The sequence below is a fragment of the Erysipelatoclostridium sp. MSK.23.31 genome (assembly GCF_019125875.1).
In the GTDB taxonomy this organism is placed as follows: Bacteria; Bacillota_I; Bacilli_A; order Erysipelotrichales; family Coprobacillaceae; genus Thomasclavelia; species Thomasclavelia ramosa.
The window spans coordinates 1-46,682 of sequence record NZ_JAHOCB010000031.1 but is presented as its reverse complement, the minus strand read 5'-3'; the positions used below and the strand labels follow the sequence as shown (position 1 = coordinate 46,682).

Here is a 46,682-nt window from a genome sequence, read left to right as displayed (position 1 = left end):
AGAAAAGAGATAGCTTTCGCTATCTCTTAAGCCCCTCCACTATTGACACGGAGCCGTTTAACTAAGAAAATGCTTTTTAATAATTTTAATAATGAATAAAAACTGGATCATTCATTCTAATCAGCTCATATAATTTTTTGGCATCCTCTTCTTGAAGATTCAAACATCCATGTGATCCTTTTACTTTATACAGATCTGGAGTCCAATTTGCCCAGTCGCTTCGATCCAAAGCATGATATCCAGTTCCTGTCCACATAATTCTAATCCAATATTTAACCGGAGTCTCATAATCTTCGCCAACTAAAACTTTCTCTGGTTTTTTCTCTTTGATATACCATACCCCTGTACGTGTGATACGATCATTTTTCTCAGTTGGTAATCCACTTACACAAATACAAGAATAAGCTAATTGACCATCGCGATACACGTATACTCTTTGTTCAGTTAAATCAATTTCACTATAATTTTGAGTATCCCAATCATTTTCAAAGTTTTCATAATCTTTTTGATACGCCTTATTAGAATAAGTTGGTTCTAATTCCGTTGTTAAAGCTTTTTGATTCTTTTTACTTTGCTCACTGAGGTAGGCCTCAATTAATTTACTGTCCGTTTTTTCAGTAATCGCTGCTTCTACTTGTTTAACGATCTTTTCATAATCAAGGCGCCAGCCATAGTCACCACCTGAAATCTGAATCACGTTTCCATTATGAGTCGTAAAATTACGTTTCTTTCCAACTGTCTTATAGCGCAAACAAAATTCTTCAATCCACTCACTCATTGCTTCTTTATCAAGGACAACTTCACCTTTATCATTACAGCTTAACCAGTTTTTAATATCATCTGGTGTCATCGTCTCAACTTTGCCTTCTCCCATATCCCAGTTGATCCAATTTAATAGATAATTATTATACGTATTCAACATCTCTTCTAAATGCTTATCACTAATATCACTAACTGGCTGTTGATAAACTTCTGCATATTTATCTTGATCAGTTAAATCAATCTTTGTAGTTAATTTACTTATTGACGTTGTAATTAAGTTACTAAATTTTTCGAGATTTAGTTCATTTCCAATTGTTGCTTTAACCATTTTTCCACTCTTCGTTGTTTCATCGTATTCAATATGAGCATTTGTTGACTGCACAATTTGATATTCTTCATTCCCATTGATAAGCACTGAACCATTAACTATTTCACTTAATTTATTTTGATCATAAGATATTTTTAAATCAATATCATGGTTGTAACCACTAAAAATCCCAAAAATACTACGTTGACTGCGATGATTTTTATAGTCACTTTCTAGATTTTTTTCAAAATCTGCACTTAAATTAATATCTTTCCCTGCAATCGTAAGCTTTTGATTTCCCTCTGCCCCTATTTCCAAAGCATAACTTTCAATCTGGTTCTTTAATACATTTTTACTTTCTTCATAAGTCATGCTTGATACATCGATTCCATTAATAGATGTATTAGGATACCACTTATCACGATAATAAAATGAAAAAATAGCAAAGACAACAATAACTCCTATAATTACTCCACCAGTAATTTTAACACTCTTTTTTAATTTTTTTATCTTCTTAATAAACGCCAATCTACTTCTCTCCTTACAACAACAAACCTTAAATTTTATCTCATTATAGCACAAATAATATCGGTTTCAATCAATTCGCTTAATTAACAAAAAAATCAACAATCTTAAATAAATTTAACAAATTTAACATAAAAAGCCGACTATAATCGTCGGCTAACTTAATCCTTTTACATCAGCTTCAGTAAGTTTTTTACCAGCTTCAATTTTATCAATTACTTTACGAATATTTTGAATTGATTTTTTATAAGGGATTGTAATATATGTTTTCTTCCCTTTTTGCGAATATGTATCATATGAAATAGCCCCATCACCAGTTACTTGAACATTGAACATTTCCCAATTGGCCATATCATCTAACTGCATATTAACTAATGACTTGATATCATCACTTGACATATCAGTTTCAAAACTTCCCTCAACAGCTGCTAAAATATTGCTATAGTTAGTAATAATTTTCGGTGACATTGCTTTTTTCAACATTGCTTTTAATAACCGCTGCTGATTTTTACCACGATCAAAGTCTCCCGATGGTAGAGCATAACGTTCCCGAACAAAACATAATGCTTGATCACCATTTAATTCATTGACACCTTTTTTTATCTTATAATTACCATGTAATGTTGTAAATTCATACGGTGAATCTACTTCCACTCCCCCCAAGGCATCAATAATGTTTGTAATTCCACTAAAATTAGTTTTTGCATAATAATTGACTTTTAGATCTAAAAAGTCTTCTAGTGTCTGAATCGTCTCATTAATTCCATACATTGCTGAATGGGTAATTTTATCCATCTTACCATTTTTATGCAGATTGACTTGAGTATCTCTAGGAACACTAACCATCAATACTTGTTTTTCCAATGGATTGACACAAACAACAAGATTTACATCCGCACGAGAGATAGTGTTAACTGAACCATATGTATCAATACCAGTTATATAGACAATAAAAGGATTTTCAGTAACATCTGTCTTTGTTGTTACTGCTTCTAATTTTTCTTGAACTTCCATTTTATAAACCACTTTAGTTTCATCTTCAAAACTTTCGTGATTAGTTTCCAACACACCTAAATATGACTGATCAGCAACAATACAATCTACTTCACCTTTATACAGAGCATCTGCTAAATCAGCATAATCACTATAATTTTTCTTTTCAGGTTCTTTACCGATTTTTTCTTGTACTTGTGCTAAAGCATCGGTAATACTAGATACACTAGTTTTATTTTCTACTCCGATTGTTTTTCCTTTCAAATCTTCAACTTTATTAATTTTTCCTTGCTTCATTGCATATACTGCAATAACTCTAGTTTGTGTAAATGCACTTGTAATATTACTTAAAAAACTATTACCCTGTGAAGCATACACGCTTCCTACGATCAATAGAGCAGATAAAGCAACACTTACGAACTTACTAATAAAAATTCTAAAGCCTTTTCCTGTTCTTCTTTTTCTTCGTGCTCCGGATGTAATCCAAATCATTTCAAGCAATAATAATGCTATTAAAACAATTATTAAAATTGCATAATACCTAGTTGGTAACATTTTCAATACATAAATATATCCTAAGAATACGGCTGAAGCAATTAACTGTATCGTTAAAATAATTCCTTTAGATGTAAGTTTAGAAAACATTCCTTTTTTCTTTTTCTTCTTTGCCATTCTCTCACCTCACCGAACACCTTTTATAATATCATATTGATTTGTCGTAGCATAGGTTATTTTGTTGTTAAATAGAAAGAGCTTCATAATGAAGCTCTTTAGTTTCCTAGCCCTTTTAAATCCTCTTCAGAAATAGTTCCACCTTGTTCTACCGTATCAATGATCTTCTTAATTTTTTTAACTTGTTTTTGATAAGGTTTCATTACATAGACCTCTGTCCCATACATTGATGCAGTTTTCGAAGTTTTATAACCTTCACCTTCTACTTGAACATTATAAACAGTCCAATCCGACATATCGTTTAACTGCATATTCAATAACGACTTAATTTCTTTACTTGACATATCAGTTTCAAAACTTCCTTCAATCGCAGTCAAAATATTATTAAAATTAGTGATTATCTTTGGTGACATTGCTTTTTCTAACATTGCTTTTAATAATTTTTGTTGATTTTTACCACGGTCAAAATCTCCATTTGGTAAAGAATATCTTTCCCGAACAAAGCATAATGCTTTATCCCCATCCATTTGGTTTTCGCCTTTAACAATGTTGTAATTACCATGTAATGTTGTGAATTTATAATCAGAATCGATTGTTACCCCACCAAGAGCATCTACAATATTTGTCATTCCACTAAAATTAGTTCTCGCAAAATAATTAATTTCAACATCTAAGAAATCTTCAATCGTACTAATTGTTTCACTTGTTCCATAGATTCCGGTATGAGTTAATTTATCCATTTTACCATTCTTATGCAATTGAATTTCACAATCACGCGGAATACTGGTCATCAAAATTTGTTTTGTTTTAGGATTAACAGTAACAATCAAGTTTACATCACTTCGAGCTACGGTACTAACACTACCATATGTATCAATTCCAGTAACATAAATTGTAAATGGGTTTTCTGTTACATTTGTTTGTTTAGTTGTAACACTTAACTTAGATTCATATTCATATGATTTAATAATTTTTGTTTCGTCATCAAAACTATCATGATTTGCTTCCAACATCGACTTATATTCTTGTCCAACAATAATAGCATCTACTTCACCTTTATACAGAGCATCGGCCAATCCGCTATAGTCATCATATTTAACCATATCTTCTTGTTCCCCAAGATCATTTTCCATATCAGCAATTGCTTTAGTAATCGTCGTTGTATCATGTTGATAAGATACACCAAATTTCTTTCCATCAAGATCACTTAATTTAGTTGCACTATTATTTTTCATTGTAATCACTGAAACTAAATATTTTTGTGTTGTTGCTTTAGTAACGGTATTAAAAAAATCATTTCCCCTAACAACATAACTTGATGCGAACATTAATAAAATACTCATTAATAAGCTAATAATTTTTGTAACGATTGAACGCTTGCTTTTTAAACCTTGATTAATTTTCTTTTGCCCGCTCCTCATGATAAAGAAGAAAATTATAATTAATAAACCTAATGCCCCTGTCGCTGGAATCAAGTATTTTAATGGTACTAGATCCAATTGAAAGATTAAATATGTAAACAATGCGGTTGCGAATAACTGCACTGCCAAAATCAAATACTTAGAAGTAATAAATTTAATAAACTTATTGTCTTTCATATAAGCCTCCTATATTCGCACTTTTTTACCGTTAAATAATATCATAATCTGTTTTATAATACAAATTTATGTCGAAATAAATAGAAATTTTAAGAATTTTGTAAGAAATATTAATCATTCATCTATGTTTATTAATAAACATGTTATATTATGGTCTTTATGTGATAATTTTAGCCACTTTTATCATAATCCTTCTTTCTCATGAATAATCCATGTTATACTAAAAATAGGAGGAATCCAAAAATGAAAAAGATATTACTGACGATATTATCACTATTTTTATTAACCGGGTGTTTTAGTTTTCGTGAAAAGTCTAATTCTCGACCAGCAATAACTATTGATACTGACTACTTAAGCGGCGATGCGAGTTATTTATACTATTATCAGTCTTTATCATCTAAAGAAAAAGAAATTTATGAAAATATTTATAATTGCATTCTTGATAATGCAAAAAAGGTCACAATCAGCAGTAATGATTATGAATTAGTTCAAAAAATAAATGATTATGTTTTATATGATCATCCCGAAATCTATTATCTAGATTATTTTGAGCTACAAAATCAAGTTGATATATGTAATTATATTCCCAGTTATTCATATTCTAAAAGTGAACGTGACACTTTAACAGCTCAATTAGAATCTGTCCGTGATGAATTAGTAAATTCGATTTCAAGTGAAAGTAGTGATTATGATAAATTAAAAAAAATTTATCAATTTGTAATTGAGAAGTGTCGATATGTTGATAATGCTAAAGATAATCAATATATTACTAGCTCGTTAATTTATGGTGAAACAGTTTGCAGCGGCTATGTAAAGGCTATTCAGTATCTTGCTGAAGCAGTTGGGATAAAAAGCGCCTATATCGTGGGTAAAGAAATTGGTGCTAGTGACGATGAAGCTTATCATGCCTGGAATTTAATTTATCTAGATGATGACTATTACTATCTTGATGCTACTTGGGGTGATTATGATAGCGAAGGCAATATTTTTGCAATGATGAACTATTTTATGTTTGATTCTGATGATATGTTGAAATTATATGAACCTCTTGATCAATATGAAATAACGAAACAAGGAAATTATACGTATTTCAAATATGAGAATCTTTATAACGAAAATTACAATAAAGCAGCATTAAATAAAATGGTAAAACAGTATAAACATGATAATATTGCCTGGATGGAATTTAAATTTAGTGACAGTTGTTATCAGGAAGCAAAAAAAAGATTGATTGATCAAGAGGAAATGTTTGACCTTTTCAATCCCTATACAAGTAAGCAATATACTGTTCAATATTTTTATTATGATAATTTAAATGTTTTAATTTTTAATCAAAAAATCGAATAATCAGCCGTTCGACACGACTCGTTATTATCCTTGAAAATTCGAGAATTCTTCACGAATTTTCACGAAAACTTTCTTGTTATAGGGAACTTAATTCCTTACTTTACTAAATCCCTAATTATCTATAAATAAACCCTTTTCTCTTTTATACTGTATAAATATAATAAATTTTGTCACTAAAACGAAAGGGGAATATAGAGATGACAGACGTTAAAAAGTATACAGTATACATTTTAGAAGAAAACAAGGATTTATTGAATAATATTAAGGACAGTTTAATTGCGACAAATAACTTTACCGTTATTGGTACTAGCGATAATGCAACAAGCTGTTTAAACTATTTATCTAATAATAATTGTGATTTATTAATTATTGATTTAATGCTTACCAACATTGATGGAATCGGTGTTCTAAATAAACTTAAGGAAGTAAATAGTCGTGCCTATAATAAAGTAGTTTGTATTACTAGCTTTACTAATCCATTAATTTGTGAAACATTAGAAAAATTAAATGTAAGTTATTGTTTTAAACAACCATTCGATATCAATTATTTTGCGACAACCTTAAATTCTGTAATGAAAGTTACATTAGAAGATATTAAAGGTATGTCACAAAACGAATCTGAAAAATATCAAAAAATTAAGTTAGAAAATGAAATTACAGATATCCTTCATGAAGTTGGGATTCCAGCCCACATCAAAGGATATATGTACCTAAGAACTGCAATTCTATCTACTTACTATAATATCGAATTATTAGGTCAAGTAACTAAAGTCCTTTATCCAGATATTGCCCGCCAATACAGTACTACCGCTTCAAGAGTAGAACGTGCCATTCGTCATGCTATTGAAGTTGCTTGGAACCGTGGTAATACTGATGCAATTGATGATATCTTTGGTTATACAGTCAGTGCAACTAAATCAAAACCTACCAATTCTGAATTTATTGCAATGATTGCTGATAAACTTCGTCTAGAACATCAAACAAAAGCGGCAAGCCGTCATAGTTACTTATAAGAGCGTAAGCTCTTTTTTTCTACCTAATTTTAGAAAAACTAATCTTTTTCTTATATCAATCATGGAGATCTCCATAACTGACATAAAAAGAGGAATTAAATCCTCGGATCGTTAACTTCCTTTATACTTTGATAATAACTCATCTACAATTGTTGAAATAAATTCAGAATTACATGTTTTACGTTTTGCCCGAAATCCAAATAGCTGCTCTAGCTCATCTTGACAACCACTTTCCCAAGTACATTTTAAAACATGACGAATCGACTGTTCAACTCGTGATGCCGTTGTTCAATAAGTTCTAGCAATACGCGGATATAATTCTTTAGTAATTTCTCCTAAAAGATTAATATTTCCACAAACTAAAACAATTGCTGTAACTAGATAATTATAGCCTTTTAAATGTCGTGGCATTCCCACTTTCATAAACGTATCATGAATTTCCTTTTTTAGAACTGTTTGATGATAATCGTCAATACCTAAATTATGTTTTAATCTAATTTTTAAGATACGATCAATGATTTCCATAAAATAGTTTAAATCAACCGGTTTCTTTAAACAGTAATCTACTGCTAAGCCTTCTAACATTTCAAATACTAGTGAGTTAGTAAAATCACTAATACAAATAACATGTTTTAAGGCTTTTGGATTGTTAGATCTTATATTCCCAATCACTCCAGCACCATCTATATTAGTCAAAATTAAATCAATTACAAGTAAATCACATGTATGCGTAGCTAAATAGTCTTCACATATACCACCATCATTAAAAGTTGCAATAATTTCATAATGATCATTACTTCTAATCTTATTGACCAGTTCCTCTTTCAACAAATGATTTTCTGTTAAAATCACAATACCTGCCTTATTATTCATTTTTAAATAACTCTGTGCCTAATACACTTCTCCTCACTTTTTTCCTTTATCCCATGTCTAAAAACCTATTTTTAAGCGCACTAAAACATCATATCCGAGCCTGTTTCATAATTTGCCAAGAACTTGTGATTTAATATTAATTTCATGTTCAAAGAACTCATTTATACACTCCCCCCTAACTTATCCCGAGTGCTAGTATAACAAATTTTTCCAATTTCGAACATAAAACTTATGTGTATATAGCAAATTAGCTAAACCAAATGGTTCAGTAGGCGTGACGAGGATGAATTTGAGAAACATTTCATCTGTAAAAATTGTACTTGATATTTTTCAAAGAAATATCTCTGAATCTCTCTTTCTTTACTTTTTAGGGTAAATCCAGATTTTTTTAGATAATTTACCCACTTCCGTTCATAATTTTTAATAACATAAATAGCATTTGGACGATCAATAGTTGGATAACTACTTAAAAATTCTTCTAACCGGTGATTATAGTAAGATCTTAGCATCTCAATTTGTGTAGTCAGCAAAAGCATTGATGAAGGTACCATGCACTCAACAAAAACTGCATGTGTTTTTCCACAGTGTTTACACATCACACGCTGGATTCGAATACAAATTTTATTAGTTGCAGTTTTATAAAATCTTGGATAACATCCAATCTTAACAAAACTCCCTTTGGCCCCACAACTACACTCCAGGCTTTTAAAATCAACATGATCTAACACTTGATCATATATTTCTTGAGTAAATTCGTTAATAAAATACTCGGCACTATTAGCAACTGTTATCATTTTCTTTATCCCCTTAAATTATCCCTTTCTTTAAAATATCCTATTTTCATCAGAATTGCAATTATTTAGATAGTCAAAGTTTTTTAATTAAGTTAATTTTAAGGAGCTAAATACACAAATATAAAAGACAGTCAGTTTCTTTTTCTTTTCTTGACAATCTTAATAAACTTAAAAAGGGATAATTTTATCCCTTATAATTTTAAGCAAACAACTGTAGTATCCATTTGAAAAACGCTGGAAATACAGAATAATCAAAATCATTTGACCATCTAGCAAAGTCCGCTACTGTTGTTGATAAAACGCCTACCGTTAACGCTTGTCCAAATGACAATAACAGTCCAGCAACGACTCCAGCTAAAATAGCCCCACGCCAGCCTCCTGTAGAGTTTCCAAAAACACCTGCTGGTCCACCTCCAAAAAAGGTAGTAATAACCGGTGGTGTCAGAGCATACCAGCCAATTGCACCAAAGATAATCGTACACAATATAACTGTACCTAAACAACTTAAAAAACCTAGCATAACTGCAGTTGGAGCAAAGTTAAAAACGACAGGACAGTCTAATGCTGGTACTGCATTGGGTACAATTTTTTCAGAAATACCTTTAAACGCTTCTGTGATCTCTGAAACCATCATTGAAACACCATTCAATACAATTGTAATCCCCACTCCAAATTGAACGCCAGAAACAATCGCATATAAAATTGCGGGCTGTCCATTACTTAAATTCGCTTCGACATAATCAAAACCAGCCAAGCATACTGCCACGATATATAGGATTGTCATAACTAAAGCGGTAGAAACTGTAATGTCTTTTAAAAAGTTTAATTTAGGATTAATATTAATGTTTTCAGACGATTCATTTTTATGTTTTTTAAATAAATTTCCAACTAATGAACCCGTAATAACTCCGAATGTTGTGGTGTGACCATAGGCAAAATCATCACTGCCGGTAACCTTTCTCAAGAAAGGCTGGGCCAATGCTGGAGCTAAAGTACAGTAGATTCCTGTTAATAGACCACCAATAATAATGACTAACGTATTATTTGGATTAGCAAACACTTCTACAGCTACAGCTAAATAAACAAAGATCAAATAATATGTTTGATGTGCTGTTAAAAACACGTACTTAAATGGTGTAAATCTAGCTAAAATTAGATTTATAAAAAAACCAATAACCATAATAATTGCAATCGTCGATGCCCACTGTTCAGTAAATGCATTTGTTCCCATTCCAGTTGCAACTGTTTCAATCCCCATAATTTTTTCCAGCAGCGTAGCTATCGGCGTAACTACGCCTGCGATTGTGCTTGTTCCTACACTTAGAATTAAATAACCGATTCCCGTTTTGACTGATCCAGAAATAATTTTATCTATTGATTTTTTTTGTAAAATAAGACCAATCATCGCAACAATACTTAAGAAAATAAACGGCTGATTAAACACATAATTTTGAAAAATATCTACAATAACTTTAAATACTGACATAATCTCCCTCCTCTACAATAAATTCTTTTTTTCTAATAATTTTTTTATTTTTTCCTCTAATTCATTCATATCCATTAGATTATTGATTACAATAACATCCTCATAACAAGAACGTAATTCATCAGCAAACGATTCAAAAGTAAATACTGCATCGCACATTAGTCCTTTAGACATTGATAATCCTTTATTCTCAACTGTTACCTCTAATGGTAAAGCAAATTTTTTAAAAGTTTTATCAATATTCATTCTTAACAAAGTGCTTGTTCCGACTCCGGCACCACATACCGTGATAACTTTAAAACTTTTCATTTTTCATCCCTCTTTTGCATCATGTAATATTGTTTTTACTATTTTAGCTGGCTCACTTATGGATGTTCCGATAACAACTGCAAAAGCTCCTGCCTCTATACATTTCTTCATCTTACTACCGTCATTAATTCTTCCTTCGGCAATGACTCTTGATACTCCGGCTGTTTTTAGCTCTTTAATAATTTCATAATCTGGATCTGGTGATGGCACTGTTCCAAATATAATTGGATTTTTAGAATATGGCGTGTATCCTGATAAAGTAGTACCTACTGCATCAACTCCCGCTTTAGATGCTCTGATTCCCTCTTCCACTGTAGAAATATCTGCAATAACAAATAACTCTGGATATTTATTTTTTATTTTATTAACAAATTCTTCTAATGATAAATCATCATAACGTTCTCTTTGAGTGCCATCTATGGCTATACCATCAACGCCAGCTGCAACTAGCTGATCGACTTCATCCATTGTTGGTGTAATTCTAAAACTAGAATGAAGCGGATCATCTCCTTTATAGATTTTTTTAATACCAATAAGCGGAACATCTACAACTTCTGCAATTGCCTTTACATGTTCTAAATTTGTTCTTATCGCCTTAGCTCCTCCAGCAACACAACTTTGAGCCAGGCATTGAATTGCAATAGAATTGTCCATATAGGGATTTATTGCTGAATCAGCATAACAAGAAACTATCAGTCCCCCTTTAATAGCATCAATATTTTTATTATCCTTTAAAATATCTTGATAAGAACGGGCATTAAATATTTTATGTAAATATTTTCTATCCATTAGACATAGTGCCACTTCTTGAAACAGCTTTAAATGCTCCTCATCACTTTTAGCTGCAAGCGCTAACAATACTCGAACTGGATCATTAACAGAGTGTCCAAACTTCACTCCATTTTTAAAAGTTACTAAGCTAATACTATTTTGATACACATGACCATTTGGTCTTGCGTGAGCCAAGGCAACCCCTGGCATGACTACAATATAGGGGCCATTTTTTTCAATAATATTCACCATATCATTTATATACTGGTGATCAATATAGCCATTTTTCTCTAATAGATAACCAGCATAGACAATTGCTTCTTTCCAATCATGGCACTCTTTATAAAAATCCACACAATTCTCTTTTATATATTTAATCATATTTACTTACCTCATTAATCTGGTCTAAAACATAGTCTAGTTCAAAATAACATTCTATTCCATTATTTCTTATATTCTCTAAAAATTTGATAAAATTATTTAATGCTTTCATGTGCGTATAATTATCTTTAGCCGCTAAACATAAAATAATATGCACTGGATCATATTTATCATGATTAAATTTGACACCATTTTTAATAATTAACAGACTCATTGATGTTTGATTAACCCCATAATCAATTTCTCCATGAATAAGGGCTATTCCTTCATCAATAACCATATATGACCCTGATTTTTTCACCGTATCTATCATTGATTTAATATAACATTCTGCAATATCTTGACTTTTAACTAGCATTTGTCCGGCACAGCAGACTGCAGTCTCCCAATGATCGACCGTATCACATAGTAGAACTTTATCAGCAGTTAAATATTCATTTAATAATGGCTGCAGTTTGATTCCTGCATCAATTCCTAAATCTTTAAAATATTCACTGAAATCATCGAAAAGCTGCTGATAGTTTACAATCTCGCAGTTTCTCTTAACAATACTTAAAATTCCATCCATAAAAGTATCACTTTCTTGAATATTTTGATGAACAATTTTTTCCATAGCATTTTCAATCAATCGATAATCACTCTCTTTTAAAATTACATTGACTTTAACAACCAAACACTGCATTATTTGTAGATCAATACTTGAAATAATAAAATCGATATTACTGAGATCTATATTTAAAATCCGTTCTTCAGTTACTGTTTTCTTCACAATAATATTTTTAAATCTCGAGCAGATCATCTCCTTCATTAAAGAAGCCGTCCCAAAACCATGAACACAAACAATTACAACATTATACACATCTTTAAAACGATTTTTTCTCTCTAAAGCGGCACAAAAATGAAGCGTTAAAAAAGCTATATCATCCTCTTTAATTCCTTTTAATTCCTTATAGCATAATTCATCAATTGTTTCTAATAATGCTATAAAAACTTCATGATAATTTTTCTTAATAACTGTCAAACTCGGATTAACAACCGGTACTTGATTTTGCAGTTTAAATACTGTAGGACCTAAATGGAGGGTTAAAGAATTGATCAATTCCTCATCTCGACTAAAATTTACATTAAGTTTTTCTCCTACTTTAAAGGCTAAAGTAGTTGCTATCATTTGTATATTAGCCCAATCATAGATAACATATCGCTTTAAAGTCGTATATCTAGCACTATTTAATAAGATCGTAATAATAGCAACTTCTGATTGTGACATCTTAATATTTAATGCCTGCATTATTTGTGAACAAATAAATTGAGCATCATGATATCCTTCTGTTTTTGAAATCTCAATCAAATAATCTTGATGTAGGATGATATCATACCCTAATTCTATTCTTGTCAAAGAAACAGCTAAATGGATACAAATATCTTTATATGATAAATAGGTTAATTTCTTTTCACTATGACTTTCAAAATCATTCATAACTTTAATAATGATTTTCCAGTATTTATCGAAGACCATTCGATAAATATTCTTTTCAATAAAAGTTATTGGTGTATATTGAAAGTGCATAAATTTATTAAAATCAATATTCTTTTCAATAACTCTAAAGAAACATGAGCGTATGTCTCTTTCGTCACCCTCTATATAACTGCCTTTTCCTGTTTTTACATTAATAGAAAAATCATATCCCTCATATTCTTGTCTTATCGAAAGAATATCTTTATCAATACTACTTTTACTAACATTCATTTCATCAGCAAAATACTGACTTGTGAGTGGTTCACTGCAACACCACATTGAAACTAAAATATAGCACTTTCTTTCAAACGGACTTATCGCATATACATAATTATCCAAATTCGAAATTTCTTTCATCAGTATCTCTTTTTCTTGATGAGTAATATTAAACTGAATCTTTCCATTTCTTATCATTATATTTTTTTTAATATTTATTGTTTCTAAAAAATCATTAATATCATCAATAACATATCTAATCATTCGAATAGAGATCTCAAAATCATGTGCTAAATCTTCTACTTGATATTTTTTTCCGCCGCACAGCTTCTTCAATATTTCCACACTTCTAGTATTCATAAGATATCCTCATATGATTCAATAAGAGAATCATACGCCTCCTCTCTACTCACTTCATATAATGAATGCGATTTTTATATTGGTTTAAGATATTTTGATTATATTCGTCACCTCCATCAATATTAGCACTATGAAAAATCGGTGGTTCGAAGCCGTCATTAACTAGATTTTCTACTACTTGAATAATCACACTATTTAAAATAAAAGCTCCGGCTATTGTAGAGGTTGGGGCAACCTTTTGGTCTAGACCATCAATAGTAATACTGGAATCCTCAAAATCTCCACAATTATCAATAACAATATCTGCAATATCTAACAATTTCTTTCCTGTTTCATGTCGCGAAACTACAGCTTGACTATATTCTATATTTGTAACAGCAATCACGATCACACCCATTGCCTTAGCCCGTAATGCCATATCAATTGCAATTGTATTTCGACCAGAAACTGAATGAATAATTAGAACATCTTCTTTTTGTATTGGCGTATGCTCTAAAATCAATGTCCCATAACCAGGTAGTCTCTCCATTTGCGAGGTTAGAGTTATTGGTCTTACATCTAATTGAACTTCCTTTGCCATAATTGGATTAATTAAAGCCAATCCACCAGCCCGATAAAACAGTTCTTGGGTAAGAATTCCCGCATGAGAAGCTCCAAAAGCATAAATCGTATGTCCCTTTTCAATACATTGGGTCATTTCTAAGGCAGCTTTTTGAATAGCTGCTTCTTGTGAATCTACAATATTATTTAAAATATCATGAATATGCTGATAGTATCTTGATCTTGCTTTCATCATAAATTCCTTATCCGATAAAAATATTTATCCACTAATTTATCATTATGATCAGCACAATCTTCATTCATAAAAGCCATATGACCATTGTAATAAACATCCGGGTGAATTCCCTTTTTAACTAAAATATCAACCATTTCACATAATATTGCATTTTGTAAAAAGACATTTGGTATTGTACTAGTTGCCCCCACTTTCATAGGAAAATTTTCTATCTCAATTGCCGCATCACCTATTAATGAACAATTATCTAACACTACATCAGCAACATCTTTAAGCTTTACTCCTGCCTTATGTTTTGTCTTTAAGAATTGGCTATATTCCACTGCAGTAATCGCAATAATAGGAATTCCCTTTTCTTTTGCCCTTATAGCAGCATCTACTGGTGCAATATTATTGCCAGAATTAGAAATAATAATCATGCAGTCATTAGGGGTGATTCGATGATAATCAACTATCATTTTTCCAATTTCATACATATTTTCAATGTAATAACTTTTTGTAATTTCAAAACTGCCTGTTGCACTTTGTTCCAGCAAAGCACAATAATTAGCCGGGGTAGCAGCTCGCCAAAATGCATCATCGACTACTAAATGAGAATGACCCGTCCCAAACCCATAAATAAGACCTCCTTTTTCAGTTGTATCAGCAAGTATTTTTGCAGCTTTTTTGATATTATCTTTTTGCGTATTTTTTACTTGTGCAACAACTTTTTCCATAACTTCAAAATAATTTTCCCAAGCTTCCATTTAAAAGCCTCCTTCCTTTACAATTTCATTATACCTAAATTCAAAAGAGCAAATATTTGCAAATTCTTTCAATTTCTTGAGAAGCATTTTACAAGTTCAATAAAAAAAGAAATTTGAAATAATATCCAAATCTCTTAAAATACATTATATTTTATAATGAAAAAAGGAGTTTTAAATTAATAAACTCCGCGACTCTATAAACTTTACTTTATTCAAACAAGGCACTTCCTACCCTTATCATCGTTGCTCCATACTTTAACGCTTCGTGATAATCATTAGACATCCCCATTGATAATTCTGTCATTTCAAACTCTGAATATTTACAATTTAATTGATCAAATAACTCCTTTGTTTGTTTAAAATATACTGCTGTATCATTAGAATCAATATGTGGTGCCATCATCATTAGCCCTTTTACAATTAAATGGGGACATTCTTTTAAATAATCAAATACATCTTCAATTTCTTCTACTGCAAAACCATGCTTACTTTCCTCTTTTGCTACATTGACTTGGATTAATATTGGCATTTTTAAATCATGCTTCTTAGCTTGTTTTTCTACTTCTTTAATTAATGAATAACTATCAATTGAATGAATCAAGCTAACTTTATCAATTATATACTTAACTTTATTTGGTTGTAGCGTTCCTATCATATGAAATTCTTGTGCCCCATGATACTTTTCATATTTTTCTAAAAAAGCTTGGACTCGATTTTCGCCAAAATACTTTACTCCTAGTTTTTCTAATTCATTAATCTCTTCAATTCCAACATATTTTGTTGCTGCGACCAATTTAGCATTACCAACCGATTTTAAAATATTTTTTACTGCCTGTTCATTTACTCTCATTTACTGACCTCCATAGACTAATTGCCCACCTACATAAGTAGCCAATACTTTAATGTCTTTAATATGCTGAACATCTACGTCTAATATATTATCACTAAGCACAACAAAATCGCAATACTTTCCTACCTCCAAAGTTCCTTTGACCTCTTCTTCAAATGAAGCATATGCACCACCGATCGTAAACGACTCGATCGCTTCTTCTCTAGTTAATGCCTGCTCTTTTAGATATGGTCCAGTCCCATCGATAGATGTTCTTGTAACCGCTAATTGAATCCCTTTTAAAACATCTGGGGCTTCAACTGGACAGTCTGACCCATTAGAAATAGTCGTTATATTACGAAGTGTTTTAAAATTATATGATGTTTGTGCTAATTGGGGAGAAACCCTTTGATTAATAATATGATTATCATAATCTAAAAAGACACTTTGAATATAAGCATGTAAATGTAACTGCTGATATTTAAGCAACTGATCTTCTCGAGTGATCTGACAATGCACAATACCATGTCGTGGATCTTCACGAGAATAGTTTTTTAACGCATTTTCGTATCCTTCAAAAATCCAATCTAAGATTCCATCACCAATTGCGTGAATAGCAATCTGCATCTCATGACGATTAGCGTAGTCAAACATCATTTTGATTTCTTCACGACTAAAAACAGGAATTCCTCGTGTCTTAGGTGCATCATAATAAGGCTTACTTAAAAAAGCAGTTCGTGCTCCTAATGATCCATCCCCAAGCATTTTTAATGGGCCTATTTTAAAAAACTCATCACCACTACCGGTACAATAACCTAAATTAATAAACTCTTTTAAGGCTTTTAACGTCGGCAACTGTGCTTGTTCGTAAACTCTTATCGTTAGTTTATTTTCTGCTCTTAATTGTTCAAAAGCCTGTAGAGCATCATGATAATCACTAGTGGCACTCAAGAGATCGTCACTTTGAACAGATGTTATTCCATAACTATGTAACTCTTTTTGAGCGATTAAAATATTATCTTTTATTTCTTCAATAGTTGGCTGAGGGATTGTATCATAGATCAAATAAAGTGCATTTTCTTGAAATAATCCTGCATCTAAATCAAAATAGCCGCCCTCGACTGCTTCACTGGTAATATTTGCTAATTCAATTGCTTTGCTATTAGCAACTAAGATATGTCCACAAGTCCGCGTAATTACAATCGGTTCCTCTTCACTAATCATATCAAGATCTTTTCGGGTAGGAAAACGCTGTTCATCTGTAAAATAATCATGATTCCAGCCCCGCCCAATCAGCCACTGCCCCTTTACTAAATGTTTCTTTAATTCTTCTAAAAGTGCTTTAAGCGAATTAGTATGCTTTTCTAATAGAACATTTTTTAAACTTTGACCATAATTAACTAAATGCATATGCGAATCATTAAAACCTGGATATACATATTTATTATTTAAATCAATTTGTTCACCAGAATATTTTAATGCTTCCTTATCACTTCCGATAAAGATAATTTTTCCCTTATCTTCTACAAAAGCAGTTGCCTGATTACAACCGTATAAATTTCCCCGGAAATAAATTCTCATAAAAAAAATCCCCCTTTATTTAGAAAGTAGGATACTTTGATCCTACTTTTCATTATAATATTTTGTTATATCGATACTAGTAACTGCAGCAACATCTTGACCATTGATCCACCGAACACGTTTTACCGTTGTCTCCAACTGAGCACTAATGTTACAATTATAAATCAATTTAGTATACGATAAATCGCTATCCTTCATATCTTTAATTGGGCAGTCAGCGCATGGTTCATCATAGCCTCTAAAAGACTTATAGCAATAATCACCAACTTTTACCTGATTAAAAATATGTTTGATTTTATGATTATAATACACAAGTTTATAAGTGTTGGGATCAATAACGTAAATCCCATTTTCTTGGAAATCTAAAATCATTTGAATTGCATTTAAATACTGATTCTTTTCTTTTTCCTGATATTTTTTAACAAGAAAAGTACTAATGATAGCAATCGAAGTTAATAACATTTCTTTTTCTTCCGCTTTATAAGCGTAGGGTTTTTCATGTTCCATGCTTATGATACCAATAATATCATCGCCATTTTTAATAAGACCACTAATTACCATACGGGTCTTACTATTAGCATAAAGTGTTTTAATTGCTGGAGAAACATCTGAAGCCTTGATATCATTGACCCAAAGAATCCCCTCATCATCAAATTGCCGTACATACTCAGGCCAATAATCATGATAAGTAACATCAATAACTTTTGTTAAATCTTCATTCTTTGAACTCCAATAATTATTTACTTTGTATTTCCCAATATCCAAATCTCGTACAATAATTAAATTTTGGCTCATATAATAATGCATTCCCAATAATTCTAGGACTGCTGTAATTGTTTCATTTAAATCTTGACATTTATATAAAATTCTAAAAATATACTCACCAACATTATCAGAAAACTTTTTGGTAGCCCGATCAACAATATTATTCACTTTATCCAATTGACCATCACTAATCTCTAAACTCTCATCATACAAACAAACACCATTTTTATTATTCTTTTTAATTTTGTATAAAGCCTGATCACCATGGTGATATAACTCATCAAATGTTTTTCCATGATTAGGGTATAAAACTACCCCTACAGATACCGTTACTTTAACTTTTGTTCCTCCAGTTCCATAAGCACCTTCAATCAGTTTACATAGATCATTAGCCTTATCAATAGCTAGTTCACTGTTTGAAATATTCTTCATTAAAACTAAATACTCATCACCACCAAGACGAGCAACTAAGTCATCATTTCGAAATTTAGATTTTATTTTTCGAGATATTTCACACAAAAATGCATCACCGTATAAATGACCGAAATTATCATTAACCTGCTTAAAATTATCAATGTCTAAGATCATAATCGCATGATTATTTTCAGGAAAATTTTGAATAATTTCATTTGTTTTAATTTCAATAGCTTCTCGATTATATAGCCCTGTTAGTGGATCTAATTCAATTTTCTTCTTTAGTACAAGATCATGTACTTTATTTTCATTAATATCCTTGATATAACCACAAGCATAAATATCTTTATTAAATTCAATCAAATATAGTGTAATTTGAATAAAATTATAATTATCTTTAAACTTATTATAGAATTGATATTCTAAATCTAATTTACGTTTTCCATCACGATAATTATTTAATAAATTTTGCCGATTTAATTCACGAAGCACTTTGCCATACTCACTAGGAATTGAATTTTCACTTAGTTTTAAAATTGATTTTTCATAGTTTTTACCATCATAAAAATCAATAAAATTATTTTTTGCTATTTTCCGATCAATAACTTCATTCATCGTTAAATTAACTTCAATATAACTCAGTGCATCTTTACCTAAAGCCTCACGATATTCTCGTTCAATTTCATACTTGCTCTTTAGTTCAACAAAATCCGTAATATCTTTACCGATTCCAATTGATTTAACTGCACGTCCCTGCTCATCAAAGATTGTTGAACATTTTAGACTGATCCAGCGTTCTTCTCCATCTCCACGCTTCATCTTTAATTCAATTGAAGTTTCAGGCCTGCCTTTTTCAATCTCTTGGCATAATTTTCTTACTCGTAAACCATCCTCTTGACTGATGATCTTTGCTTCAACCAAACTTTCTGGGATATTATAATAAGTTTTATTAATATCTAAAATTCCTAATGCAACTTCATCAGGACAAAATAGCTGCTCAATTGTATGATTTAACACATCATATTGCCACAATGTTGTATTTGCTTGTTTTAAAGCAAGCTTATAAATTTCTTCACCTATTAGAAGCTCCTTTTTCATATTTGATAATTCGGTTATATCGGTAGCTACGATAATAAAACCTTGCGGATTGTTTTGGTTATCATAAAATCTTGAAACTGTTACTTTTTCTACACTTCCATCTTTATGAAGATTATCTAATGGTTGTAAACCGTGAAGGTAACGCATAATACAGCACTTTTCCGTACTACAATTATCCATTTTAAGAGCTTTACAAGGCTGCATTAATACATTTTCACCTATCAGCTTACGACCTTTTCGGTTCACAAAAAGTATCTTCATTTCATTATCAATTACGAGAATAACATTATCAATAACATCTAGAAGGACTTTATATTCATTATTTAGTTTATCCATTAACTCTTCGATATTTTTGAATTTCAATCCTGACACCTCCTAGACTACTATAATTATATTGTAACTTAACCATTAATAATTGTACAATCCTAAAACTTGCAAATTTTCTTACTGTCCTTATAAATTTATTAAAAACTGTATCTTTTTTAATATCCAGTGTAATGTTAAGATACTTATAGATTTAATAAATAGGGGGATTTTTATGAATAATAAAACACTTAAAATAGCGACAATTGGTTTGATGGCTGCATTAGCCTATGTCTCTTTTACTTTTCTACAAATCAAAATACCAACGCCAGGGGGAACTACATCATTTCATTTAGGAAATACCTTTTGTGTCTTAGCTGCATTATTGCTAGGGGGACTTCCTGGAGGAATTGCAGGAGCGATTGGAATGGGAATTGGTGATCTACTTGATCCTGTTTATGTTACCTATGCACCTAAAACAATTATCCTTAAATTAATGATTGGAATCGTTACTGGATTAGTTGCACATAAAATTTTCAAAATTGAAAAACATGATAATGATTCTCATTTAATAATTTATGTTGTCATTTCTTGTATGGCTGGAATGTTTTTTAATGTGGTTGGAGAGCCAATCTTTGGCTATTTTTATAATTCGATGATTTTAGGTGCTCCAGAAAAGGCTGCTGCCACCTTAGCAAGCTGGAACGCTATTACAACTTCAGTTAATGCTGTTATTACTGTCGCCTTAGCTTCTACTATCTATTTAGTCATCCGACCTCGATTAGCTGGCAGTGGTATCCTGGTAAAATTAGCACCTCATAAATAAGCTTTTATTAAAAGGTAATATTATAAAAAGAACCTCCATTATTTGGTTGTCCAAATAACAGTGTCCATTTCATAATACTACCTTTTTTTATTTAAATTGACTTTGTTTCAGGAATAGCCCAAAGATTCCACCAGTATGCATAAATAAAATATTTTCACTATCAACAAACGTTCCTTTTTCTAATTCATTGATCAAACCATAGTATGCCTTACCAGTATATACAGGATCTAATACTACTGCTTCTAATTTAGCTAAAGATGCAATAGCATCAAGTTCTTCACTTCGACTTAAAGCATATCCCTGACCAACATAACCATCAATTATCTTGATCCGCTCTGTTTTTATTTCCTGATCAAAATATACTTGCGCCTCTTTAATAATTTTTGTTATCTCCTTAATAAAGTATTCCTTATCATCGCAAACATTAAATCCAATAATTTGTTTTTTAGTACGATTAAGCTCATTTCCAATATATAAACCTGCATAAGTCCCCCCACTGCCAACAGCATTAATAATTGTATCAAATTCTACTTTCATAGCTTCTTCTTGTTTTAAGATTTCTGTAAAAGCTTCAACATAACCTAAAGTACCAATTCCATTACTTGCTCCCATTGGAATAATATATGGTTTATATCCTTTAGCTTCATAGGCAGTTTTTAATTTCAGCATGATCTTATCCTTATCATGATTAAAAATTTCAGGTTCTTTGATAACAATATCTGCACCAACTAAGCGATCTAAAAAATAGTTTCCTTCGACTGGCTCACTACTTCCATTGCCACGAAGTAATAAGCAGCTTTTCATTGATAACTTAGCTGCGGCATAGGCTGTTGCACGAGCATGATTTGACTGCATACCCCCACAAGTAATGACTAAATCACAACCTTGTTCAAATGCTTCTCTCAATGAATATTCTAACTTTCTAATTTTATTACCCGATGTTTCTATTCCAGTTAAATCATCTCTTTTTATATAAATATTTTTTTGGAATTGTTTAGATAACTTCTCTAGTTTATATATTGGTGTTGGTAAAAAAGCCAGTTCTACTTTTTCTGGTAACTGCATAATTTATCCCCCTTATCCTTATTTTTTATTATATCATAATTGAATAGTTTCACGTGAAGCTTTTAAAAAAAGTACCATGATTATGGTACTTAATTAGGAATATGATATTTTTCTAAATAAGCTTCAAAGACTTCTTTATCTTTACTGCTGCCAGTACAAATAAAAGCAATACCTTTAGGACTTCCAAGATAATCAACAATATAATCAATATATTCTAATTCTTCTTTGCCACTTATATTAACTTGTAGTAGTAAGCCCGCATCATGTACTTTTTGATAAATTTCATTCCAGCAAGGATCATTTAATGGTTTTGCTCCAGCACCATTGATCCATTGAATTCCTTTAAAACCACATTCAATGATCTTATCAAGATGACGTACTGCACCAGGACCATCTAAATGATAGAATGAACGCTCAATCAAGGATGCCTCTTTCTTTAAGGTTTCAAAAACAAACTCATCAAATTGCTCTGGACCAATCATACAACAAAAATCGCATTGAGAAATAAAATATGGTTTTTGTGATAATAGACTGATCCATCCGGTATAACCCAAAGTATTATTTAAATCAATACTAGCAATCATCTCTTCATAGGCTTGTTCAAATGCTTTGTAAATGTCATCATTTAAACGTTGAACTTCATCAGGATCATCATATAAATCAATTAGTGAGTTATTTGCCCCTCTCATTGATTCAACGATATCCATCATTCCTCCAAGATTAGCAATTCCCATTGCAATATCATCTCCATAAAACTGATTAAATGCTTTGATTAGTTCTAATGATCTTTGATATAAGGGATATGTTTCCTCTAGGCGAGGATGAATATCTTCTAACTCACATCCTTTCATTTCTTGAAACCAAATTGTCCCTTGTTTTACATCAATATGATAAGTTTGACCTAAATAGGCTCCTAAAACTCCGGTTGAGCGCATATAAAAGATAGGAAAAGCATCACCCAAATAAATATTCGAAAAAAATGTTTCTTGATATGCTTGAACTACCTCATTAACCGGCTTATCTAAATCATATAGCATTTCTAATAATTCCCCTCGATTATATCGGTGTTTTTGAGGTTGATAATCTTCATCAAATAAAGTTACTTGAATAATTGGCCGTTCTAATTTATGCTCCCACCATTTTTCAAAATCTTCAACTAACTGTTCTTTTTTTGCTTTAGTTAACATAACGTACCTCCCACGATTGCATAAGCAACTTCACTTGCACTAGTGGCATCATCTGTATAATAATCAGCGCCTATTTCATTACAATAATCTTGATTAACAGGTGCTCCACCAATCATAACTTTAACATTTAAATGTTCTTGAGCAACTAAATCAACTACTTTTTTCATTTCTGGCATTGTCGTTGTTAGAAGAGCACTACAGCAGATAATTTGTGCTTGATGTATTTTTGCTTCTTCAACAAATTTTTGTGCATCTACATCGACACCTAAATCAACTACTTCTAAACCTTTTCCTTCCAACATGATCTTAACTAAATTTTTTCCAATATCGTGAAGATCACCTTTTACAGTACCGAGAATAACGGTTCCCTTACTTTGATGTTCCGTATCTTGTAAATATGGCTTTAAAATCTCGATTCCCTTATTCATCGCCCGAGCTGCAACTAATACTTCGGGAACAAAAACTTCTTCATTTTTAAATTTTACACCAATGGCATCCATACCTTTCAACAACCCCTGATTAAGAATATCCGTTGCTGGAAAGCCAGCTTCTAAAGCTTCATTTACCAATTTGACAACCTTTTTAGCTTGTCCTTTTTGAATTAATTCACTAATTTCTTCAATCATTTCTACTCCTCCATTATCTCAAATACTTGATCGATATCACTACTAATTACAACTTTTTGATTTTTTTCTAAAATTACTAATTCATTACTAGTTTGTAATAATATTTGTTTTAAAAATTTTAAATCTATTTTAATTTGTTCCTGATTTTTAAGAAAAGGAACATCGTCACAATAATTATAAATTAGGTATACATTATCCTGCGTTTGTAATTGGGATTTCAAATAGTCTGCTGTTTCTTGATCGTATCGCTGACACCACTTTAAATATTGTTCATCTTCATAAACATTACAGCCATTAACTTTTAAACTATAACAGCTCCATGAAGAAGACAAGCGATTTGAAAATAATTGTTTAAATCGCTGTTTGCTCCCCAATAAAACAGTTAAACAATCATGCACTCTAACTAGATATACAGGAATATTGCGTGCTTGTATTTCAACTAAAGCATTACCGCAAAGTCCATATAAAACAATTATTTTTTCATCCCCCCTGCTCTTATCAATTTCTTTTTGGATATTTTTTGCTAAAGTATGTGGTTGATTATGTTGTTGTATATCTAGATATACAAATTCATAATTATCAAGTGATAAGTCTAGTTGTGAAATATAATATTCGTATATTTTGCAAGCAATAACTTTTATCATGAAAACACCATCGCATCTATCCAATAATCATTAAAATCAGGATCTTTTTCTAAATAGATAACTTTTGTTTGATTACTAATATGTTGAACTCGCTGAAAATCTCGTGTCAATATTAGTTTATAAAGACCACTGATAGCACTATTTTTAATATATTGAACTTTGTTAACTTCTTCTGAACTAATAATATTCAAGGTAACAAGATCCGCTTTCTCCAAATAATTTCCGAAGCCACCCGCAATATAAATAGTTGTTACTTCTTCATTCAATTCCTTCAATAATACTTCTTTTCCCGCTTGAATTGCTGCTTTTGCTAACATAAAAGCTTTTATATCTTTAATTGATAAATATACTTCATCATTTAAATAGTATTTTTTTTGCTTATTTAAAAAATTACCTGTATCATCAATAATTCCTAAACGTAGCAAATTAGCGATTAAAGAAATTAAACCACTACCACAGATACTATTAGCATCTTGATTATCAATTGTTTTATAGACAAGCTTATTATTTTCGACTTTAGTCGCACAAACAGCGCCAGCAATACTTGGACCACCACATTCAATATTTACCCCTTCAAAGGCAGGCCCAGCAGGACAAGATGTCGCTAATAGACGATGCTTATTTCCTATCACCATCTCACCATTAGTTCCCAAATCCACCAGTAATATATTTTCCTTGTTTTTATCCATATTAGTAGCATAAATTCCCATGACAATATCACTCCCCACATAAGCAGAAATATGATTCATAGTCATAACTTCAATCTTTACTGAACTCTTTATAAAATAATTTAAAGGATATTCAGTCATTGTTAAGATTGGTACATCAAATGGTGATACTCCAATTGTTTTTACCTTTTCTTTTAAAAACAAATTAATCATTGTTGCATTACCACAAACTAATATTTCTTTGATTTTTGTAGACACATTGATTCGACTAAATATTTCTTTAATTATTAGTTCACCTAATTTATGATCATTATCACGATTATCAAAATCAATTCGAGCAATCACATCACTTCCAAATTTGCCTTGAGGATTAAAGAAAGACTGACTTTCAATAATCATTCCGCTTTTTAAATTGAGCCATTTCATTGCTACTGTTGTTGTTCCAATATCAATGATAATTCCAACTTTCTCAACAGGTTCGGTAATTACTACGGTATCATTTAAATATATACTATCCTCAATAACTCCGTCTGCTTGTGGCAAAATAAATCGGTCACCCTGATGATATAAATGACTGCAGGCTAAACGATATCCTTGATCCAGCTCTTTTTTAGTAAGCAGTTTTAGATCATCATGATTAACCTCGATGATTCGATTGGTAGCTTTTACTTTACATTTTCCACATTTTTTTTGACCATTACAAGGGGCGATAAAATTACAATCTTGTTCCTGTAAATATTCAAGAATCGTTTTCATAATAATTTTCACAAACTTCCATAAAAGCTTTAATATTTTTCCATGGGGCTAATGGAGGAATATCACAACCACTCGAAATAATAAAATTACGATAATCTTTACACTCTTTTAATAAATTTAGTGTAATTTCTTTGATTGTTTCTGGGGTTCCGTTACTAATTATTTCCACTGGGTCTATATTTCCCATAACAAGACAATCCTTTGGCATTAGTTCTAGCATTTTTTTTATGTTAATAGCATTACCAAAATGATATGCTCGTGCTTTAATTTCTTTAAAATCATCAATCATTTTTAAAGTATTATTACCACAATTATGGTATACGACCATAAAATTTTCATCTTGAACTGCTGTAACTATCTTTTTTACATAGGTACTAGAAAATTCAGTCGCCAAAACTGGCGATAGCACCCCAGCTAGTGGTTCTGCCATTAAAATTCCATCAGCTCCAGCTTCTTTATACGCTGAAATATAGTCGATCAAAAATTTTGTAGCCTTTTCTAATACAATATGCACCATTTCTGGCTCCTCATAACAATTGATCATTGCTTCACTTACATCCATTAAACGACCAGCCAAACTAAACGGACCAATACAACCTCCCAAAATAGGGATATCTTTAATTTCTGCTTTAGTTTTTTTGATTGCATCAATATATAATTGACTTCGACCGCTTCCCACTGCAGGAACCTTTAATGCCTGAGCATCATCTTCATCTTCAATTAATTGACCAACTACTGTCGGTACTTCGTTATCAGTAACCTTTATTTCTGCACCAAAACATTCTGCTTCAACCGATAAATCCATAAAACCTAAAATTGCTAATGGATTACACTCCTCTTTAATTATCTTAAGAGCTGCAACTTGTTGATCGGTATCATTAATTAATTTTTTGACACTAATATTTAACTTTGTTGCTGCTGGAAAGGTAATTATTGGCATTGCTCGTTTATTTTTCTTCTCTAATACATCATTTAGCCATTTTTCTATTTCCATCATATTCACCTCTATATATATCATATCATAAATATATTATTGTCTATACAATTTTCTAAAATAAAAAAGTTATATTTCTATAAATATAACTTTATTCCGGTGAAATAATATTTTTAGCCTCTCCTAAACCATATTCAATTAAATAATCACGAACAACATTAAGTGAATGATTATAACTCGATGATATTTCGTCAGCAAAACATTCTGCTTCACCTAAGCAAAGATATTCTAATGCCTTTTTACTTTTAATGTTAATTATATTAATACTTTGCTTTTCACTTGGGTAAAAAGCAAAATAATAACCCCAATAAATAATTTTATTAGTTTCTTGTATAATTGTTTTAAACGGTAACAGTGGTAAATTGTCAACTATACAATTAAGCAAACATTCCAACATAAGATTCTTTGAATCTTCTATTTCACCCTGAAGATTTTTGATCTTTTCTTGCGTAATATTTGGAAAAGCTAAGGTTGCAGCTTTTTTGATTAAAATTACCATTGCCTGAACACCGTTTAAATATAATAAAGTATCTTGCCGGTATTGTTTATTTTGCATACATTTAATTGCAGTCTGCTCATCTTGTATCACTACCCTAGTACCTTTAACATTCATTGTTTCACCAAAACCTAATTCATTCAACATATGTAGACTTTTTCTAATTGTAGAAACGCTAACTTTATACATTTTAGCTAATTTTGCTTCTGGCGGTAAAAAGCTTCCCACTGGATAAATACCTAATGAGATCTTATTAATTAAATCACGAGCTATTTGTGTATAACAATGATCTCTGCCTAATTCTGCAGACCAGGTATAGTTGGGTGTCATTTCTTTTATTTCAGGATATTTAAGAGCTAGGTCCGTTAATGTTTTTTCAATAACATTGATAACTGTATCGTACATTAAACCAAAACGATATTCAATTTCACTTTTATCCCTAGTTAATAACGAACTTGTAACCCATGTAATACTTTTAAAAGTATATTCTAAATTAAAATAATTAATATATTTTTCATAATTAACAAAGAATACTGGTCTTGCATATATTTCTAAGCTGGAGAAAATATCTCGTAATAAAGGATTATGTGATTTATCTAACAGTTCAAAAAATATTCGAGTACATATCCGTTCACGTTCCTCTGCACTCTTATCTTCTGATTCTTTTAATCTTTGAGAGCATAATTGTAAGTCTTCTTCATCCCATATCTGTGCTGCAAAAGAAAAAATTACCGGCATAATTAAACCAATCGTTTTATACACATCGATTATTTCCTGACGATGCTCTAATACATATTCAAGGCCATCTTCTTTGAATTTACTATGAATGTTATACACAACGGTTGTCGCTTTACGTTCATGGGTCGAAATATAGCCCTCTTCTTTTAATACGTGCAATACATCTTTAACCGTTCGAATTCCAATATTGTAAAATTCGCACAACTCAGAAATTGATGGTAGCTTCGAGCCATAAGGAAGACGTCCACTTACAATCAAATCATGAAGATTGTTGTATAAATAATTAAATAACGTTTGTTTTTGCTTCACTACGATCAACTCCTTTATCGTTAAATAGGCACATAATATTAAATTACTTAGATTTATTTATATAAATATAATTTTATCACAAAAAAAATCTTTCTACTATATGCTTATGTACCCAATTATTTAATTGTTTATTTTTACGGTAATGATAAAATTAAATTGATATAATTTTATAGTTGGGAGTTTTTTATAATGAAAAAAATTGGTAAAAATATAGTTAATAAAAAACCTTCTATCTACCCTGTTGGTAAATTAATATATATTTATATAATTTTAATCGTCATAATTGTCTTGATGATTTTTAATACAATTAATTTAAATAATACTTTGGGCTCAAGTACCAATACTTATGTAAACGATGTTACTTCACAATTAGCAGATGATATTTCTATGCGAATCGAAGCTATAAAATCTTCGTTAAGACTATTATCTGATTCAATAAATATTTTGCCTGATAATCAGGAGATTTCTTCTTTTCTTCAAAAAAAATGTAAAAGTTTAGAATTTACTGATTTGTTTGTTATTGATGATAAAGGCAATACAATTCCCGAGCAATCTGAAACATTTGATTTATCACTAGTAAGTTCATCATTTAAAGGTGAAAATAACCTAATCTATCTTGATGGTCAGAGTCTTCTTTTTTCTACACCGATCTATGATGAGAAAGGAATATCAAAAGTACTTATTGGTATTCGTGATAAAGAAAATATCCAAAATTTAATTAAACCTAAAAGTTTTAATGGCCAAGGTCTATCTTGCATTATTGATCAGAACGGTAATGTTGTCATTTCTCCCACTGATCTTAAACCATTTATGCAGTTAGATAATATCTTTAAAGATGGAACAGATACTGATGCTGTAAATCATATTAAAAAAATGCGTAAAAATATCATTAATGGTAAATCTGGTGTTTTTGAGTTTACTGCTAGTGATGATACTTCTTTAATAATATCTTATCATTATCTTGACCATAATGATTGGACATTATTAACCTTAGTTCCTGGCGAACTGATTTCAAGTGGTACAAATCAATATATTTTCTATAACTTTATTTTAGTTGCTTGTGTCATTTGTGTTTTCTCAGTTCTTTTATATTTAATTTTTCTATCTTACAAAAAACACAAGAACTGGTTAGAGAAAATTGCCTTTACTGATCCATTGACTGCAGGATTGAATAATGCTGGTTTTCAATTAGATGCGCAAAAATTAGTAAATACCGCGCCCCCATCTAATTATACGGTTATTTTTTTAGATATTAAACAATTTAAGTTGATCAATCAGAATTATGGCTTTAATAAAGGGAATGATGTTTTAAAACATATTTATAATGTTATTTACAATAACATTAGCTCTAATGAACTTGTTGCTCGAAGTGAAAATGATCATTTCTTTATTTGTCTAAATGAATCTAATAAACAAATTATTCAAACACGACTTGATATGATAATTGCTGAAATTAATTCATTTGCAAAGAACAAAGCATCACAATTAACTATCTTGCAAGGCGCTTGTTTAATTGAAAATCCTAATTCAGAAATTAATATTATTCAAGATTATGCTCGTTTGGCCTGCCGCCTTAATAGTAAGAAATCAAAATGTACTTACTATGATAAAGAAATTTTGGATACCATGAAAAAAGAACAGGAATTAAATGATTTATTTGAGAATTCAATAAAAAACAAAGATTTTCATATGTTTTTACAACCAAAAATTATTATTTCTAATAATAAAATCGGTGGAGCTGAAGCTTTAGTTCGCTGGTTCCATCCTGAGCGAGGAACTATATATCCATCTGATTTTATTCCACTTTTCGAAAGAAATGATAATATTATTAAACTCGACCTATATATATTCGAAAAAGTATGTATCTTTTTACAGGATATGATTGCTCGTGGTGAAAAACCATTTGTTATTTCAGTCAATGTCTCTCGAGTTCATTTTAAAGATAATGATTTCTTAAAAGCATTTGCAAGAATTAAAGAACAATATAGAATTCCAAATAATTTGATTGAATTAGAACTTACTGAATCCATTTTCTTTGATAATCAGCAAATTGAAAGTATTAAAGATACAATTCATCAAATTCATCAATATGGTTTCCTATGTTCTCTAGATGATTTTGGTGCTGGATTCTCATCTTTAGGATTATTAAAAGACTTTAAAGTAGATGGCATAAAAATGGATAAAAAGTTCTTTGATGATATAAGTAGTCAAAAAAGTAAGGATATTATTGCCAACTTCATTGAACTAGCAGATAAACTGAATATATCGCTTGTAGCTGAAGGAATTGAAACTTTAGAACAGTTAGAATTTCTAAAATCTGTCCATTGTAATATGGTTCAAGGCTATATTTATTCAAAACCACTACCTGTTGATGAATTTATTTTATGGTTAAAAACAATCAAATAATAGTTATTTAAAAACAACTATAATGAAGTCCCCTCTTCAGTTGGACACAACCAGCTGGAAGGGGTTTTATTATGGCAAGGCTAACAAAAGAACATATATAGAAATATATAATAAGTGAAAGCAGAGCTTGTTATAAGTTTATTATCAAAAATATAAAATAAATAAGAACGGTATCCTGTATTTGATAAAAATCATTAATAAACACATATATGATATTTTGCAAAAAGATAAGAATAATCATTATTCTTCAAAAACTAAAACTAGAAATTATCAATAAAGTTTTAATAGATAAACAAGGCCCAGAATCAAATCCAATCGATTCTGGGCTTACTTCATTTTAACTACTCAGATGTATATTTAAATTCGGTAGCATCAAAACTATTGACACCACAATATAAAGGATTATTTTCAGCATTCTTTTCAATAATTGTTGTTTGCAAGATTGGAGCATTCTTAGCAACTTCTAAATATGTTGCAAGTTTTTTAGATGCTAACCGTGCCTCAACCTCAATTGAACGATTGGTTGCCTCTTTAACTTTTATTGTTTCATGAACAATTTGGCTCATTGATCTTGTGCAATCAATCTTATCTAGTGAATTAAAATAGCGTTTGGGTAAGAAAATATTTTCATAGACAATTGGAGTTTTACCACCATATTGAACTCTCTTTAACTGATATACTTCCTCATCAGTTTTAACATCAAGATATCTAAGTGCTAAAGGATGATTTACAACTGTTTTTATAGAGACTACCTTAATTATAACTTTACCATAAGTTTTAACAATTTCTTCATCAGTTTGGATTGATACTTTAGAAATACTACGTGACTTTTTATTTTTAGCAATAAAAACACCACTGCCAGACTTTCTAATTAAAACTCCATCTTGAATCAATTCATCTAAAGCTCGACGAATTGTCATTCTTGATACTCGATATTTTTCAGTGAATTCTCGTTCAGGTGGAAGCATTTTATCTTCTTGATAAACTCCACTTTGGATATCTTTAAGAATATCCTCTTTAATAAATGGATATAAAGAAGCCATTAATGTATTTTTGTCCCGTTTGGTAAATTTTCAACGCTAATTACTTCTAATAATCCCTTTTTATCTCCAGCTAAAATCATTCCTTGTGACTCAATCCCTCGTAGTTTAGCTGGTTTTAAGTTTGCTACAACAATTACTTTTTTACCAACGAATTCTTCCGGAGTATAATGATCAGCGATACCACTAACAATTTGTCTTGTTTCTTTTCCTAAATTAATTTGTGATACTAATAATTTATCAGCATCCGGATGTTTTTTGCATTCTTCTACTGTTCCAACAATTAATTCAATTTTCTTAAAGTCATCAATAGTAATTGTATTATCTTCTTTTGGTTCTTCTTTTACTTCTGGTTTTGCCGGTTGCAATGCTTCTACTTTCTTTTGAATTTCTTTTGGATCCAAACGAGCAAATAACATTTCTGGTTTTTCAGCTACTTTGGTACCTTCTTTATATGTTCCAAAAGTATCTAAAGCTAATAAATCTCTTTGATCAGTATTAATTTGATCTAAAATCTTATTAGCAGTAGATGGCATATATGGAATTAACGCAATCGCTGCAAAACGAATACTTTCAATTAAGTTATAAAGAACTGTCGCTAAACGATCCCTTTTTGTTTCATCTTTAGCAAGCGCCCATGGCATTGTTTCATCAATATATTTATTAGTTCTTCTTAATAATGTAAAGATGGCATCAAGGGCATCAGATGACTTAAATTCATCCATCTTACCAATTACTTTTTTAGGCATTGCTAATGCTATTTCAATTAACTCATCATCAACTGCTTCTGTAACTTTTGGGTTATTAACAATTCCGCCAAAGTATTTATTTGACATAGCAATAGTACGATTTACTAAATTTCCTAAGACATTAGCTAAATCAGAATTAATTCTTTCTACTAAAAGATCCCAGGTGATGCTTCCATCATTATCATATGGAATTTCATGTAAAACATAATATCTAACTGCATCTACACCAAAAATGTCTACTAAATCATCTGCATAGATTACATTTCCTTTTGATTTTGACATTTTACTTTCACCTTGTAATAACCATGGATGTCCAAATACTTGTTTAGGTAAAGGAATATCTAAAGCCATTAGCATAATTGGCCAATAAATAGTATGGAAACGCACAATATCTTTACCAATTAAATGTAGATCTGCAGGCCAATACTTTTGATATAATTCGCCATGATTACCATCGACATCATACCCTAATCCTGTAATATAGTTACTTAATGCATCAATCCATACATAAACAACATGTTTAGGATCAAAATCTACGGGAATCGACCAAGTAAATGAGGTTCTTGATACGCATAAATCTTGTAATCCTGGTTTTAAAAAATTATTCATCATTTCATTCTTTCGTGATACTGGTTGAATAAATTCAGGGTGTGTTTCAATATGTTCAATTAAACGATCAGCATATTTTGATAATTTAAAGAAATATGCTTCTTCCTTAGCATCATGGACTTCACCCCCACAGTCTGGACATTTTCCATCTACTAGTTGTGATTCTGTAAAAAATGATTCACAAGCCGTACAATATTTACCTTCATAATGACCTAAGTAAATATCCCCTTGATCATATAATTTTTTGAAGATTTTTTGTACTTGTGACTTATGATAATCATCAGTCGTTCTCATAAATCGATCATATGTAGTATCCATTAAATCCCAAATTCTTTTTACTTCACCAGCTTTTTCATCAACAAACTGCTTTGGCGGGATTCCTGCTTCTTTAGCTTTTAACTCAATTTTTTGACCATGTTCATCTGTCCCAGTTTGGAAATAAACATTATATCCTTCTTGTCTTTTAAATCGAGCAATTGCATCTGCTAAAATAATTTCATAAGTATTTCCAATATGAGGTTTTCCTGAAGTATATGTAATTGCAGTTGTTAAATAATAATCTTTTTCATTCTTCATATATATTTCTCCTTTATTTTTAAATAAAAAAACGCCCTAATAAAAGGACGAATAATCGCGGTACCACCTTTTTTACACATTGCTGTGTCACTCAATACTTTTAACGCAAGTCAAACGATTATCTTTAACTATTCAAGATAACAGCTCCGGGGCCATCACTTAAAGTTTAACTCTTAGTTTCCACCTGCCACTAAGTCTCTATATGCGCCACTTTAACATCTTCCCATCTTCGCTTTTTCCACTCTTAACTTTAGCAAACTCTAAGCCTAAAGTCAAATTAAATTTAGACTAATAATGTTCTTCCATATGAATTATCTATTATAAATATCTATTTTTCATTTATTAAATGATAAACATATGTTGCCCGTTGTTCCATACTATATTCACTAGCTTTAACATTATTAGCTGTTAAAAAATTTTGTAATAAAACTAGTATTGTATCATCAGCTTTTAAAAATCCCATCTTCTCTTGGGTGGGAACAATAGTATGTAGCAATTTTAATAAGTACTTCTTTAATTTTTAATTATTTCTTTGCTCACATACTTAATCCTTTCTTTGATTCAAAATGTTTCACGTGAAACATTTTGAATCAAGCATTAACTCTCTTTAATATTTTTTTATTTCTGTTGAAACTTATTTATTGCTTCATATAATTGGAAAAAATTACAATCTTATCGTGGATATAATTCTACCTCGATAGCAGTAATAATTAGACATTTATTTTAATATTTAAACAATTTCACAATAACTTACCTTTATTTTTTTATTAATAGCGTATATCTTATAGAAAATAATATATCCATTACTATCTAAGCACTCACAAATATCTTATTGCTAACATATACTACTTTGCCCAGTAATATTTATAGATAACAAGTTGTGCCATACTATCATTGACTTCTTTAAAAGAATCAAAACTAATTAATGTATAAATATAATTTTTATTTTAGCTTAACCACAGTTATTATTTTCTTTATGAATATACAATGATTTAATATCTAAGTTAAAAATCTATTAGAAATAAATTATTCATTATTATTTTATTAATACCAATTATTAAAATAACTACTCTTACAACATTATCATATGGATTTAAAAATAGTTTACTTTCTTCCACTACACAAAATACATTACTTTTTCTTCATATTAGCTATGTTTCAAATAAACTAATGTGATTTCTCAATAATAATTACTTAACCTATCTTCACAAAAAATATCTTACAATATTTTTGCTACTCTGTTTTATAGACAAAATAAGCATATATACTTTGTTTACCTTTACAATATGCTCAATATTATAATTCAAATAACTACTTATCATTTTATATATGCTTACAGGTTATTTTTTTACTTACTACTATATAGTACCTATATATATCATAGTAATCGCCTCTTAAAAAGTATATATTATACTATGTATTTATATTTTTATACTAACAACTCTACTTAGAAAAGTATATTAAACAAAAAATGTTTCACGTGAAACATTTTTTGTTACTCCAAGGCTGGTTCAACTCTAAATAAACTTTTTGCATTTCTTCATCAGTCTTAGCCATCATATCGGCGCACCATTTTAAACGCTGTTTAATATCATTATTAGCAACAAAATTAGTTTTATAAGCTAATTCATGTTCCAACGATGCCCAACAGTCCATTGCAATAGTTCTAATTTGGATTTCTACCGGTACTTGCATCATCCCTTCTCTTTGATAAACAGGTACACTCACAATCAAATGCAAACTACGATAACCATTCTCTTTAGGATATTGAATATAATTATTGTGTTTTATTTGTATTACATCATCTTGTAAAACTAGTAATTGTGCAATGTATTGAATATCATTGATATACTGGCAAATCACTCGCAGGCCAGCTATATCATTTAACTCTTTAATATTATTAAAGTTCTTACTAAACCCCTTTCTTTCTAATTTATCTAAAATACTTTGTGGAGATTTAATTCGACTCTGAATATTATGAATTGGACTATGTTCACATTTAAATTTCAATTCTTGATCTATGATTTCTAGTTTAGTCTTTACAATCATAATAGCTGCCCGATAAGGTTGCATCAATTCTTCAAAATGCCTCTGTTCTTGAAAAGCATTAATCATTTCTTGATTCATTTAATCACCCCAATCATGATTATATTAAACAATTGCATAATAGATACATTAAAAATATGGTTTTTTGTGTAAAAAAATTCGCTAGCATATACTAGCGAAAAACTGTTTTCAAATCTTTATATTGTTTAAGCGTATCAAGAGTAACAAATTGATAACCACGGTTATAAAGTTCTCCCAAAGCCATTTCTAATCCCTCAACAGAGAAATTATGAATATCATGTAATAAAACTACTGCACCATCATATGAATTATTAATAATAGTCTCTTTTATTTTATTAGCATCTTTTAACTTCCAGTCCAATGTATCAACACTCCATAGAGCAATTTCCATTCCATTATTTTTGACTACTGATTTTACATTATCATTGAAAGCACCATATGGTGGTCTAATTAATGTAGGTTCAGCACCAGTAATCTTATAAATTGCATTTTGTGTATCAACAATTTGTTTATTAAGTCCTTCAGCATCCAACTTTCTTAAATCTGGATGATCCCAAGAGTGACTAGCAATCTCAAAACCATGTTCATAGACTGTTTTTACCACATCAGGATATAAAGTAATATTTTTCCCTAATTCAAAGAAAGTTGCACGACCATTATATTTTTCAAACATTTCAACTACTTTTAAAGTATTTGTTTTGTGTGGTCCATCATCAAGAGTGAAAGCAATCATTTTCTTGTTTGGATCAACTTCAGGCTGAGCAGCAGGTCCTGCAACATCTAAAGGTGCATCTGAAGGTATATTCTTATTCGCTAATTTGATTAATTCTTTATTATCTTTATAATTAACTTCAATCTTGTTTTTCAAATCTTCAGTAGTGTAAATAATTAATTTATCTTTTTCTACTGTTAAATTGTTACTTTTAGCATCTACTTTATCAATTCCTTGACTACTAGCTAACACTGTTTTAAAAGTATTTCTTAAACTGTCTCCAACAGTTAGAATCTTTTCTTTTTTTGTATCATAAGTAAATAATTTTTCTTTTGTTTCTACTACTTTGTCATCTTCATCATAACGAATAGTTTTAAATTTTAAGTTAATAAACTGATTATATACTTCATTGATTGAGTAGTCCATGTATAATATATCTTTACTATTTTTATTAATCTTTTGTTCTTTTACATAATTTTCTTGATAATCTTTAACAATTTTATCTAAATTACTGTTTTTTGTCTTTGGATAATATAATGAAATAAAGAAACTATCATCGTCTTTTTCATAGTGTTCTACTGTTCCAAATTTCTTGTTATCTTTATTATATACTTTATACTTATCATACGGTCCCTCGCGGTTAATAAACCAAAATATTCCTCCTAATAAAATTGCTATAACAACAATTACTACTAGGGCAATTGTTGGTTTTTTCTTTAATTTTCTTCTATTATTTATTGCGTGCCTATACTCCATAACTTTCCCATCCTTTCGCCATACATATAATACGATATTTGTCGAATTAAATCAAATTTATTGTATTGCTAATAAAACATCTTTTTTAATGTTTCACGTGAAACTTTTAAGAATTTTATTTAATTGAAAAAGACGAATTACTCGTCCTTTTGATGATATGTAGCATATACTTCATTTTTCTTAATATTTCTTAATTTAGCAACCTCTTTAATTGCATCCTTAACAGTCATTCCTTTGCTAACATATTCATCAACATGTTCAACAATAGTTTGCTCAAAAACTGTCTCTTCTATAACATTATTATTGCCAGAAACAACAATAACCATTTCTCCCTTTAAATCACCAGCAACTTTAGTAATTTCACTTATAGATCCACGTAAAATTTCCTCATGTTTTTTAGTTATTTCCCGACAAAGTGCAATTGGTCGATCTCCAAGAATATCTTCCATTAATTTAAGTGTCTTAGTAATACGATGCGGAGATTCGTAAAAAACAATCGTTTCTTGATAATTCTTTAATACCTGCAACTCTTTTTTCTTCTTCTTATCTTGATGATCTAAGAAGCCATAAAATAAAAATGGTTGCGGAGCAATTCCAGAAACTACTAATGCATCTAAACAAGCATTAGCCCCACTAATTGGAATTACATTTATCTCATTATCGATTGCAGCTTTTACTAATTCATAACCTGGATCAGAAATAGCTGGATAACCAGCATCACTAACTAATGCAATATTATTACCATCAAGCAACAAATTAATCAATTTAGGAATCGATTGCCCTAAATTATGCTCATGATGGGAAATTAATTTAGTTCTAATATTATAATGATTTAATATTTTAACAGTATTTCTGGTATCCTCAGCACCAATATAATCAACTTCCTGTAAAGTTCTAATTGCTCGATAAGTCATTTCTTCTAAATTACCAATTGGTGTGGCAACTAAATATAAACATGGCCGGTCATTTTGAAAACTTTTTTGTCTATTCATCAATATTTTCTCCAAACATTTTTCTTACCTCATTACTATAACTACCATCTGCATTATGTGCATATAAAGGTGGTTCAATTTTTAATCCTTTTTTTCCTTTATACATTCCTTCAACTAATAAAACATGACTGTCGCGATCAATCTTAGGATAAACAAAACGAATTCTTTTTGGTTCAATATCATACTTTTGCATTAAATTCAAAATATCAATCATCCGATCGGGACGATGAACCATGGCAAACTTTCCCTTATTATCAAGTATTCGAGCAGCACTCTTTATAATTCCTTCTAGATTAATCTTAATTTCATGGCGCGCAATTGTTAAATATTCATTTTCATTTAAATTACTATCCTCATCTACTTTGAAAAAAGGTGGATTACAAATAACTAGGCCAACTTTTTTAGCATCTTTGACATATTCTGCAATATCAGCGTGAACAATATTAATCTGTGTTTCTAAATTATTTAATTCAATATTCTTAATTGCTAAATCAACTGCTTCTTTTTGGATTTCTATCCCAGTAATCGGACGATTGGTTCGCTGTGATAATAGTAACGGAATTGCCGCATTATTAGTACCAAAATCAATAATTTGTTTAACATCTTTAGTTATGGTGCAAAAATTAGCTAATAAAACAGTATCCAAAGAAAAATTAAACATATCTTTTCTTTGGATAATTTTCATATTATTATAAGCTAATAAATAATTTAATACTTCTTGATCAGACATTATTTATTATCTTTTTGTTTAAACTTAATTTCATCAAGATTAACAAAGATAATTGCACCACCATTATCGATCTTAACAAGATCATTAATAACATTAAGTCCTAATACTTTAACATCTTTTCCTTCATATTTTACTCGACTGCCAATTTTAGGAAAACGTTGTTTCTCAATTGTATAAACTTCATCTTCATACTTAAGACAGCACATCAAACGACCACAAGCTCCAGATATTTTTTCAATATTAATAGCTAGCATTTGATTTTTTGCCATATTAATTGATACTCCATTAAATTCACCAAGTAATGATGTGCAGCAAAGTGGTAATCCACAAGTTCCCATCCCACCTATTACTTTTGCTTTATCTCTTGGTCCTATTTGTCGTAATTCAATACGACATCTAAATACCGTAGCTAATTCTTTTAATAATTCTCTAAAATCTACCCGTACATCTGATGTATACATAAAAATCACTTTTGCCTTATCTAGTGTAAATTCGCAATTAGTCAATTGTATGTCTACATCATAACGTGAAATAATATCACGGCAAGTAACTAGAGCTTCTTGGGCATCAATTATATTTTTCTTATAGGCTTCAATATCACGTTGTGTCGCTTTTCTTGTAATTTTTTTTAATTCTGTATCTAAATTAAATTCACTTATTGATTTTAATGACTGTGAAATCTCACCAAGTTCTACTCCACGTGCTGTTTCAACTACTACTTTATCACCTTTATCTAATTCGATATCTGTTGAAAAATAATAAACTTTACCAACACTTTTAAATTTAACACTTGCCAATTTAATTTTTTCCATAATATCTCCCTTCTATAGTCTATACATCATACTATCCATCAGCATCGGTACATTAGCATTGCTTTCGATAGTATAAATAGTTTCTAAAATAATTTCTATTTGTTTAATCAATTGACTCTCATCAATTTTTATATTTCTCAAAAATTCTTGATGTTCACAATATACAATATCATCAGTATGTTTCACGTGAAACATATCTTTCATCGCTAATACTAACATATTTAAAAACAATTTTATATCATCACGCTCTTTATATTTTTTTAATAAATTAGTCTGAGTATTAATAATCAAATTAGCTCTCTTTAAAAATAAATCCTCAATAAAATTTATTACTTGCAATTGCATATATTCAAAGCGTTCATCGTATAAAGTCTTAGCTTCTTCTATACTAGGGGCCAAATAAGCTAAAATATGAGCAGATTCCTTAGTAATGCCATCTTGGCACAAAGCACCAATTATAACCTCTTTGCTATCAGGCTTAATATCAATTACCTGACATCTAGATAAAATAGTTGGTAATACCCGACTAGCATTATTAGCAGTAAAAATTGCATAAATCCCCTCGGTTGGCTCTTCAAGCATCTTAAGTAACGTATTCATCGCTTCTTTTGTAGCATATTCAATATTCTCAATTATATATATCTTAGCTTTTCCTTCTAAAGAAGACTTTTTAAAGGTATCTTGAATCAGTTCAATATTACCCTTTTTTATAGAATTATCTTTACCATTAAATCGAATAATATCACTATATTTATTTTCTTTAACTTTACGACAATCATTACAATTTTCGCAAGCTAATGTTTCATCACAAATCAATGACATTGCAAGATAAGTCAAAGGAATGTTAGTATTATTTCCAATTAATAAAAAAGCATGCGGAATCCGTTGTTGTGAAAATTCATTTTTTATTAAATTATAAAAAATCGGTTGATTCTTTTCTATGTACTCTTTCATAATTTACTCTTAATTACATTTATCACTTGCGCAACAACTTCATCGATTGTCTTACTTGCATCAATTTTAGTAATTCGCTCAGCATACTTTTCACAAATCGTCATATAACCATTATAAACATCTTTATGAAAATCATCAGATTCTAAATCTAAGCGATCTGCCACTCGCTCACCGTTATTGATCCGAGCTAGTCCTACTTCATATGGCAAGTCAAAGAAAATAGTAGCATCAGGTTTAATATTACCAATTGCAAACTGATTTATCTGATAAACTTCCTCTATTCCTATTTTTCTCCCTACACCTTGATAGACCAATGAACTATCAACAAAGCGATCACAAATTACAATATATCCATCGTTCAAAGCCGGAGCTACTTTTTCAACTAAGTGTTGACGTCGAGCTGCTGCATATAATAATGCCTCTGTTCGTGCGTCCATTGTAATATTATTAGTATCTAAAATAATCTTCCTTATTTGTTCAGCTATATCAATTCCACCAGGCTCTCTAGTTAATAATACTTTATATCCTTCCATTTGGAGCTGTTCAACAACTATTTTTGACACAGTTGTTTTTCCACTACCATCTGGTCCTTCTAACGTAATGAATTTACCCTTCATTTTATCTTCCTTTCAATCTTTAAATCAAAAACAATTCACACCAAATTATACCATATGTATGGTTTTGTTACAATTTAATAGTTTTTTTAGCACTCTATACTTGACAGTGCTAAAAAATGTATTATAATATAAGTGTAATCCAAAGGAAGTATCGATTACATGAAGTAATTTCAATTTTGTATTATTAACAAAGGAGATGGTTTATATGAAATTACTACCTGGTTTTGCTACTTTTGATGATGTTTTTGAAAATATGTTTAGTGATCCTTTTTTCAAAGGAACAAGTACTCATATGCGAACAGATGTAAAAGAAGTAGACGATAATTATGTACTTGATATGGAGTTACCTGGTTTTGATAAAAAAGATATCTCCATCGAACTAAAAGATGGTTATTTAAATATTACAGCTAATAAATCTACTGATGGAAAGGAAACTGATAATCAAGGAAATATCATTCGTCAAGAACGTTTTACTGGTACTTGTTCAAGAAGTTTCTACATTGGGGATGAAGTTAAACAAGAAGATATCCGAGCTAGTTATGATAATGGTGAGTTAAAGATTACATTACCTAAAAAAGCTCCAAAAGAAATTACAACAAACACATATATTCCTATTGAATAAAAAATCCGGTTCCCGGATTTTTTATAATAATGAGATGATATAAATTACAATAATTCCTGGTAAGGATAACATTGAGAGTACAAATATATTAATAAAGTTATAGCTAAAATAATTATTTGTTAAAATATTTAAAATCAATAAAATTACAAAAGCTCGAGTAATTACAAATAAAACTCTACGCATAAAAAGACACCTCATATAAATATATGAGGCGTTTATATTTTCTTTCTTCCTTCTAACGATTTTAACAATGTTAATTCATCAGCATAGTCAATATTACTTCCTATTGGTAATCCGTTAGCGATTCTACTAGTATTAATATTCTTTTTTGATAATAATTTAGCTAAATATAAAGCTGTAGTTTCTCCATCACGAGTTGGATTGGTCGCAATAATTACTTCTTTAATCGAGTCGTCTAAACGCTCAAATAAACTTGCAATATTTAAATCATCCATTGTTTTACCATCCATTATTGACATAGCGCCATGTAAGACATGATATAAGCCATGATATTCTTTTACTTTTTCCATCGCAAAAACATCCTTAGGATCCTCAACAATACAAATAGTCGTCTGATCACGGTCTGGATCTTGACAAATATCACAAATTTCACCTTCACATATATGACCACATTTTTTGCAATAATGAATTTTGGTTTGAATACTGCCAATTGCTGCAGAAAATTCATCTACATATTTTTTATCCATTGATAAAACATGATATGCTAATCGTTCTGCACTTTTTCCACCAATACCTGGCAAACGCTTAAAACAATCAACTAAATCTTGGAATGCTTGGGGATAATTCATCGTAACCTCCTTTTATTCTTCAAACTCAACCAAATCACCAAATAACTCAACCGCCATAGCTTGAGCATCATTTAGTTCAGCTCTCTTTTCTTTAAATTCACCAATATGATGTAAAACAATTGGCTCAGGTGCGGGTAATGTTCCCGCCCGATTCATATCAATATACTTTGAGCGCATATCTGGCCAAAGTGAATTTTTAATTGCAATAAAATCATAATTTTCACCAAGAACCTCTTTTAAAAAATTCTTTAACTGATAATAATTTTGAGTTTCATTCACCTCATTAACATTTGGTTGATGCTCAAAAGCTACAATTATTCCTCCTGGGGCAGCAGCAACTGGCTTACCATCACATAACATTGAGGCAAATTTAGCAGTATTTAAATTGAATCGATATCTAGCAATAACTGTCCATTTTTCTTTAATATCATTTAAAACCCGGCGATCAGCTTGAACTAAAATATTTAAAATATCACTAAAAGACACCTCAATATTTTCTGGTGATTTATTTACAATAATATTCTCATCAATTTCCTGGGAAATATCTTCCCCAACAGGCAAAGAAACATCACTATTACTTATAACTGTTTCCAGAGTTCCCTCAGCAACTTCTTCAGGAACCACCGTTTCTGTAATATCATCAGCCTTAGCTTTTAATTCTTCAGGAATACTTTCTTCAATTTCCGGATCATATTCAATAACCCCTTTATTTAACTCTTCCTCGATAATCTCATCTTCAATTACTTCTTCTGGAAGTGAATCTGTTTCCTCAACCACAGGTATCGCTTTAGCAGTATCTTTTACAGGTAAAATATTTACCTGTTCAATTGCTTTAGAATTATCAATTGCTAATTTATTTTCTTCTTTAATACGATTACATATTTTAAGCATAGCCAATTCAAAATATGTATTAGCATCTAAAGATTGACTGTAATGACTGCTAGCTTCAATTAATATATCAATAATTTCAAAAGCTTCTTCTACCAAAATATACGGTGCCAAATTATCAACATCTTGCTGTGTTAAAACGAATAAAATTGAAACATCTTGAGTATTTTTATAAATGATAATATCCTTTAATACATCAACTAAATCAAAAGTAAGCCGCTTAATATCGATACTGCCACTTAACATATTATCAAGGGAAGTCAAAACCCCTTTTATATCTTTAGATAATAATTGTTTAATAAATGAAATTTTATTATCCATTGATAGCAAGCCATATACCATATTAACACTTTCAACCGTCAACTCATTATTATACGCCAAACATTGTTCAAGTATACTTAAAGCATCCCGCATTCCACCTTCAGCTAATTTAGCAACACTTTCAAGTGCAGGTAATTCATATTTTTTATTTTCAGATTTTAAGACATATTCCAATCTTGAAATAATATCATGGTTTTCTACTTTCTTAAAATCAAATCGTTGACATCTAGAAATAATTGTTGGCAAGATTTTATGCGGTTCTGTAGTTGCTAAAACAAAAACAATATGAGCTGGTGGTTCTTCTAAAGTTTTTAATAGCGCATTAAAAGCACCAGTTGACATCATATGAACCTCATCAATAATATATACTTTGTATTTACCATTAATTGGTGCATATTTTACTTTATCAATCAAGTCTCGAACTTCATCAACCCCATTATTGCTCGCAGCATCAATTTCAATAACATCAGGATGTTCCCCAACAGTAATAGCCTTACAATTAGGACATTGATCACATGGAGGATTTTCACCAGTACAATTTAATGCTTTGGCTAAAAGTTTAGCTACTGTTGTTTTCCCTGTTCCACGTGGTCCGGCAAATAAATAAGCATGTGAAATTCTATTTTCTTTAATAGCATTTTTCAAAGTTGTTACAATATGTTCTTGACCGGCAACTTCTCCAAATGTTTGGGGCCGATATGACCGATATAAAGCTTTATATGACATCACTAATCACTCCTCATTCTTATTTATTATACTATATTATCTAATAAAAAGGATAAAAGAATTAACTTTTATCCCGCTTACGTTTGTTTTTAAAATAATCCTTTATCACTTTTGAGCATTTATCTCCTAATACCCCGGAGACAATCACGGGCTGATGATTAACAGGAATATCCGATTGATAAATCGTAGTTAGGGCTAACCAGCGTGATTCAAAAGCACCAAATACAACTCGCTGAATTCGACTATTAATTATAGCACCAGAGCACATTACACAAGGTTCAAGAGTCACATATAATGTACACTCATCAAGATACCATGAGTTTAATGTTCGACAGGCTTCTTCAATTGCTATTATCTCAGCATGTGCCGTTGCTCTTTTACTGGTTTCACGAAGATTGCGTCCACATGCAATAATCTTTCCATCTTTAACTATCACTGCTCCTACTGGCACTTCATCCATATCTAAACATTTTAAAGCCTCTTGATATGCAATTTCCATAAATTCAAGATCTTGATCCATGACTTTCTCCTTTATACAAAAAACCACTACACATAGACGGGGATTCTTAATGCTGCTACCTTCCGGTCCTGACATGGTTCGAAGCCGCCTATTGTAATGGCAAGTATGATTATACCGTATCTATATAATAAATTCAATCATTTTTAATATTGAATCTATAAAATTATTTTCAATTTACAACATACCTTAAAAATATTGATCACTAATATAAATTATAAATTTCTCACTACATTTTAATCACTATTTTTTCTAAACCATAATTAACCATAAATAAAATTTATTTTGGTACAATTATAACTAATTCTAACGATAGTTATTTTCTATACTAACAACTGTAGTCAGGATAGTTTTAAATAGTTTTTTCAATCCTTTCTCTAATTGACTACTCTTCATGATATCCTTTCCCTGATATCAATATAAAAACAGATAGTTTTCCCTCTATCTGAATGATAGAAACAAGTAGCTTTCCCTCTACTTGTTTTTATTTTAAATATAAATTCATTAAATAAGTATCATAATATTTTAAATACACATATATTTGTCATATGTTCTGATGATTTCAAAGTCTAATTTATTAGATAATCGTACCGCTTTATCATTATTAATTACTTAATACCAATAATCCTTTAACACTGATAATACTTTCATTCCTTCAAGTGAATGATCACCAATTATTTTACTATCGTCTTCAACAAGTAATATTAATGAATTCAAATAATTTTTGAACCTAATTTTTTCAATTTTATCTGTTTCATTAAAATCAAACTCAACAATTACAAAACTTACATGTTTACTCTCGCTATGACAATTGGAGTAAATAAAAACCACGCCTAAAAGACGAGGTTTTCTCTGAGGCTATAAGCCTATGTTGCTTGCTCGCGTCTCAAGGCGCTGCTTTCTCTTCGTTCAAGCTATCGCTTTTGACTCTCGCCATCCCTCAAAGGGATTTATTTCCTCCTTTCTCCTTTTGTTATCTTCTTCTCTCTTTTTTCTTTTCTTTCTTCATTTCTTT

General features: G+C 30.4%; 39 protein-coding genes, 1 other RNA gene, 1 pseudogene and 1 other annotated feature. Of the genes and pseudogenes, 5 read left to right on the top strand and 36 right to left on the bottom strand.

Features of this window, described 5'->3' with window-relative positions:
- Nucleotides 1–85 precede the first annotated feature (85 nt).
- The 3 genes from KSU54_RS13200 to KSU54_RS13190 form a co-directional block, all read right to left on the bottom strand.
- A complete protein-coding gene (locus KSU54_RS13200; RefSeq protein ID WP_003535403.1) occupies nucleotides 86–1,597 on the bottom strand; it encodes a L,D-transpeptidase family protein in 1,512 nt (503 codons plus the stop codon).
- A 153-nt stretch (nucleotides 1,598–1,750) separates the two neighbouring features.
- A complete protein-coding gene (locus tag KSU54_RS13195) occupies nucleotides 1,751–3,259 on the bottom strand; it encodes an LCP family protein (RefSeq protein WP_003535404.1) in 1,509 nt (502 codons plus the stop codon).
- A gap of 98 nt (nucleotides 3,260–3,357) precedes the next feature.
- Nucleotides 3,358–4,857, bottom strand: a complete 1,500-nt coding sequence (locus tag KSU54_RS13190; protein ID WP_003535406.1) for an LCP family protein — start codon at nucleotides 4,855–4,857, stop codon at nucleotides 3,358–3,360.
- A 243-nt stretch (nucleotides 4,858–5,100) separates the two neighbouring features.
- Here KSU54_RS13190 and KSU54_RS13185 point away from each other — a divergent pair, with 243 nt between their 5' ends.
- Nucleotides 5,101–6,204 carry a transglutaminase domain-containing protein gene (locus tag KSU54_RS13185; RefSeq protein WP_003535408.1) on the top strand — a complete coding sequence of 368 codons (1,104 nt, stop codon included), beginning with the start codon at nucleotides 5,101–5,103 and terminating at the stop codon, nucleotides 6,202–6,204.
- Nucleotides 6,205–6,401: 197 nt separating this feature from the next.
- Nucleotides 6,402–7,217: a sporulation transcription factor Spo0A gene (spo0A, locus tag KSU54_RS13180; protein WP_003535410.1), complete on the top strand. Its 816-nt coding sequence runs from the start codon at nucleotides 6,402–6,404 to the stop codon at nucleotides 7,215–7,217.
- A 111-nt stretch (nucleotides 7,218–7,328) separates the two neighbouring features.
- Here spo0A and KSU54_RS13175 read toward each other — a convergent pair.
- The 11 genes and pseudogenes from KSU54_RS13175 to KSU54_RS13125 all read right to left on the bottom strand — a co-directional run bounded on the left by KSU54_RS13175 (nucleotide 7,329) and on the right by KSU54_RS13125 (nucleotide 20,524).
- Nucleotides 7,329–8,090 (bottom strand): annotated as a pseudogene (locus KSU54_RS13175) (sporulation initiation factor Spo0A C-terminal domain-containing protein).
- A gap of 251 nt (nucleotides 8,091–8,341) precedes the next feature.
- Nucleotides 8,342–8,884 carry a hypothetical protein gene (locus KSU54_RS13170; protein ID WP_003535413.1) on the bottom strand — a complete coding sequence of 181 codons (543 nt, stop codon included), beginning with the start codon at nucleotides 8,882–8,884 and terminating at the stop codon, nucleotides 8,342–8,344.
- A 199-nt stretch (nucleotides 8,885–9,083) separates the two neighbouring features.
- Complete coding sequence (locus KSU54_RS13165) at nucleotides 9,084–10,370, bottom strand: PTS ascorbate transporter subunit IIC (RefSeq protein ID WP_003535415.1); 1,287 nt, start codon at nucleotides 10,368–10,370, stop codon at nucleotides 9,084–9,086.
- Nucleotides 10,371–10,382: 12 nt separating this feature from the next.
- On the bottom strand, nucleotides 10,383–10,679 hold the full coding sequence (locus KSU54_RS13160; protein WP_003535417.1) for a PTS sugar transporter subunit IIB: 297 nt from the start codon (nucleotides 10,677–10,679) through the stop codon (nucleotides 10,383–10,385).
- 3 nt (nucleotides 10,680–10,682) lie between these two features.
- Nucleotides 10,683–11,831 carry a putative N-acetylmannosamine-6-phosphate 2-epimerase gene (locus tag KSU54_RS13155; RefSeq protein WP_003535418.1) on the bottom strand — a complete coding sequence of 383 codons (1,149 nt, stop codon included), beginning with the start codon at nucleotides 11,829–11,831 and terminating at the stop codon, nucleotides 10,683–10,685.
- Nucleotides 11,824–13,923, bottom strand: a complete 2,100-nt coding sequence (locus KSU54_RS13150; RefSeq protein WP_117792631.1) for a BglG family transcription antiterminator — start codon at nucleotides 13,921–13,923, stop codon at nucleotides 11,824–11,826. The genes KSU54_RS13155 and KSU54_RS13150 overlap by 8 nt, the downstream gene beginning before the upstream one ends.
- Nucleotides 13,924–13,972: 49 nt before the next feature.
- Complete coding sequence (locus KSU54_RS13145) at nucleotides 13,973–14,719, bottom strand: sugar isomerase domain-containing protein (protein ID WP_224209047.1); 747 nt, start codon at nucleotides 14,717–14,719, stop codon at nucleotides 13,973–13,975.
- The gene (locus KSU54_RS13140; RefSeq protein ID WP_003535424.1) at nucleotides 14,716–15,465 is read right to left on the bottom strand and encodes a sugar isomerase domain-containing protein; all 750 of its coding nucleotides are present in this window, start codon (nucleotides 15,463–15,465) and stop codon (nucleotides 14,716–14,718) included. Before KSU54_RS13140 ends, KSU54_RS13145 begins: the two co-directional genes overlap by 4 nt.
- 208 nt (nucleotides 15,466–15,673) lie before the next feature.
- Nucleotides 15,674–16,315 (bottom strand): YggS family pyridoxal phosphate-dependent enzyme, encoded by a 642-nt coding sequence (locus tag KSU54_RS13135; protein ID WP_003535425.1) that lies wholly within the window; start codon nucleotides 16,313–16,315, stop codon nucleotides 15,674–15,676.
- Nucleotides 16,316–17,875 (bottom strand): amidohydrolase, encoded by a 1,560-nt coding sequence (locus KSU54_RS13130; RefSeq protein WP_003535426.1) that lies wholly within the window; start codon nucleotides 17,873–17,875, stop codon nucleotides 16,316–16,318.
- A gap of 42 nt (nucleotides 17,876–17,917) precedes the next feature.
- On the bottom strand, nucleotides 17,918–20,524 hold the full coding sequence (locus KSU54_RS13125) for a sensor domain-containing diguanylate cyclase (RefSeq protein WP_003535427.1): 2,607 nt from the start codon (nucleotides 20,522–20,524) through the stop codon (nucleotides 17,918–17,920).
- A 166-nt stretch (nucleotides 20,525–20,690) separates the two neighbouring features.
- Between KSU54_RS13125 and KSU54_RS13120 the strand changes: the two genes are divergently transcribed.
- On the top strand, nucleotides 20,691–21,281 hold the full coding sequence (locus KSU54_RS13120) for an ECF transporter S component (RefSeq protein ID WP_003535428.1): 591 nt from the start codon (nucleotides 20,691–20,693) through the stop codon (nucleotides 21,279–21,281).
- Between the two features lie 87 nt (nucleotides 21,282–21,368).
- Here the strand turns inward: KSU54_RS13120 and KSU54_RS13115 are convergent, their stop codons facing one another.
- The 7 genes from KSU54_RS13115 to KSU54_RS13085 all read right to left on the bottom strand — a co-directional run bounded on the left by KSU54_RS13115 (nucleotide 21,369) and on the right by KSU54_RS13085 (nucleotide 28,764).
- A complete protein-coding gene (locus KSU54_RS13115) occupies nucleotides 21,369–22,346 on the bottom strand; it encodes a D-cysteine desulfhydrase family protein (RefSeq protein ID WP_117792632.1) in 978 nt (325 codons plus the stop codon).
- A gap of 89 nt (nucleotides 22,347–22,435) precedes the next feature.
- On the bottom strand, nucleotides 22,436–23,533 hold the full coding sequence (locus KSU54_RS13110; RefSeq protein ID WP_008792521.1) for a hypothetical protein: 1,098 nt from the start codon (nucleotides 23,531–23,533) through the stop codon (nucleotides 22,436–22,438).
- Entirely contained in the window at nucleotides 23,527–24,159 is a 633-nt protein-coding gene (locus KSU54_RS13105; RefSeq protein WP_003535432.1) for a corrinoid protein, read from the bottom strand. The genes KSU54_RS13110 and KSU54_RS13105 overlap by 7 nt, the downstream gene beginning before the upstream one ends.
- Nucleotides 24,160–24,161: 2 nt before the next feature.
- Entirely contained in the window at nucleotides 24,162–24,803 is a 642-nt protein-coding gene (locus KSU54_RS13100; RefSeq protein WP_003535433.1) for a DUF1638 domain-containing protein, read from the bottom strand.
- The gene (locus tag KSU54_RS13095) at nucleotides 24,800–26,227 is read right to left on the bottom strand and encodes an ASKHA domain-containing protein (protein ID WP_226814530.1); all 1,428 of its coding nucleotides are present in this window, start codon (nucleotides 26,225–26,227) and stop codon (nucleotides 24,800–24,802) included. The genes KSU54_RS13100 and KSU54_RS13095 overlap by 4 nt, the downstream gene beginning before the upstream one ends.
- Complete coding sequence (locus tag KSU54_RS13090; RefSeq protein ID WP_224209045.1) at nucleotides 26,211–27,221, bottom strand: uroporphyrinogen decarboxylase family protein; 1,011 nt, start codon at nucleotides 27,219–27,221, stop codon at nucleotides 26,211–26,213. The genes KSU54_RS13095 and KSU54_RS13090 overlap by 17 nt, the downstream gene beginning before the upstream one ends.
- Before the next feature lie 91 nt (nucleotides 27,222–27,312).
- Entirely contained in the window at nucleotides 27,313–28,764 is a 1,452-nt protein-coding gene (locus KSU54_RS13085) for a GntR family transcriptional regulator (RefSeq protein ID WP_009300427.1), read from the bottom strand.
- 189 nt (nucleotides 28,765–28,953) lie between these two features.
- On the opposite strand from KSU54_RS13085, the gene KSU54_RS13080 reads away from it, so the two are divergent.
- Nucleotides 28,954–31,170, top strand: coding sequence for a GGDEF domain-containing protein (locus tag KSU54_RS13080; protein WP_117792636.1), 2,217 nt, complete (start codon nucleotides 28,954–28,956; stop codon nucleotides 31,168–31,170).
- A gap of 341 nt (nucleotides 31,171–31,511) precedes the next feature.
- On the opposite strand, the gene KSU54_RS13075 is transcribed toward KSU54_RS13080, so the two are convergent.
- From KSU54_RS13075 to tmk, 10 genes are all read right to left on the bottom strand, one after another.
- Nucleotides 31,512–32,213, bottom strand: a complete 702-nt coding sequence (locus KSU54_RS13075; protein ID WP_003535448.1) for a GntR family transcriptional regulator — start codon at nucleotides 32,211–32,213, stop codon at nucleotides 31,512–31,514.
- Nucleotides 32,213–34,144 (bottom strand): methionine--tRNA ligase, encoded by a 1,932-nt coding sequence (gene metG, locus KSU54_RS13070; RefSeq protein WP_003535449.1) that lies wholly within the window; start codon nucleotides 34,142–34,144, stop codon nucleotides 32,213–32,215. Before metG ends, KSU54_RS13075 begins: the two co-directional genes overlap by 1 nt.
- Before the next feature lie 40 nt (nucleotides 34,145–34,184).
- Nucleotides 34,185–34,383, bottom strand: a binding site (T-box leader).
- An 89-nt stretch (nucleotides 34,384–34,472) separates the two neighbouring features.
- On the bottom strand, nucleotides 34,473–34,607 hold the full coding sequence (locus KSU54_RS19180; protein WP_003535451.1) for a hypothetical protein: 135 nt from the start codon (nucleotides 34,605–34,607) through the stop codon (nucleotides 34,473–34,475).
- Nucleotides 34,608–35,620: 1,013 nt separating this feature from the next.
- Nucleotides 35,621–36,271: a GTP pyrophosphokinase gene (locus tag KSU54_RS13065; RefSeq protein ID WP_009009604.1), complete on the bottom strand. Its 651-nt coding sequence runs from the start codon at nucleotides 36,269–36,271 to the stop codon at nucleotides 35,621–35,623.
- A gap of 91 nt (nucleotides 36,272–36,362) precedes the next feature.
- Nucleotides 36,363–37,679, bottom strand: coding sequence for a polysaccharide deacetylase family protein (locus KSU54_RS13060; protein WP_008792528.1), 1,317 nt, complete (start codon nucleotides 37,677–37,679; stop codon nucleotides 36,363–36,365).
- Between the two features lie 137 nt (nucleotides 37,680–37,816).
- Nucleotides 37,817–38,671, bottom strand: a complete 855-nt coding sequence (gene rsmI, locus KSU54_RS13055; protein ID WP_008792529.1) for a 16S rRNA (cytidine(1402)-2'-O)-methyltransferase — start codon at nucleotides 38,669–38,671, stop codon at nucleotides 37,817–37,819.
- Nucleotides 38,664–39,401, bottom strand: a complete 738-nt coding sequence (locus tag KSU54_RS13050) for a tRNA1(Val) (adenine(37)-N6)-methyltransferase (protein ID WP_003535464.1) — start codon at nucleotides 39,399–39,401, stop codon at nucleotides 38,664–38,666. Before KSU54_RS13050 ends, rsmI begins: the two co-directional genes overlap by 8 nt.
- Entirely contained in the window at nucleotides 39,401–40,213 is an 813-nt protein-coding gene (gene ricT, locus KSU54_RS13045; protein ID WP_217760788.1) for a regulatory iron-sulfur-containing complex subunit RicT, read from the bottom strand. Before ricT ends, KSU54_RS13050 begins: the two co-directional genes overlap by 1 nt.
- Before the next feature lie 12 nt (nucleotides 40,214–40,225).
- Nucleotides 40,226–41,167: a hypothetical protein gene (locus tag KSU54_RS13040; protein ID WP_003535466.1), complete on the bottom strand. Its 942-nt coding sequence runs from the start codon at nucleotides 41,165–41,167 to the stop codon at nucleotides 40,226–40,228.
- On the bottom strand, nucleotides 41,164–41,784 hold the full coding sequence (gene tmk, locus KSU54_RS13035) for a dTMP kinase (protein WP_003535467.1): 621 nt from the start codon (nucleotides 41,782–41,784) through the stop codon (nucleotides 41,164–41,166). The genes KSU54_RS13040 and tmk overlap by 4 nt, the downstream gene beginning before the upstream one ends.
- 205 nt (nucleotides 41,785–41,989) lie before the next feature.
- Here tmk and KSU54_RS13030 point away from each other — a divergent pair, with 205 nt between their 5' ends.
- Nucleotides 41,990–42,406, top strand: a complete 417-nt coding sequence (locus tag KSU54_RS13030; RefSeq protein ID WP_003535468.1) for an Hsp20/alpha crystallin family protein — start codon at nucleotides 41,990–41,992, stop codon at nucleotides 42,404–42,406.
- A 21-nt stretch (nucleotides 42,407–42,427) separates the two neighbouring features.
- On the opposite strand, the gene KSU54_RS13025 is transcribed toward KSU54_RS13030, so the two are convergent.
- From KSU54_RS13025 to ffs, 5 genes are all read right to left on the bottom strand, one after another.
- Nucleotides 42,428–42,589 (bottom strand): hypothetical protein, encoded by a 162-nt coding sequence (locus KSU54_RS13025; RefSeq protein WP_003535469.1) that lies wholly within the window; start codon nucleotides 42,587–42,589, stop codon nucleotides 42,428–42,430.
- A gap of 32 nt (nucleotides 42,590–42,621) precedes the next feature.
- Complete coding sequence (gene recR, locus KSU54_RS13020; protein ID WP_003535470.1) at nucleotides 42,622–43,215, bottom strand: recombination mediator RecR; 594 nt, start codon at nucleotides 43,213–43,215, stop codon at nucleotides 42,622–42,624.
- A gap of 12 nt (nucleotides 43,216–43,227) precedes the next feature.
- Nucleotides 43,228–45,150, bottom strand: coding sequence for a DNA polymerase III subunit gamma/tau (gene dnaX, locus KSU54_RS13015; protein WP_008792531.1), 1,923 nt, complete (start codon nucleotides 45,148–45,150; stop codon nucleotides 43,228–43,230).
- A 61-nt stretch (nucleotides 45,151–45,211) separates the two neighbouring features.
- Entirely contained in the window at nucleotides 45,212–45,670 is a 459-nt protein-coding gene (locus tag KSU54_RS13010) for a nucleoside deaminase (protein ID WP_009009600.1), read from the bottom strand.
- Nucleotides 45,671–45,687: 17 nt separating this feature from the next.
- Nucleotides 45,688–45,773, bottom strand: an RNA gene (ffs, locus tag KSU54_RS13005) — signal recognition particle sRNA small type.
- Nucleotides 45,774–46,682 lie beyond the last annotated feature (909 nt).

What these genes read in the sequence shown, in the direction of transcription:
- KSU54_RS13060 (WP_008792528.1), bottom strand. Translation starts at nt 37,679, where the DNA reads ATGGAGTATAGGCACGCAATAAATAATAGAAGAAAATTAAAGAAAAAA.
- tmk (WP_003535467.1), bottom strand. Translation starts at nt 41,784, where the DNA reads ATGAAGGGTAAATTCATTACGTTAGAAGGACCAGATGGTAGTGGAAAA.
- KSU54_RS13110 (WP_008792521.1), bottom strand. Translation starts at nt 23,533, where the DNA reads ATGTTAACTAAAGCAAAAAAAGAACAGTTAGTTGAAGATTTTGAAAAA.
- spo0A (WP_003535410.1), top strand. Translation starts at nt 6,402, where the DNA reads ATGACAGACGTTAAAAAGTATACAGTATACATTTTAGAAGAAAACAAG.
- KSU54_RS13115 (WP_117792632.1), bottom strand. Translation starts at nt 22,346, where the DNA reads ATGCAGTTACCAGAAAAAGTAGAACTGGCTTTTTTACCAACACCAATA.
- KSU54_RS13155 (WP_003535418.1), bottom strand. Translation starts at nt 11,831, where the DNA reads ATGATTAAATATATAAAAGAGAATTGTGTGGATTTTTATAAAGAGTGC.
- KSU54_RS13165 (WP_003535415.1), bottom strand. Translation starts at nt 10,370, where the DNA reads ATGTCAGTATTTAAAGTTATTGTAGATATTTTTCAAAATTATGTGTTT.
- ricT (WP_217760788.1), bottom strand. Translation starts at nt 40,213, where the DNA reads ATGGAAAAAATTAAATTGGCAAGTGTTAAATTTAAAAGTGTTGGTAAA.
- KSU54_RS13095 (WP_226814530.1), bottom strand. Translation starts at nt 26,227, where the DNA reads ATGAAAACGATTCTTGAATATTTACAGGAACAAGATTGTAATTTTATC.
- KSU54_RS13170 (WP_003535413.1), bottom strand. Translation starts at nt 8,884, where the DNA reads ATGATAACAGTTGCTAATAGTGCCGAGTATTTTATTAACGAATTTACT.
- KSU54_RS13145 (WP_224209047.1), bottom strand. Translation starts at nt 14,719, where the DNA reads ATGATGAAAGCAAGATCAAGATACTATCAGCATATTCATGATATTTTA.
- KSU54_RS13140 (WP_003535424.1), bottom strand. Translation starts at nt 15,465, where the DNA reads ATGGAAGCTTGGGAAAATTATTTTGAAGTTATGGAAAAAGTTGTTGCA.
- dnaX (WP_008792531.1), bottom strand. Translation starts at nt 45,150, where the DNA reads ATGTCATATAAAGCTTTATATCGGTCATATCGGCCCCAAACATTTGGA.
- KSU54_RS13100 (WP_003535433.1), bottom strand. Translation starts at nt 24,803, where the DNA reads ATGATAAAAGTTATTGCTTGCAAAATATACGAATATTATATTTCACAA.
- metG (WP_003535449.1), bottom strand. Translation starts at nt 34,144, where the DNA reads ATGAAGAATGAAAAAGATTATTATTTAACAACTGCAATTACATATACT.
- KSU54_RS13120 (WP_003535428.1), top strand. Translation starts at nt 20,691, where the DNA reads ATGAATAATAAAACACTTAAAATAGCGACAATTGGTTTGATGGCTGCA.
- KSU54_RS13080 (WP_117792636.1), top strand. Translation starts at nt 28,954, where the DNA reads ATGAAAAAAATTGGTAAAAATATAGTTAATAAAAAACCTTCTATCTAC.
- KSU54_RS13030 (WP_003535468.1), top strand. Translation starts at nt 41,990, where the DNA reads ATGAAATTACTACCTGGTTTTGCTACTTTTGATGATGTTTTTGAAAAT.
- KSU54_RS13190 (WP_003535406.1), bottom strand. Translation starts at nt 4,857, where the DNA reads ATGAAAGACAATAAGTTTATTAAATTTATTACTTCTAAGTATTTGATT.
- KSU54_RS13130 (WP_003535426.1), bottom strand. Translation starts at nt 17,875, where the DNA reads ATGAGAATTTATTTCCGGGGAAATTTATACGGTTGTAATCAGGCAACT.
- KSU54_RS13050 (WP_003535464.1), bottom strand. Translation starts at nt 39,401, where the DNA reads ATGTCTGATCAAGAAGTATTAAATTATTTATTAGCTTATAATAATATG.
- KSU54_RS13090 (WP_224209045.1), bottom strand. Translation starts at nt 27,221, where the DNA reads ATGGAAATAGAAAAATGGCTAAATGATGTATTAGAGAAGAAAAATAAA.
- KSU54_RS13105 (WP_003535432.1), bottom strand. Translation starts at nt 24,159, where the DNA reads ATGATTGAAGAAATTAGTGAATTAATTCAAAAAGGACAAGCTAAAAAG.
- rsmI (WP_008792529.1), bottom strand. Translation starts at nt 38,671, where the DNA reads ATGAATAGACAAAAAAGTTTTCAAAATGACCGGCCATGTTTATATTTA.
- KSU54_RS13010 (WP_009009600.1), bottom strand. Translation starts at nt 45,670, where the DNA reads ATGGATCAAGATCTTGAATTTATGGAAATTGCATATCAAGAGGCTTTA.
- KSU54_RS13150 (WP_117792631.1), bottom strand. Translation starts at nt 13,923, where the DNA reads ATGAATACTAGAAGTGTGGAAATATTGAAGAAGCTGTGCGGCGGAAAA.
- KSU54_RS19180 (WP_003535451.1), bottom strand. Translation starts at nt 34,607, where the DNA reads ATGGGATTTTTAAAAGCTGATGATACAATACTAGTTTTATTACAAAAT.
- KSU54_RS13160 (WP_003535417.1), bottom strand. Translation starts at nt 10,679, where the DNA reads ATGAAAAGTTTTAAAGTTATCACGGTATGTGGTGCCGGAGTCGGAACA.
- recR (WP_003535470.1), bottom strand. Translation starts at nt 43,215, where the DNA reads ATGAATTATCCCCAAGCATTCCAAGATTTAGTTGATTGTTTTAAGCGT.
- KSU54_RS13025 (WP_003535469.1), bottom strand. Translation starts at nt 42,589, where the DNA reads ATGCGTAGAGTTTTATTTGTAATTACTCGAGCTTTTGTAATTTTATTG.
- KSU54_RS13195 (WP_003535404.1), bottom strand. Translation starts at nt 3,259, where the DNA reads ATGGCAAAGAAGAAAAAGAAAAAAGGAATGTTTTCTAAACTTACATCT.
- KSU54_RS13135 (WP_003535425.1), bottom strand. Translation starts at nt 16,315, where the DNA reads ATGAGAGTAAATGAACAGGCAGTAAAAAATATTTTAAAATCGGTTGGT.
- KSU54_RS13075 (WP_003535448.1), bottom strand. Translation starts at nt 32,213, where the DNA reads ATGGCTTCTTTATATCCATTTATTAAAGAGGATATTCTTAAAGATATC.
- KSU54_RS13185 (WP_003535408.1), top strand. Translation starts at nt 5,101, where the DNA reads ATGAAAAAGATATTACTGACGATATTATCACTATTTTTATTAACCGGG.
- KSU54_RS13040 (WP_003535466.1), bottom strand. Translation starts at nt 41,167, where the DNA reads ATGAAAGAGTACATAGAAAAGAATCAACCGATTTTTTATAATTTAATA.
- KSU54_RS13065 (WP_009009604.1), bottom strand. Translation starts at nt 36,271, where the DNA reads ATGAATCAAGAAATGATTAATGCTTTTCAAGAACAGAGGCATTTTGAA.